This window comes from Brevibacterium sp. UCMA 11754 (genome assembly GCF_021532275.1).
In the GTDB taxonomy this organism is placed as follows: Bacteria; Actinomycetota; Actinomycetes; order Actinomycetales; family Brevibacteriaceae; genus Brevibacterium.
In genome coordinates, this window is sequence record NZ_JACBOT010000001.1 from 230,687 (window position 1) to 285,696 (window position 55,010).

Here is a 55,010-nt window from a genome sequence, read left to right on the forward strand (position 1 = left end):
GGTCAGTGGTCGTGTCAGCAGCACGCCCAGCGGCACGGCGATGATCAGCGTGACGAGCGTGGACACCGCGGTGAGCACGATATGCTCCTGCAGCGCCTCGGTGATGGAACCGACATTGAGGGAACGCTGCTCGATCGAGTCGAGGTCCCGGCTCTGCACGTAGATGAACAGGCCGAGGCAGACGAGGCCGAGGATCGCCGGGAGGGTGAGGTAGCCCATCAGGGTCCGTCGGTGGGCGGCCGACGGGGTCTGAGCGACCACTCCGGAATCGGTCCGAGGCTCAGACGATGGGGCGCTCATGATGATCCCTGTGCTGGATCGGCACCCTCCGATGCGAACTCGGTGCGCGCCTCGGCGACGGCAGAGCTCCGCATGGTGCGGATCGTCTCATTGATCTGGTCGATGTCGACCACACCCTGGTAACGACCGCGTTCATCCACGACCACCGTCACGGCGTACCGGGCGGTGACCAGTTCATTGAGGGCGTCGCTGAGAGTGGCTCGCGGTTCGATCACGGCCTGCGGCACAGAGCCGACCTGGTCGAGTCGTTTCCCGGAGCCTCTGCGGAGATCGTCCGCCCCGGCCCACCGCACGGGTCGGCCCTCATCGTCGAGGACGAGAACGGCGCTGTGGTCGGAGGCAGCGAGCAGTTCGTGGGCCCGCTCGTGGGAGTCCTCGTTGGTCACTGTCGGCCAGGTGCTGAGTTCGATGTCGCTGACCCGGGAGAGGTTGAGCCGCTTCAGCGAGGCACCGGAGCCGATGAAGTCCTTGACGAAGTCGTTCGCCGGTGCTGTGAGGATTCGCTCCGGGGTATCGTACTGGGCGATCCGAGATCCTTCCTGCAGGATCGCGATCCGATCTCCCATCTTGATCGCCTCATCGATGTCGTGGGTGACGAACACGATCGTCTTGCGGACTTCGGACTGCAGACGCAGGAACTCGTTCTGCAACCGGTCGCGGGTGATCGGGTCAATCGCACCGAAAGGCTCGTCCATCAGCATCACGGACGGATCTCCGCCGAGTGCACGAGCAACGCCGATGCGCTGTTGTTGCCCACCGGAGAGCTGTTTGGGATAGCGGTCGCGGTACTCATCCGGGTCCATGTTCACCATCGTCATCAGCTCGTCGACACGATTGCGGACGCGTTCAGCACTCCAACCGATCAGTCTGGGAACGGTGGCGATGTTCTGACCGATAGTCATGTGCGGGAACAGGCCGACCTGCTGGATGACATAGCCTATTCGCCGACGCAGGTCATCAGCGTTGGTCGTCGTGACGTCCTGACCCTTGAGGATGATGCGGCCCGACGAAGGTTCGATGATCCGGTTGATCATCTTCATCGTGGTGGTCTTGCCGCAGCCTGACGGGCCGACGAGGACGACGATCTCACCTTCGTGGATGTCCATCGTGAGTTCGTCGACGGCATTGACCTTCTGCCCGGGGAAGCGCTTGGTCAGCCCCTCGAGACGGATCATGACGCTGGGATCTGAGCCCGATACGGATGGAGTGGAGTTCGTGGTCTGGGTCATCGGATACCTCGCGAAGTGGTCAGTCTTTGAACGGCGTAGAAGATGAGATCGAACAGAACCGCCAGGATCATCACACCGACGGCTCCGGACAGCACCAGATTGACCGCGACCGGCGTTCCGACTCGAGCCAGACCGGTGAAGATCAGCTCACCGTACCCAGGACCATTGACGATCGCACCGATGGCGGCAATGCCGAGCAGTACCAGTGTGGTCACCCTGACTCCGGTGATGATGACCGGCCAGGCCAGTGGCAGCTCGATGCGCAGCAGACGTTGGCGGCGGTTGAGCCCCATGCCTTTGGCCGATTCGATGATCGCGGGGTCGACCCCGCGCAATCCGGTAATGGTATTGCGTACCACGGGCAGCAGCCCGTAGAGGACAAGCGCCAGAAGGACAGGCCGCCACCCCAGCCCGAGTGGGCTCAGCAGCAGAATGAAGAGCGCGAACGACGGGATGGTGAGGAACGATCCGGTCAGTGCCAGGGTCAGATCGCGGGCCCGCTCATGCCGATATGTCAGCACACCGAGGGCCACACCGAGAACGGTGGCGATGATCACCGCTGCACCGACGACCACGGCATGGGCGATTCCGAGCTCGAGCATGTCGTCGGCACGCTTGACGAGGAATTCCAAGAACCCCATGGGCCACCTTCCTCATCGACGATGTATCTCGCGATTCACACAGCTTTGCAAAATTCCAGTGTAGTTGACGAACTTCCCAGCGGAGTTCGACATAATTCCCAGGCTTGTCGCCGCTCCTGCTGTGACCGTGTCAGTAATTCAGGCGCACGGCGGTTTCGCGCAGATAGCGGTCCACCAGCAGATACGCATCGCGAGTGAGCGCTCGCCACAGCAGCAGGGCCAACTGCGGATCGTCGGCCTCAAGCTCTTCGATCGCTTCGGGGGTGAGAACCATGAGTTCGACGGCACCGACGGCCTTCTCGGTAGTCTCCTGTCGATCATCACTGCCCAGAGCCAGTTCACCGAAGGTCATACCAGCACTCAGCGTGTTCAGCCGGACCCGGCCACCCTGGGGGTCGGCTGCGATGGTGTTGACCTGCCCGGAGACGATGAAATGGACGCCGCCGAATCGCTGTCCGACGCGGCGGATGATGTCACCGTCATCGTGAGTGCGGGGTTCCATATAACTGAGCAACCGGGCACGCTGCTCCTCATCCAGTGGGGCGAGCGCGGGACTGTCCGGGGCCTGCACTCGGTTCGGCTCGCCGATGTCAGTGCCCAAGGCGGCAAGCAGCCGATTCTCGCAGTATTCCACCGCGCCACCTCGGCTCAGGAAGGTCGGTACTCCGGGTCCGGCGGACAGCTGCGTGTTGTCGAGGAGACCTTGGCGCTCGATCAGCACCAGCTGACGGTTGTCGGCGGTCAGTCGATGTTCAAGGGTCTCGAGCATCCGCACGGCCAGAGAGCTGCACTCGTTGACCTGCTGCATATCGAGAACCACGAGTGTCACCTCGTCGTCCAGATCGCTGACGGCACGGACCAGTGATTCGGTGCCCGCGAAGGCCAGGTCTCCAGTGACCTCGATGATCTGGCACCTCTCATTGAAGTGCTCGAGTATCTCGGCCTGCTCCTCGGTGCGACGTATCCGCGAGGGCAGCTGGGTGATTCCCACTCCGGGCCTCACCGTCGAGTTGCCGCCGGTAGCGGCACGCACGAAGTGCATCTCCATGTCGGTGGAGAACCTGCGGCACGTTTCGGATCCACGCACGCTGCTGCCGTGCTCGTCGAGCGGTGGTGAGAAGACGGCCAGTCCCGCCTGCCCCGGCAGAACAGCGAGCGTTCCACCGCCGACTCCCGATTTCGCCGGCATGCCCACGCTGCTGACCCAAGAACCGGCATCGTCGTACATTCCCGAGGTCATCATCACCGACAGCACTCGCTCGACCTGTTCGATCTCGAGTGCAGTCTCACCGGTGCTCGGGTTAGTCCCGCCATTGGCCAGAGTCGCCGCCATCATTGCGAGATCCCGGCAGGTGACTTGGGCCGAGCACTGACGCAGATAGTTCTCCAGTGCCCGCGTCGGGTTGTCGTCAATGATCCCAAACGAGCTCAGCAGGTAGGCCAGCGAATGGTTGCGGTCGCTGTTGCGCATCTCAACGTCGAAGACCGCTTTGCTGCCGGAGAGTCGTCGACCGGCACATTTGGAGTAGAGGTCCATAATGCGCCGCGGAGCGGACTTTCCGCCGCTGCCTTTGATCATAGATACCACCGCCAGTGCTCCGGCATTGATCATCGCGTTCGCGGGCCGTCCTGTTCCCGGCGCCAGCGAGATCTCGTTGAAGGGGTCCCCGGAGGGCTCGACGTCGACCTTCTCATCGACAGCGTCGATTCCATGGTCGGCCAGCGCCAGCCCATAGCTGAACGGTTTGGAGATCGATTGGATCGAGAAGCTCTTGTCCGAGGCGCCGACCGAGTACACATGCCCGTCGACAGTGGCCAGGCAGATGCCGAAGTCCTGCGGGTCCGGCGCACCTCCCGCGGGATGGATCGAATAGGGCGTGCCCATGAGGTTGCCGCTGACCTCGTTGAGCAGCTCCTCCAGATACTGCTGGATCGGGGATTCCATGCACCCAACTCTAAGCCAGCGAGCAACCGCCCGGCCCGCTGGAACCGGGTTGTGAAGCCGGTGTCGAACACCGTCGAGCATGATGAGCGACTGTGGCAGAATGAAGAAGACGCCTGCGCGTCACGGCGGTGGGGCTCGCCGTACCCAACCTCGGTTCTCCGACAACAGTCCCTACCTCGACCGGCGTCAGCGTGCCCAGAAGGTAGGAGAGACCATGAGCAACGCCCCCACTCCCCCGAAGTCGTCGCCGCACGCCCGTATCGTCGTCGGCGTGGTTGTCGATCAGCCCGCCGAGGTGCTCACAACAGCGGCGACCTACGCGCAGAAGTTCGATGCCGAGCTCATCTGCGCCCATGTCGACGACTCTCGCTACACCGTCGATGTCCAATCCGATGGATCGATCCTCTCGATGCCCATCGACCCGGACACCACCGCCGAGGCGAGTGCCGAGTTCGCTCCCGAACTGCACACCCGCATCGCCTCCACCTTGGACAGCTCAGCGGTCGAATGGTCGACTCGAGCCCTGGCCGGGGCTCCTGCGCACGAACTGTCCCGCCTCGCCGAGGCGATTGAAGCTCAGATGATCATCGTCGGCGTGCGTCGGACCGGGATCAAGGGCTCACTGCATGAATTCTTCAACGGCTCGGTTGCCATCCAGCTCGCCCACCACCAGATCCGCCCGGTCGTTGTCGTGCCGCTGCGGTCAGAGCCCGTTGCAATCGGGACGACGGGCGAGGCGGAAGCGGGGACCGGAAAGTGAGCCGCCCCGTCCACCTGCGCCTGCCCTATCTGGGATTGGCGCTCATCGGCGGCACGTTCGGCACTGCTGCCCGCGAGGCCATCACACTTGCATTCCCCTCTGCCGACGGCATTCCGTGGGCGATCTTCGCCGTCAACATCCTCGGCGCCTTCCTACTGGGGCTGCTTCTCGATGCCCTGGCTCGAATGGGTCCCGATGAGGGGCGCAGACGTCGGCTGCGGATCCTGGTCGGAACCGGGTTCATGGGTGGCTTCACCACCTACAGCGCGCTGGCTACGGATATGGCGAGCCTCCTCGGCGAGGGGGATGTCGGTGCCGGGATCACCTACGGCCTGGGCACGGTGCTCGTCGGCGGCCTGGCCACGTGGGCTGGCATCGCCACGGCAACAGTCGCGCACAATCGAGGTGCGAAATGACGCCGCTGATCTTCATCGCCCTCGCCCTGGCCGGGGGCATCGGCGCCGCGGCGAGGATGCTGCTCGACGGGATCATCAAGTCCCGCGTGAGCAGCGGCATCCCGTGGGGCACGATCGTCATCAATGTCAGCGGCTCACTGGTGCTGGGTCTGCTCACCGGGCTGGCCAGTGATCAGATCCTTCCTGAGTCGTGGCATCTGGTCATCGGCACGGGATTCCTCGGCGGGTACACGACCTTCTCGACCGCCAGCTTCGAGACCATTCGCCTCATCCAGGAGCGCAGGTGGGCGTTCAGCCTATTCAACTGCCTCGGCACCCTGGTGTTGGCAACCGCAGCGGCAGGATTGGGGCTGTGGATCGGCGGACTGGGGTGACCGGTGGCCCCGACACGAAGCGGATCGACTCGCGACATAGTTGCACTTATAAGTGCAACACCGCTATTCTGTGTAGAGGTTCTCAGCCCAGACAAGAGAGGCGGCACCATGAGCGCCCTACAACGGGCAAACGATCGGGTCACCATCAGCGAGCGGACGATCCGCGATGCACAGGAGACACCTGCGCCCAGTGGATCCACCCTTGCCATGAAGATGGCCGATGGCACAGAAGTTGAACTACCCCAAGATGTTCAGGAGATGCTGCTCAAAGCACTGGCATCCGTTGCGCAGCATGGTGAGGTTTCCATCGGCCGCGTCCCGGATGAGCTCACAAGCACGGTGGCCGCTGACATGCTGGGCATATCCCGGCCAACTCTTATGAAATGGGCCAACGACAAGAAGATAGATTCATTTACGGTCGGTACTCACTCTCGCTTCAAACGTGAGGAAGTTCTGAGGGTGCAAAAACAGCGCGCCGAGGAGCGTCGTGTCGCATTCGACGAGCTGCGCAGTCTCGACTCGGAAAACGAGGACTTCCTCGACAACTGATGCTCGTCATCAGATGTGACGGGTGCGTTCTCTACCACCACCTGCCGCACCTGTAGTCAGGTACATTGATGTCATGACGCAACGAGTATTCGTCGACGCCAACGTCTTATTCAGCAAGACGCAGATGGACTGGCTCTTCTTGATGCGCATGGCCAATGACGGCATGTTTCAGCTCCACACGACAGAGGATGTGTTTGCCGAGGTTCTTGCAAACATGCGCAAAGGGACGCCGAGAGCTCCAGGACACATAACGCGTCGCCGCCTAGAGCTGATGCGTGGAAACATCGATGAAGTCATGGACAGCTTTCCCAGTGACTCACTATTCAGCGGCATTGATGAGAACGACTACCATGTTCACGCTGCCGCGCTCGCGTCGAAAGCCGATCATCAAAAAGCAGATTGCCTACTGGAAGAACAAGCCAAACGAGCTTCAACTGGATCAAGCACTAGCCCGGGCCGGAAGCATCGGTGAAGGTGGGAACGCGAACCTACCGATACCGATGCCCGGCGACGGACACAGACCGGGCTGGCTCGGATCCGAACGACCTAGCTCGGCGCCGACCCGACTGTAAGCCTGCGGCCTATTTGTATGCGCGGTGGTACTGGGACGGCTTGTAGTCGATCTCGTGGTGCAGAGCGTCTGCGGCCCGAATCGGGAAGTTCGGGTCGCGCAGTGATTCGCGCCCAAGGAGAACGACATCGGCCTGCTCGGTCGCAAGGATGTGCTCGGCCTGGAAAGGCTCGGTGATCAGCCCGACCGCCGCAGTGGGGATGTCCGCCTGCTTGCGGATTCCATCGGCGAAGGTCGTCTGGTAGCCGGGCCCGACCGGAATCTTGGCCATGACGTTGCCGCCGGTGGAGACATCGACGAGGTCGACTCCGTGGTCCTTCAGCCAACCGGACAGCTGTGCCGTGTCATCGAGGCTCAGTCCACCCTCTGTCCAGTCCGTCGCGGACAGACGCACGAGCACGGGAACGTCCTCGCCCACCTCGGCGCGGGTGGCATCGACGACCTCTAGGAGGAACCGGGCCCGGTTCTCCGGGCTGCCGCCGTACGAGTCAGTGCGGGTATTGGACAGTGGGGAGAGGAACTCGTGGAGCAGGTAGCCGTGGGCGCCGTGGATCTCGACGAAGTCGAAGCCGGCGTCCATCGACCTGCGAGCCGAGGCTGCGAAGGCGGCGACGATATCGGCGATCTCTGCTTCCGTGAGTTCACGTGGGGTGTCCAGACCGGGGAAGGCCTCGGGCGAGGGGGCGATCGTCTGCCATCCGCCTTCGTTCTCCGGCAGGCTGCCTTCACCCTCGGTGCCCCATTCCGGGTAGGTCGAGGCCTTGCGGCCCGCGTGGGCCAGCTGGATTCCTGCGGCAGCACCCTGTGAGTGCATGAAGTCGACGACTGGGACCAGTGCGTCGCGCTGCTCGTCGTTCCACAGACCCAGATCCTTCGCGGAGATCCGCGCCTCTGGGGTGACACCTGTGGCTTCGACGATGATCGCACCGGCTCCACCTCGGGCCAGTGAACCGTAGTGGACAACATGCCACGGAGCGGCAACCCCGTCGAGGGTCTCCACCGAGTATTGGCACATGGGCGGTACCCAGGCACGGTTGCGGAAAGTCAGGCCGCGCAGGGTGAGCGGTTCGAACAGCAAGTGGGACATATGACCTCTTGATCATCGGCAGTGGGCTCGAATCGTGAGCTACAGACTCGAGATGAAGTACGACCTTCTTCGTACTTCGATGTTTACCGTACTACCAAGAAAGCCGTACAATCAAAGGACAGTGAAACAATGTGACAGGAAGATCACCGAGATGTTCAGACGAGGAGGCAGCACATGAGAACTCTTGAACATCCCGACCGGGATGAGATGCGGCTCGACACCGTGCTCGCCGCGCTCGCCGACCCGATTCGCAGACACATCGCCTGCCGCCTGAACACCACCGACGACGATCACGCCTGCGCTACGTTCGAGCTGCCGGTATCTAAGTCGACGTCGACCTATCACTTCAGAACTTTGCGCGAGGCTGGCGTGATTCGCCAGGAGTACCAGGGCACGTCGATCATGAACTCGCTGCGCAAGGACGACCTCGACGCCCGCTTCCCCGGACTGCTCGACGCGGTTTTCACCGCCCAGAACATCGAGGGTGGGACTGCGGTCGTCTCGGCCTGAGGCACGGACCGCACCCTCAGCCGCGGACTGCAACCGGCCGCGTCACTCACTGCTTCGCCTGCCGCAGAAAGCAAGCGCCAGGCACATCACCATTGAACATTGACCACTGACTTCATTGCCCAATACTCAATTCCTTCTGATATGTTGCTTACACTGTAAACATTGATTACAGTGTAAACATCGAGAGGCCTCGCGCTTCCTCGCACTATCAAAGGAAACTACCCATGGGCTTCATCGCTTACCTCGTCCTCGGCCTCATCGCCGGGGCTATCGCAAAGCTGATCCTGCCGGGACGTCAGGGCGGCGGCTGGATCGCCACCCTCATCCTGGGCGTCATCGGCGCACTTCTGGGCGGCTGGATCGGCAGTGCCGTGTTCGGCGCGGGAGTCAGCTCGTTCTTCGATATCTCCACTTGGCTGTGCGCCATCGGCGGTTCGCTGATCGTCCTCATCGTCTGGGGACTCATCACCGGCCGCAGTCGGGCCGCCAAGGCCTGAGGATCGATCCCTTCGATACCTGCACATCCCCAGTGCACTCTGCGCCCCGAGCTCACCTGAGTTCGGGGCGCAGAGTCGTCTCCGATGACCACAGGACCGCTAAGATGAATGCGGGCCGGGCCCGTTCACGGATGTCCGCCGATTCACCGATGTGAGGAGATTCCATGATTCGCCGGCGTCTGAGTCGCACCGATGTCGTTCAGGCTGCAATCACCTTCATAGACGACAACGGAGTCCAAGCCCTCACCATGAGACGGCTGGGTGCCGCACTCGGCGTCGAGGCCATGGCCCTGTACCGACATGTTCCCGGGCGCGAGGAACTCATCTCTGCGGCCGTCGGTGAACTCATCGACGATCTCTTCAATGACGATCTGATGCAGGAGAAGCCTTCGTCCTGGGAGGGCTATTTTCAATACGTTGCGAATGCGATGCGCAAGCTCGCGCTGACCCATCCGAAGATGTTTCCCCTGATGATCACCCAACCGCCAGATGCCCCGTGGCTGCGACCACCCTTGCGCAGCATCCGCTGGGTCGACTATTTCCTCACTTCACTCGCGGGGTACGGATTCTCCGACGACCGTGCCGTCAGCGCCTACAAGGCCTTCACCAGCTTCCTACTCGGCGATCTTCTGCTCCAAGTATCGGCCCTCGGCGTCAGTCCAGTTCCGATAGCGGAGAACAGCAACGACGAGCAGGACAACGAGAATCTTGGTGACTATCCGACGGTGCAACGACTGCAGAGCAAACTCGCTGAGAACCATTCCGCCCGAGAGTTCGACGACGGACTCGACGACCTCATCGAACGCCTCCGCACCGCAATGGACTCCTAGCGCCCCGCTCTATTCCGTCCAGGCACCAATTACCCCGAAGGAAACGACATGAGCAGAGACTCCACTAGTTCCGACTCAGGTGTCTTCTCCTCTCCACTGACCCCCTGGCTCGAGCTCCCGCGAGCGTCCTCCCAACGTGAGGCCCTGATTCAGCTGGTCACTGACGGCACTGCCCCACCGAGGAAGATCACCTCACTTCAGAACCATTTGGACCTCACCGGCACCTCGTCCCAACTGCACCAGTGGGAGGCTCTGTCGATGGTCGCGTCGATCGATGTGGCCGTCGCCCGCATGCTCGAGCCCCATATCGATGCCCTCGGCATCATCGCCGAGGCGGGTTTTGAGCCACCCGGAGACCAGACCTCATGGGGTGTCTATGCTGCGAAAGTCCCTGGAAAGGTCGTCACTGTCGCCGAGGCGGATGGCAGCACCGTCATCACCGGAGAGAAGGCGTGGTGTTCCTTGGCATCAGAGTTGAGTCATGCCATCGTCATCGCCCATCGCAACGGACACGGGCAGGCCGTGGCGGTGGGCATGGATGGTCCGCGCGTCCATCCCGACAAAACCGCATGGCCAAGCCTTGGCCTCCGCGAGATCCCCAGCGGCTCTGTGACTTTCGACCAGGCTCCCGCCGAGGCGGTCGGTCCGCCCGGCTGGTATCTCGACCGTCCCTCGTTCGCCTGGGGCGGGATCAGGGTCGCCGCCTGCTGGTTCGGTGGTGCCCTGGGCCTGGCGCAGAATGCGGCCCGCCGACATTTCGCGCGCCCCGCCCCCGCACCGATGGGAGACCTGTGCCTGGGACAGCTCGATGCGGAGATCTTCGCCGCCCGCGCGGTACTCGCTCAGGCGGCCGAGGCCGCAGACGGTGACGAGGAATTCTCACGCGATGATGCCTGGTCGTTAGCCCTGCGGGTGCGCAACATCGTCTATCGCGGTGCCCAGCAGATTCAGCTTTTGAGCCGAGAGCTCGCGGGGCCCGCCGCACTCACCGGCGACAGTGCCTTCGCGAAGGCCGACGCGGACCTCACCGTCTACCTCAGTCAACACCACGGGCCCCGCGACGAGGCGTCCCTGGGTGAAGCGCTCGTGAAGAATTTCACATCACAATGAGCTTCAGTCACCTGGATGAGAGCACCAGCGAAGAGGCGTGGGTCCAGGCCGGAGCCCTCGACCTTCCCCTCCTGACCGACGACGTCTGTGCTGAGGGTGGTTCCGTCCTGGTGCTCGCGGCACACCCCGATGACGAAGCATTCGGCGCCGCCTCGCTGCTGTCTCACGCTCGGGCGTGTGACGCCGATGTGACGGTGCTTCTGTTCACAGCCGGGGAGAATTCCCACCCTCATTCGACCACGCACACTCGAGGCCGCCTCAAACAGGTTCGCCTGCAGGAATTCGATGCTGCGCTGAGCACGCTGGGCCCGTCAGTGACGAGCAGATTCCTCGAATTCGACGACGGAAGCTTGGCCGAGCACAGCGACCAGATACTGCAGGAAATAGTGTCGGAGCTCTGTGCAGCTCCGGGGCCAGTCTCCATCGTTGCCCCATACAGCCGTGATGGGCACGCCGATCATGAGGCACTTGGTCAGGCCGCTCTGGCTGTGGGACGGCGAAGTAGGGCAACGGTGCTCGAGTATCCCATCTGGTATTGGCACTGGGCCACCCCCGAAGACTCACAGTGGCGATCGTGGCGCTTCCTACCCGATCCTCAGGACCTGGACAGGCAGGGGGTCTTCGAATGCTACCCCTCGCAGACTCTGCCCCTGTCCGATCAGACCGGCGATGAGGCGATCCTCAGTCGGGCACGGTTGGAGCACTTCAACCGAGGCGGCGACACCTTCAAGGTCACGGACTTCGGCGCCGACAAGTCAGAGACAGCCGCCGAGGCGGGTGTCAATGACGCGCACACAGCCTCACGGGTCTTCGATGGCGTCCACATTGATCGCAGTGATCCCTGGGCCGTGCGCAATTCCGCATACGAGATCTCCAAACGCGCGACTCTGCTCGCTCACCTTCCGCAGACCTCGTTTGCCCATACGCTGGAAATCGGCTGCTCCATTGGGGTCCTCAGCGAAGAACTCGCTGGGGTGAGTGAACGCGTGACCGCTGTCGATGCCAGCAGCCAGGCTCTGACTATCGCCGAAGGACACCGCCTGGACAACTCCCGAGTCAGTTACAGTCGCGCCACGGTCCCCTTCGAATGGCCCGAGGGGCTCTTCGACTGTGTTGTCCTGTCCGAAACGGGCTTCTACCTGTCTCGAACCCAGTTGCATCAGACTCTGCAGCGCATCGATGAGTCCACGACTCACAGATTTGTGTTGGTGCTCTGCCATTGGAAGGGCGAGATCCGCGATTGGCCCTTGAGCGCCGATGAGGTCCACGACAGCTGCCTGCACTTCTGGCCTCATCACAGGCTCGAGTTCCATGCCGATGCGAAGTATCGTCTCGACATCCTCACTGTGACGAAGTCCCCGAACTCTCCTGAAGCAGCTGCCCGGGGCGACACCGATGATTGATGTCTTTGCGGTCATCCTCCCGGCGCACAATGAGGAAGATGAGATCGAAGGCTGCCTCGAATCGGTGATGGCCTCGGTGGCGTATGCGCGTCGCACCTCCGCAGTCGTGCACATCCGGGTGATCGTCGTGGCCGATGCGTGCACGGACAATACGCTCGACCTGGTCACGGACTTCGCGTCTCGGAATCCGATTCTCGAGGTGGTCACTGTGTCATTCAACAATGTGGGGATCGCTCGCAATGCCGCCGCCGAGTACTTCATCGGACAAAGAGGCATTCACACCCAGCAGGTGCTTGATGCGATGTGGCTCGCGTTCACCGACGCCGACAGCCGCGTGCCCGAACATTGGATCGCCTCCCAGCTCCGTAATGCCGAGCTCGGTGTCGACTGCATCGTGGGCACGGTTGCTCCACGGCCCGAGACCGGGTCGTCCGAGCTCCTTGCCAAATGGCATGCGGCACATGAACTGGGCGAGGGCCACCCATTCGTCTTCGGGGCCAACCTTGGTGTCCGCGGAACCTACTTCGAACTCGTCGACGGAATTCCGCCCCTGCCATGCGGTGAGGACGCGGCCTTGGTGGCTGCGGTTCTCGAGGCCGGCGGCCGGGTGCTGCGCACCGACACCTGCCGGGTCCTCACCTCAGCTAGGTTGGAAGGACGAGCCGCAGGCGGCTTCAGCACCTACCTGCAGGAGCTGGCGTGACAATGGCTCCCAAGACGGCATGGAGACGACCTCCCGCGATAAAAAGTTCTTCTACTGAGGAGCCGCTTACTCCCCTGCCGCAATCGCATCGATGGCAGCTGGGTCGGACGAGCGCAGGAACTCTTCGATCCGAGCAGCCTCTTCACCCTCGCCGATCGCTCCGGCGGCACGGCCCAGAGCGTTGAGCGCGCGCAAGAATCCGCGGTTGATCTCATGCTTCCACGGGATCGGACCGGCTCCGCGCCATCCGGCGGCACGCAGCGAATCGAGGCCACGGTGGTAGCCGACGCGAGCATAGGCGTAGGAGTCGACGAGGCGGCCCTCGCTGTGTGCTTCATCGGCCAGGATCGCCCAGGCCAGGGATGAGGCGGGCAGGCTGGCGACGATGTCGATGGGCTCTTCGCCGGCGTCGAGGCGCTTCTTGGCTTCAACGTCCGCATGGTCATCGGGCAGGTAGGTCGGCTGAGGGCCCAGCTGCGCGGCGTCGAGGTTCCCGATGTGCGATGGGTTGCCGATGGGCTGTGTCATGTCATCTCCTAATCATTGATTTAGTGCAGGGTTTCAGTTGGACTTCACTTCTGAGGGCTGGATGGAGTACGGGTTGGTACTCAGGGCTCCGAAGATTCCAGCATCGGCAAGTTCCTTCAGCTGCTTCTCGTCCTTGACTCCGGTGGCCCAGACCTGGAGATCCGACCCGGTCCATTTCACCGCCGACGCCGCGTCCACGGCAATCATCGAATATCCCGAAGAGGACAAGGACTCCGGCGCGGATGCCGTCGGATCACCGGTGAACATCACCGCCACCTCGGCGTCGGATGCGGCCTTGGCGACCTCGGCATCATCGGTGCGCACGATGGTCGAATCTGCGATGTCCGCCTCGGCGATCTTCTTCAGCACTGGGGTTGCTACCTCGGGTGATTCGATCAGGGGCATGAGCACGGTGGCTCCCGCCATCTCATCGACCATCTGGTCCCAGGTGATGGGCTCACCCGGTGCGGTGTTCTTGCGCGGAGGCTTGATGTCCTGGCCCAGGAACGAATCACGATCCAGCGAGGCCAGGTCGTCCTTGAGCTCCATCGCCTTGGGCGCGGACTTCGGATCCGCGGCGACGATGGTGCCATCGCCCAGTTCCGACAGGGTCGGTGCGGGCAGGTAACCGAACTTCGCGTTCTCTGTGAAGGCGAATTTGGAGTTCGCCGGGTAGACTTCGGAACCGCCGTCGAGAGCGGCGACCACGGGCTTGTTGAGCGAGTCCACGGTCAGGTGATCCTTGCTGCTGAACATATTGAACCCGAGGACGGCGACGACCGCGATGACGACGATGATGCCGGCCCACAGCGGTGCGTAGAACTTCTTCGGCGCCGGACGCTCGGGCACCGGAGCACGTCCGGTCTCGAACGACTCTTCGGCAGGCTGTCCGCTGCCTGCCTGTGCGCGAGTGTTCTGTTCACGTTCGCTGCGACCGTACCGACGATTCTTCTTGCTCAACGACTGCCGTCTTTCGTCGATCCAGCGCCGGTGACCAGGCCCCGCAGGAACCCGGCACCCCAGCACAGATGCATGGTGGGCAGGATGAGACCGAACCAGGCGCGTTCGCGTCGTCCGCAGTCCTTGGCCGCCGAGGCGGTCGCGAGGATTGCCGACACGTATCCCAGGCTGGGCACGTGAACCAGAGAGGTGAAGCGGCGCAGGAATTTCGGCCACGTCTTCGTGCGCCCCGTGAGCTGCAGGAGGGCTTCGATGACACTGGCGGCCATCCCGAGGACCAGTATTGGTGGCGCGAAGTAGCGCAGCGAGTTGGCCGATCCGTAGCGACGGATGAGTTCAGCGCGCCAGATGCCGGTGGCCCAGAACTGCTGGGAGATCTTCGACCAGGAATCCCGCGGCCAATAGGTGACCTCCATGTTCGGGTTGAACCAGATGCGCCCACCTGCGGTGCGGATGCGCAGGTTGAGCTCCCAGTCCTGTCCGCGTTTGATGCCTTCATCGAACCCGCCGAGGTGGTCGAAGACCTCACGACGGTAGACACCGAGGTAGGCCGACTCGGCCTCGCCCGCTTCGTCCCCGGAATGGTAGGCGGGACCGCCGAGGCCGACGGGTGACATGTAGGCCCGGGCCACTGCCTTCTGAAAGGAGGTGCGACCGCGGGCGAGCATGAGCCCGCCGCAGTTCGCGGCCTGTGTCTGGCGCAGGGTGTCGATGGCCTGCTTGGTGTAGTCGGTGCGCAGCCCGGAGTGTGCGTCGACGCGGATGATGACCGGGTGATGAGTCGCGGCGATGGCCAGGTTAAGGCCGATCGGCGTAGCCGCCTGCGGATTGTCAACGGTCTGGATCCTCGGATCGTTGGCCGCCATGTCCGCGATGATGCGGTTCGTGTCATCGGTCGAGGGCCCGAGGGCAAGGACGATTTCCTTGTCTCCCTCGTAGTCTTGGGCCAGGATCGTGGTGATCGCTTTGGCAATGTGCTCGGCCTCGTTGAGCACCGGCATGATGAAAGAGACACCGGGGCGTTCGGCCAGTGGCGGCAGACCCTCCGGGGCCAGGATCTCAAGAATTTTCGACACGCCTCCAATCTTCCCACACGCCTGCGGCATCGTTCTTGAGGGGTTGCTCAGGCACCGACGACACATTCGTACTCGAAGGCTTGTGCGCAAGCCCACATTCAGCGTAGATTTGCAACATAGGACATCAGACGTCTTATGTATCAATCGGGATCTGCATCGACGCGGTCCCGTTCGGACTCACGTGAGGAGGGAGCATGGACGCTCCGGGACTCGGCGGCCTGAATTGGGCCGTGATCATCATCTATCTGCTGGCAACGCTGGGAATCGCGGTCTGGTTCACCCGCAAGGCGAGCGCCGGAACCGACTCCTTCTTCAAGGCCAACGGCCGCATCCCGGCGTGGGCGGCAGGCTTCAGCATCTATGCAACGACACTGTCGGCCATCACCTACATGTCCACGCCCGAGCAGGCCTTCCTCACCGACTGGTCCTATGCGGCCGGCAATATCGCCATCTTCGCGATCGTGCCGCTCCTCGTCCTGTTCTACATCCCCTTCTTCCGCAAACTCGACGTCACCACTGCCTATGAGTACCTCGAGGAACGCTTCGGCCCCACCATCCGTGTTCTCGGATCGGCCCTCTTCGTGCTCTTCCACATCGGACGCGTGGCCATCGTCGTCTATCTGCCGACACTGGCCATCAGCTCGGTGACCAATATCAGCCCTGTGCTCGTTGCCGCCGCGGTCGGCGTTCTCTCAGTCGTCTACACTTTCCTCGGCGGTATCGAAGGCGTCATCTGGTCCGACGTAGTTCAGGGCATCATTCTCCTCGTCGGCGCAGCCGTGATCCTCGTCTTCGGCATCGCCGCCCTCGATGGGGGTCTGGCCACAGTCGCCGCCGACGCAGCAGCAGACGACAAGTTCATCTCGGCCGACAATTGGAAGTTCGGCGGAGCGGCGGCTGCCATCCCGATCGTCTTCCTCGGCTCCGTGTTCAACAATCTCCACCAGTACACCGCCAGCCAGGATGTGGTGCAGCGCTATCAGACGACCGATTCTCCCAAGAGCACGATTCGGTCTCTGATCGTCAACGGATTCCTCGCCCTGCTGACGATTCCTCTGTTCTACGGAATCGGCACGGTCCTCTACAGCTACTACCAACACGCCGAGGCTCTGCCCGAGGGATTCAACACTTCGGCTCTGGTGCCCTACTTCGCCGTCACCGCGCTGCCGGCAGGCATCTCAGGTCTGCTCATCGCCGCGATCTTCGCGGCCGCACAGTCGACGATCTCGTCGAGCCTGAATTCGATCTCCGCCTGCGTCACCGTCGACATCAGGGATCGATTCTTCCCGCCCAAGAACGGCCCGGCACGTACAGGCGTCGGCTTCTCCCGACTGGTCATCGTCATCGTCGGAGCGATCTCGGTCGGGGTCGCCCTCTACCTGTCTGCGACCGACCAGGCCCAGACCTGGGACCTCTTCCTGTCCATCACCGGACTCTTCGGGGTTCCCCTCGCCGGTGTCTTCGCACTCGGCATCTTCACCAAACGAGCCAACAGCGCCGGAGTGCTCAGCGGACTGGTGCTCGGTGCCGCCGTCGCCTGGTACGTCCAGGACGTCGCCGGTCTGACACCTTTCGCAGTCTCGGCCGTGGCCTTCGTCGGCGCCGTCGTCTTCGGCTACGTCATCTCCCTGTTCACCGGGTCCCAGAACCGTCACGCCGACCACGACGTGACCGCCCTGACGATCTACGGCAAACGTGACCAGTACACACGTCGCATCCCAACCTCCCCGACGACAACCTCGGCGGAGGACACCAACAACATCAAGCAAGGACAGACCAATGAGTGAATTCCACGGCATCATCCCCCCACTGCTGACTCCACGCACCGAAAGCGGAGAGCTGGACCGCGCGGGCACTTCGGCCCTCGTCGATCATCTCGTTCACGGCGGGGTCCACGGCATCTTCGTTCTCGGCTCCTCGGGTGAGGTCCCCTATCTCACCGCGAGCGAACGCGATCAGGTGCTGCGCACCGCGCTCGAAGCCGCCAACGGCCGGGTCCCGATTCTGGTCGGCATCAGCGAACAGACGACCGGCCGCGTTCTCGACGAGGCCGATCGACTGCTCTCGATCGGCGGAGACGCCGCAGTCGTCACCACTCCCTTCTACGCGCTCTCGGACGCGGGCGAGATCGAGCAGCACTTCCGCACGGTCGCCGCACGGGTCGATGTTCCGGTCTTCGCCTATGACATTCCGGTGCGCACCCATTCCAAGTTGCCTCATGAGGTCACCGTGCGCCTCGCCCGTGAGGGTGTGCTGGCCGGAGTCAAGGACTCTTCGGCCGATGACGTATCCTTCCGTCGCCTGCTCATCGAGACCAAGGATCAGCCCGACTTCGCGGTCTTCACCGGCCACGAGGTGGTCGCCGACGGTGCGCTCCTCGGCGGTGCCGCCGGCATCGTTCCGGGACTGGGCAATGTTGACCCGGCCGGATACGTTCGCCTCTTCGATGCCGCCCGAGCCGGTGACTGGACGACAGTCGCAGCAGAGCAGGACCGCCTGGCCCGACTGTTCCAGATCACCGCCGCGCCCACTCCTGGACGCGTCTCCCCCGGCGCCGCCGGTCTCGGCGCATTCAAGACGGCACTGGCGCTCATGGGCGTCATCGCCTCCAATCGCATGGCCGAGCCGATGCTCGCACTTGATGCAGAGGAGACCAACCGCGTCAGGGAGGTCATCTCCGCCGAGGGGCTTCTGTGACCTCAACTGCCATCGTCGCCGTCGATGTCGGAGGCACGAAGATCCGTGCCGGTTCCGTCATCGACGGCGTCCTGGACCATCTCCGGGAAGTGCCGACGCCTGCAGCCGCTGGTGCCCGCGCCATCCTCGACTCCATCGCCGAGGTGGTTCGCGGGGTCATCCGCGACACCGAAGTATCGACTTCGGGTGGTCCCGCCCCCGCTTGGAAGGTCGGCATCGGGTCCGCCGGGGTCATCGATCCCGCATCGGGAACCGTCGTCTCGGCTACGGACTCCCTCACTGGTTGGGCGGGGACAGCGTTGACGGCCGAGGTCACGGAGCGTCTAGGGGTCGAGACGCGAGCCGTCAACGATGTCCATGCTCATGCTCTCGGTGAAGCCCTGTCCGGAGCCGCTCGCGGAACCCGAAGCTCGCTGCTTGTGGCCGCAGGCACGGGCATCGGTGGCGGATTCATCACGGACAACCGTCTGCTTACGGGCCGCCATTGCGCGGCTGGGCACATCGGTCACCTTCCGGTCGCCGCCGCGCAGGGACTGCCCTGCCCCTGCGGCGGCCGGAGACATCTTGAAGCCATCGCCTCCGGGCCGGCTGTGCTCTCGGCTTACCGTCGAGCCGTCGGCGAACGAACCCCGGGTGGGCCACGGGTGACCACGACACGTGAGCTGGCCGAACTCGCTCGTTCCGGGAACGCACCGGCGCAAGATGTGTTCGAGCAGGCGGGACGAGCCTTGGGTTCTGCGCTGGGCGGTGTGGCCAATGTGCTGTCTCCCGAGGTCATCGTCATCGGCGGCGGCCTTTCGGGAGCCGGTGAACTGTGGTGGACCCCGCTGCGCGAGGCGTTTGCTGCCGAACTCATTCCCGCCGTTCGCGGGCTGCCCCTCCGCCCGGGACAATTGGGACAGGACGCCGCTCTCATCGGCGCGGCGAGCCTGTGGTCGACCAGCCGCGGATCCGGCGGGGACACCCATAGCAGGGTCACCTACGGAACCACGATGACCACCAGCGAGGAGCCCCAGTGATGTTCACTAAACAGCAGATCGTCGATTCCCTCCGCGGAGGTCTCATCGTCTCAGCCCAGGCCTACCCGGGTGAACCCATGCGGGACCCTCGCACCATGGCTCAGGTCGCGGCCTCCGCTGTGCGCGGCGGTGCGGCTGCCCTGCGCATCCAAGGCATCAGCGACATCCAGGCCACCCGGTCGGCTGTGGAGACGCCGATCATCGGCCTGTGGAAGGACGGTTCCTCCGACGTCGTCATCACGCCGACCTTCCAGCACGCGCACGCCGTGGCTCTGGCCGGCGCTCATGTGGTCGCCCTCGATGGCACTCGCCGGGCCCGCCCGGACGGACTGAGCCTGGCGCAGACCATCACACGTCTGCATGAGGAGACGAACGTCCTGGTCATGGCCGATTGCGGCAGTCTCGAGGATGCACGTGCCGCGGCCGCCGCCGGTGCTGACTTCATCGGCACCACCCTGGCCGGATACTCGGGTGAGCGTCCGCCGACGACCGGTCCTGATCTTGAGCTTGTGCGTGAGATCTGTGATGCAGATCTGGGACCGATGCTTGTCGCCGAGGGTCGTATCCATTCACCGGCCGATGCGGCAGCGACCTTGGCTGCCGGTGCCGAAGCCGTGGTCGTGGGTACGGCGATCACCCACCCGTCGACGATCACGTCTTGGTTCGTCGACGCCTGCCAGCATCGCTGACTGCAGGCCCTGAGCTCAGAGCCTCTGGCCGTCGAGTCTGCTCGCGTAGGTGTGTCGGTAATAGTCGCCCAACTGCAGTCGTGACGCGGCCTCGTCGTCGACGAGGATCGTGACATGGGGATGCATCTGCAGCACGGTGGCCGGCCACATCGATGAGATCGGACCTTCGACCATCTGGTGCACGGCCTCTGCCTTGTGACCCCCGGTAGCGATGAGCACGAGGTGCCGGGCCTCGAGAATCGTCCCCAGGCCCTGAGTCAGACAGTGCTGCGGGACTGCGTCGACATCATCATCGAAGAAGCGAGCATTGTCGATCCGCGTCTGACGGGCCAAGGTCTTCACCCGCGTCCGTGAGGACAGGGACGATCCGGGTTCGTTGAAGGCGAGGTGACCGTCGGTGCCGATACCGAGGATCTGCAGGTCGACTCCCCCAGCCTCGGCGATGGCATGGTCATACTCCGCCGAGGCGGCCCTGAGGTCTTCAGCCGTCCCGTCCGGGCCCTGCACCGCACCTTCGGCGAAGTCCACGCGGGAGACGAACTCGGCGTCGATGACGTTGCGGTAGCACTGCGGATGCGGGGCCGGCAGCCCCACATACTCGTCGAGCATGAAGCCGCGGGCCTCGGCGAATGAGAGTCCGTCCTGTTCGTGGCGTTCAACCAGCTCGTCGTAGACGCTGAGCGGACTCGATCCGGTTGCCAGACCCAGCACGGGTGAGGGCTCCTCGCGAACAAGACGCTCGATGGCGTCGGCGACGAGCGTGGACAGCTCGTGTTCAGGGGCGATGATGACTTCCATCAGTTCTCTTCTCTCAATCGACGTCGCGGTCGAGGGCTCGGGCAATCGGGTCATAGTGAACCGTGATCGCAGCGTGGAAGGCGTCGACATCTCCGGTTTCGGCCGCCTCGAGCATCTGACCGTGCGCTTTTGCGGTCTGTTCCAGATCGGCGGCCACGGCGACGTTGAGCCGGGGAAGCACTGCCGTGTGCACGTCCCAGAAGGCGGCGACGAGCTGGCCGACGAGAGAATTGTCCAAGGCCGACAACAGCCCCGTGTGGAAGGCCCGATCCTGCTGGGGAAACGAGCGCCCTTCCTTGGCCATGGCGACCATGTCGTCGACAAGCGCTGAGAGCTCAGGGTTCGTTGTGCCCTGCAGTCTTCTCACGATCGCCTCGGACATTCCGAAGTCGAGGGCCCGGCGGACTTCGACGACGTCCCGCAGTGCTCGCAGGTCATCGCCGGGGCTGAGCACACCGCGGAAGACCAGTGCCTCGACGAGCGCGTCGAGGGACATCTCACCGACGTAGGTTCCGTGCCCGTGCCGGACGTCGACGATGTCGAGCGTCGACAGTTTGCGGATGGCTTCCCTGATATTCGATCGGGAGACGCCGAGGCGCTCGCACAGTTCCCCTTCGGTGGGCAGGAGATCGCCGGGCCTGAGTCCATCGGAGAGGATGAGATCCTTGATCCGATCAGATGTCGTTGTCTTCGCCATCCTCGCCCTCCACAGATCGATTCGCACCGGATCTCCATTATACGTCTGACATCAGATGTATCGCCACCGATTGATTTTGAGAACCCTTACACATCACCCGCCGTTGTCACTAGAGTGGTCAGCAACAGATGTTGTCCGAAGCACCGCACCTACCCAAGCTCGGAGGAGCCATGGAAATTCTCACCGGCGGCGTCATCGTCGTTATCGTCATCGTCCTCATTCTTGCCGTACTGCTGTTCGGCAAGCTGAGGACCAGCTTGTTCTTCACGGTCAAGACGCAGGAGAACATCATCGTCGAGCGATTCGGCAAATTCAAGAAGGTTGCGAAGCCGGGCCTGAACTTCAAGATGCCCCTCGTCGAAACCACCAGCAAGCCGATCTCGCTGCGAGTTCAGCAGCTTGAGGTCAACATCGAGTCGAAGACGAGCGACAACGTCTTCGTCACCGTTCCTGTGGCCGTTCAATACGTCGTGGAGGAAGACAACGTCACCGACGCCTACTACAAGCTCGCGAACTCCGAGGAGCAGATCCGATCCTATGTCTTCGACACCGTGCGCTCTGCGCTTTCGGGACTGACCCTGGACACGGCGTTTGAGTCCAAGGACGATATCGCTGAAAACGTCGAACGTCGACTCTCGGAATCGATGCGCCGGTACGGGTTCAAGATCGTGAGCACCCTGGTCACGGACATCACCCCGGACTCGAAGGTGCGCGACTCCATGAACTCGATCAATGCCGCACAGCGCGATAAGGTCGCCGCGCAGTCCCTGGCCGAGGCCGACAAGATCAAGCGTGTCACCCAAGCTCAGGCCGAATCCGAAGCGATGCGACTGCACGGCGTGGGCGTGGCCGCTCAGCGTAAGGCCATTGCCGAAGGTATCGCCGAACAGTACGCGAAGCTGCAGGAAGTGGGCATCGACAAAACCGCCGAGCAGCTGCTCATGATGACCCAGTACTTCGACACCATGCAGAACGTGGCCCAGGAGGGCCGCTCGAATGTGCTGTTCATGCCCTCAAACCCGGGCGGCCTGGGCGAGATGACGCAGGAGATCAGGAACACTCTCTTCGCGGCCAACGCATCCGAGGATGCGAAGAACACCACTGGGCTGCACGGAGCCACCGGGCCCCAGTCTCAGCAGCAGTCTGTGTCGAAGGCGGCGCAGAGCGCACGTGCTGACACGAAGTCGGCGATGAAGCGCGCAGTCGATGCTGTCAGACACAACACCGACAACGAGGGTTCGACGACCGACGGTTCCTGAGTCGGGGCCAGGGAATACAGAACGGGCGTCGGTGCATATCAGCACCGACGCCCGTTCTGTATTCCCTGCAACAGCATCCACCGAGTCAATGTACCTGGGAGATAGTTATCGCCACTTCCCGTTGACACTCCCCACGCTCTCCCATAGAGTTCGAGCTACGGATATACATAGAGGTATTCATAAGTACGCAACTTTTCGGGAGCTCGATGATGCGCCATCCCTTCAGACCTGCCTGGATCAAACCCGGGGCGACCCGAATCAAGCCAGGTCGAACTCTGCTCGCAGGACTGACTTCCCTAGTCCTGTTGAGTGGATGTGCCGTGCAGGCGGCCAACCCCGACGACGTCACCCTGGTGATGGCGGACTCGTTCCCTCAGACACACCCGCTCGCGCTGGGCGGAACGAACGAGATGGTCGAGACGCTCCAATCCAATGAGGCCAAGGAACTCGGGATTGGCCTCGAGTACTACGCGAGCGGACAGCTCGGAGATCAGAAGGACATGGTGAGCATCCTCCGCTCCGGAGTCGCCGACATCGCCCCGGTGTCGCCGGCCTATGTCGGCCCGGAATTGCAGCTTTCGAACATCGGCGATCTCCCCGGCTATGTGGGCAACGCCAACGCTGGTGCATCGGCGATCATGGATCTCCTAGACGATGACGGCATCCTCTATCGCAGCGAATGGGAGCCACGCGGAATCCGAGCCCTGTGGGCAGCCTCTATTCCTCACTATGAAGCGATGACGGCAAAGAAGCAGGTGACCCGGCCCAACGACCTGACCGGAGCCACGATCCGAAGTACCGGCGGAGCTGCCGACCGAGCAGTCGACTTCGTCGGAGCAGCAGGCGTCTCTATGCCCCTGGGAGAGATGTACGAAGCGATTTCGCGAGGCACAGTCGACGGGACCCTAGCCAGCCCAGTCAGCGTTGCTTCCTATCGTCTTGGCGAAGTGCTGGACTATTCGACCAACGGCGCCCGCCTCGGCGCATTCACCGTCACTTACGCAGTGTCGTCAGAGACGTGGGACAAGCTCAACGACCGCCAGCGCGATTTCATCACGCAGGCGTCTGAAAAGGCCCAGGTAGGCGCCGCAAGCCAGGTCGAGAAGGCCCAGACCGATGGCCTCAAACAAATGAAGGGCGAGGGCGTCGAGTTCCACGATGTCACTGATGAGGAGCGCCCGATGTGGAACAAGATGGTCGAACCCGTCATCGACGGCTGGAGCAATGACCTCGAAAAGCGCGGGCTGCCCGCCGCCGAGGTGGTCGACGAGTACGAGACTGCGATCGCCAAGTACGACAATGACGAACCCACGGCCGAGTGAGGATCCGACCATGATCGATATCAAATCCGCATTCCGTCCTTTGACGCAGCTTCCCGGATACCGTACAGGTGAAGCCCCCTTTCCGGTTCGGCGGCTCCAGCAGTCGATCACGATAGCAGCCTTCGCAATCTCAACTCTGATCCTGGTCGTGATGTCGGTTCTGACCGGCGTCGAGGTCTTCATGAGGTATTTCTTCGATCAGCCGCTGGGGTGGAACGTCAATTTCACTGAGCAATATCTGATGGTCGGCCTGACATTTTTTGGTGTCACAGTCGCCTACCGGACTGCAGCCCACGTTGCCGTGGCCTCGGTCTACGATCGTCTTCCTGCATCAACAAGGAAGCTCGTACTCCTACTCTCCCAAGCGGTGATCATCGCAGCGGTCCTTCCGGTCATGCTCAACGGAGCGGTCGCCGCAGGCCTGTCCTTTGGCCTCAATGAGACTCCGGCCGTCGGCGGGTCGGAGCTGCCATTCAATTACGGACTATGGAAGTCACTGGTGCCGATCGGCAGCGCACTCCTCATCATCACCGTTCTCATCGATTTCGTTCGTGAGCTCTGCGCCGACTGGAGCGGTCCGATCACCGAGGTGACGCGACCGACGATGCAGACAGAAGTCAGAGCCCAAACCACCACTGAGACGGACGGAGGGTCACGACCATGACCATCGCGCTGATTCTGCTCCTGCTCCTTGCCCTCATCATCATCGGTGTCCCCGTCTCGTTCGCGATTCTAGCCACGGGTGTCGTCGGCCTACTCTCACTTGGCGGATTCGACCTCATCGGCGGGGTCACCCAGTTCGCTCCAGCTTCGTCGGTGATGAGCTACTCACTCTCCGCCGCCCCCCTCTTCATCTTCATGGCGAACCTGGTCCTCAAATCCGGCCTCGTAGACAACCTGTTCACCGCCGCACGCGTGATCGTCGGCAGAGCCAAAGGCGGCACGGGAGTCGCTTCCGTCGCAGCCGGAGCGATCTTCGCCGCCGTCTCGGGCTCCAGCACCGCCTCAGCGGCTACATTGGGCCAGACCTCAACTGTGAAGATGATCGACGAAGGCTACGCACCGAAGACCGCCTCGGGGCTGGTGGCCGTCGTCGGTACTTTGGCCGCAATGATCCCGCCGTCGATCATCTTGGTCTTCTATGCGGTCACCGCTGATGTCGGAGTGGGAGACGTCCTCATCGCCGGAATCGTTCCCGGCCTCATTATCGCCGCAGTCCTCATCGTCACGATGTACCTGACTGGACTCTCAAAGGCTGCGGCGATGCCCAGCGGAGTGCCGACGAGCATACGCGAGAAATTCGGCGCTGCGGTCAATGCGCTTCCAGTGCTCGCGCTCTTCGCCGTCGTCATCGGACTCGTGTTCTTCGGCGTCGCCACACCCACCGAATCCGCAGCAGTCGGATGCCTAGCGGCCTTCGTCCTACTCTGCGTGCGGAAGAAGGCGAACCTGGAGAATCTGGTTGCAGCGTTCGTCGAAACGACGAAGACAAGCGCTATGATCCTGGCGATCATCATGAGTGCGGAGATCTTCGGTCACTTCCTCGTCGAAACTCGAGTGGCACCGAACCTCATCGACTGGATGTCGGGCCTTCCGATGTCGCCGTTCGCCGTCATGCTCATCATTTCGCTCTTCTATCTGATCCTCGGATTCTTCCTTGATCAAATCGCCATCCTGGCGTTGACGGTTCCAGTGATCCTGCCGCTGGTTGAGCAGTTCGGCTATGACCCCGTATGGTTCGGCATCTTCATCGTCCTGCTCGCCGAGGTTGGGCTGGTAACTCCACCCATGGGCCTCAACGCGTTCGTCGTCGCACGATCAGCAGGCCGTCCCGTCGGCGAAGTGTTCCTCGGTGCGGTTCCGTATATCATCGCGATGCTCGTAGTCGCACTGGTGTTCCTGATCTGGCCCGAGATCGTCCTGTGGTTCCCTACCTACATGAAGTGAGGACCCGAACAACTTACGGATCACGAACTCCATCTGCCGCGGTATTCGAGGAGGATCGAGGAGATGGTGTCTGCGTCATTGAGGATCTCCTCGTGGTCGCCGATCACCGCGACCGATCCGATGATCTCCCCGTCTGCGGTCACCGACGTGGCGATGCCTTCGATCCCCGTAGTGGACACTGCGGGTGCAACGACGATCTGGTCGGTCTGTACCTGCCTCAAAGAGTCGAGAAACTCGTCGGCGAACGGCTCGTCCTCCGCTGAGAGCGTCGACAAGTAGCTCCACAGATCCCGGCGGGACATTCCACTGAGCAGGATCCATCCGGACGAGGCTCGGATCAGTGAGCGCTTAACGAAGTTCTCGGCCAGGTAGCTGTACCGGGCGGACTCGGCAACGTGATCGACGTAGTACAGACTGTCTCCCACGACGATAGCAAGAACCACGGTATGACCGGTCGCGGAGTGGATCTCCTGAAGGTGCTCGTTCGACACCGCGTCCACTGGCGATGCGCCGGCAATTCGAGTGAGGAAGAACGGAGCAGGACCGAGGTGGTAGGTCCGGTCGCGCTCAATAAGATACCCGGTGGCCACCAGCCCGTTGGCCAAACCTTGGGTCGAGGACAAGGGCGCATCTATATGACCGGCCAGCTCCGTCAGCGTCAACCCCGACCCACTCCTGGCGGCAGCCTCCAAGATCGCCGCGACCCGATCGACCATCCGGTGATTCGGCCGATTCGTAACCACAGGCGAAGAAGTCTCGGGGTACTGAGTCATGGGTTCAGGATACTTCACTCAATTCACCATAGTTACGTGTATACGTAGCTTGATACGAAACTATGTAGTATTGTGATAGTGACAACGCAGTCTACGAGGAGACGACAATGCCTATCGGATTCTTTCCCGCGCCAGAGGATGAGACCGAACAGCTGACCCAGCTCCGCCGTTCGGTGAGGGAATTTCTCCTGCGGGAGCGCAGCTCGGGGAGCTACACACCCTGGGTCGACACGTGGCTGACGCGATGGGACACAGATTTCACGAAGAAGCTGGCAAACCAGGGCTGGCTGGGCATGACCATCCCGACCGAGTACGGCGGCCACGGCAAGACCTTCCTCGAAAGGTTCGTCGTCACCGAAGAGCTCCTGGCCGCGGGCGCCCCGCTCGCAGCTCACTGGGTGGCCGATCGCCAGATCGCACCCTCAATTCTCAAGTACGGAACCGCGACACAGAAACATACCTATCTGCCCCGGATTGCATCGGGAGATATCAGCTTCGGCATCGGCATGTCCGAGCCGGACTCCGGCTCTGACCTCGCCAGTGTGAAGACCAAAGGTGTCCGTGTTGAGGGAGGGTGGGAAGTCACCGGCGCCAAGGTGTGGACCTCCGGCGCTCACCATGCTGATCGCTTCATCGTTTTGGCCCGAACCAAAGCTCTGGACACCTTGAACCGGCATGCAGGGCTGTCCCAGTTCATCGTCGACCTCACCGACTCCGCCGTTGAAGTCAACACAATCACGTCGATGAATGGCTCCCAGCACTTCAACGAAGTCGTCCTCAACTCTGTTTTCGTCCCCGATGACCATCTATTCGGTACGATCGGCAACGGTTGGGAGCAGGTCACCTCGGAACTGTCCTATGAGCGCAGCGGGCCCGAGCGGGTCCTCTCCACCTACCCATTGTTGGAAAAGGGGCTGGCCTCCCCACACCGGCGCGCTTTCCTCCCCCACCTAGCTCGTGTAATCGGGCTGCGCAAAATGTCATTCGCCATCGCCAATGCCCTGGCACGCGGAGAGACACCCGATACTGCGGCCGCAATCGTCAAAGTCCTCGGCACCAAGCTCGAAGGCGACATCGCAGAAACCGCTGATCGGGTGCGACTCGACGGCTTCGAAGAACTGTGCTCCATGGTCTCTGCCAGCGTCCTTCAGCGCCCTGGTTTCACTCTGCGCGGCGGTACCACCGAGATCCTCGACGGAATCATCGCTCGCCAACTCGGTCTGCGCTGAAAGAGAGAAGAAAAATGACATTCAATGATGACCTCGATCAAGTCCGCGACCTCACCGCGAGTATTGCAGGTGAAGCCGATCTTGCCCACACCACTGTGGAGACGCCAAGTCTGACTACGTTGCTCGGCGCCCTCGCCGAGGCGGGCCTGACCGATATCGCACGCGAATCCGATGAACCCGAGAGCCACGAAGTCGTCGCGGCGGCCATCGGAACCCAGGTGGGTCTGGCCCAAGCTGGGATTGTCTATCCCAGCGCTGACTTCGACTTGTATCCGATCATGCTTACCGCAGGCACCGAACTCGATTCTGCTCTGCCCGCCCATACTCTTCTTGTGCCGTGGTCGGCAGTGGAGAGCGGACAACCCGTGGCATGGGCGACTCATGCCGAGGCAATACTCGCCCATCGCCTCTCGTCTGAAGGGGTCGAGGTGGCCCTCCTGCGAGAATTCGAACGTTCGAAGTCCCTCGTGAGTATCGACGGCTCACCGGCCTGCCGGATCATTCCCGGACCGTCACCAGACTGGGTGGCGTCTTCCGAGCAGATCAGTGAATGGATCTCCGGTATTCGTCACACGACGGCACTGTCAGTCGCGGCCGCGCAGCTGTCGGAAATTATGAAGATAACCGTTCACTACGCAACCGAACGCACGCAGTTCGGCCGTCCCGTGGGCCGATTCCAAGCGGTCCAAAAACTCATTGCCGAGTGCTCTGCTCAGTCGGAGATGGTCGCCTCCGCGGCTGCGAGCTCGCTTCACCATCTCGCGTCCGACCGCAGCTTGACCCCTGCTGCCAAGTTGGAGATCGCCTCCGGCTGCCTTGTTGCCTTCGACGCCGTTGAACTCGTCGTCCGCAACTCCCATCAAGTGCTTGGTGCGATCGGCACGACCCTCGAACATTCACTTCAGAGATACACCAGGGGTGTGCTGCAGACGAGACGACAAATGGACAAAGCCGACGAGGTGCTCGAGGCCCTGTCGGAACTGGTCACATCCGACGAGAAGACCGTCTGGGAGATGATCGCCTCATGATTCTCAACGGTCTCAAGGTCATCGACCTGTCCCGGATCATGGCGGGGCCTCTCGCCGCGCAGTACCTGGCCGATCACGGTGCTGACGTGATCAAGGTAGAGGGGCCCCAACAGGACGACACCCGTAAATGGGGTCCGCCCTTCGCCGATGATGGAACCACCGGATACTACAACGCGCTCAATCGGAACAAACGCAATATCTGCCTCGACCTGAAATCGACCCAAGGTCAAACGGTACTTGCAAAACTCCTCGCCGATGCTGATGTGCTGATCGACAATTTCAAGGCTGGCACCTTGGACAAGTGGGGCTTCGACCCGGAACGGATCGAACGAGACTTCCCGAGACTGATCCAGTGTCGCATCACCGGCTATGGGATCGATGGTCCGCTGGGAGGCCAACCCGGATATGACGCCGTCATGCAGGCTTTCGGTGGATTGATGAGCGTTACTGGTGAGCCCGATGGTTCGCCCGTGCGCCTCGGAATGCCCGCAGTCGACATGGTCACCGCCCTGCACAGCTTCTCAGGAATCCTTCTGGCCCTGCGCGATCGAGACGTGACGGGCAGGGGCCAGCTGTTGGATTCGACTCTTCTCGATAGTGCGGTGAGCATGCTGATCCCGCAGGCCTCAAACTGGCTCTACGGTGGGCAGACACCGCACCGTACGGGCGCTGCCCACCCTACTGTGGCTCCGTATGAGGTGTTCAGCTGTACGGACGGTGATCTTTTCATCGCTGGGGGCAATGACGGTCAATTCGCGAAGATTTGCCACTATCTCGAGCTGCCGGAGCTGGTCGACGACCCAAGGTTTGCCGACAATGGTTCTCGGAGTACTAACCGCGCCGGGCTCAAGGCGTTGCTGCAGTCTCGTGTCGCATCGCAGTCTAGGGCCGAGCTTCTCCAGGCTCTTGCGTCGAAGGGGATTCCGGCGTCACCGGTCAATACGGTTCCCGAAATGTACGAGGAACCGCAAGTCAAACACCGGAAACTGTTCTTCGAAGACGCGTCGGGGTTCAAAGGCGTGCGTAATCCCATCGTTCTCCCGACTCAGGCTGCGCCCGTGCCGACTCGACCGGCTAGGCTAGGCCAGCACTCGGCTGAGATCCTCACCGAAATCGGCTTCGAATACACCGAGATTGCAGCACTTCAGGCCTCCGGTGCGGTCAAGGCAGAGACACCAATACGTACGACGATAGAAAAGAGCTCCTCATGACCGGGCAATCCCAAGACCTCATCCTGGTCACCAGACCAGCCCCAGCCGTCGAACTGTGGAGCCTCAACCTTCCCGAGCAGCGCAATCCGATCACGGACGAACCGATGATCAATTCCCTCTTGGGCAACATCGACAGGATCAAGGACGACGAGACGGTTAAATGTGTAGTCCTTACTGGCGAGGGCAAAGCATTCTCTGCTGGCGGAAACATCAAGAAGATGGCTGACAAGTCTGGGATGTTCGGCGGGGATCTCGAGGAGATCAGTCACGGCTATCGTGACGGGGTTCAGCGGATTCCTCTGGCCATGAGATCTGTCGATGTTCCGTTCATTGCGGCGGTTAATGGACCGGCAGTTGGTGCTGGCATGGATCTGACCACCATGTGCGATATGCGTGTGGCTTCCGAGCGTGCGTGGTTCGCGGAGTCCTTCGTGCAGCTGGGACTTATCGCTGGCGATGGCGGAGCTTGGTTCCTTCCCCGGCTGATCGGATCCGCGCGGGCCGCCGAGATGGCCCTGACCGGAGACCGCGTCGATGCTGTCACCGCCGAACGGTGGGGCCTAGTCAATTACGTTGTACCTGCCGAAGCACTCATCGAACGCGCACTTGAACTGGCAGATCGAATCGCTGCTAATCCCGTGTATTCGGTCAGGGCAACCAAGCAGCTGCTCCTTGATTCCGAGCGCCATACCCTTGAATCGATGCTCGAAGAATGCGCCTCGCTGCAGGCCAACGCACATTTCCAGCCGGATCACCATGAAGCAGTTGTCGCGATGCTGGAGAAGCGCCCACCTCGTTTCACCACCTGAGCGCGAGACAAACTCTCTCTGAACGCAAACCAGTCGGGGCCGGGTGCAGCCAGATCACTGGCTGCACCCGGCCCCGACTACTGGCAAGTCTGGTGAAAAGACTCTCCGAAAACCTACTCCCGCGCAACTCCGTCAGCGTCAGCAGCGGCCTCAACCGCATCCGCCACGGCGGGCGCGACTCGCGCGTCGAGCGCACCGGGGACGATGTAGTCCGGACGCAGATCATCACCGACGAGGTCGGCGATGGCCCGTGCAGCTGCCAGCTTCATCTCATCGGTGATGTCGGTGGCTCCGGCGTCCAGCGCTCCGCGGAAGATTCCGGGGAAGGCCAGGACGTTGTTGATCTGGTTCGGGAAGTCGCTGCGACCGGTGGCAACCACCGTGGCGTACTTCTCTGCGACGTCCGGGATGATCTCCGGGTTCGGATTCGACAGGCCGAAGATCACGGCGTTCTCGGCCATCTGCGGCAGGTGCTTCTCATCGATCGTGCCGCCGGAGACACCGATGAACACGTCGGCACCGGCGAGCGCGGTGTCGATCCCGCCGGTGATGGTGCGTGGATTCGTGTTCGACGCCAGCCATTTCTTCGTCGGAGTCAGATCCGCACGGTCGGGGTCGATAATCCCCTTGGAGTCGAGGACGACGACGTCCTTGACGCCGGCATCGCCGAGGATCTTGGCTACGGCAACTCCGGCAGCTCCTGCCCCGGAGAGGACGACCTTGATGGAGTCGAAAGACTTGTCGACCACGCGCAGCGCGTTCGTCAGTGCGGCGAGGACGACGACGGCGGTGCCGTGCTGGTCATCATGCATGACAGGGATGTCGAGCGCGGCCTTGACGCGGTCCTCGATTTCGAAGCAGCGAGGCGCTGAGATGTCTTCGAGGTTGACCGCACCGAATGACGGGGCCATGCGGACGAGAGTCTCGACGATCTCGTCGGAGTCATTCGTATCGAGGACGATCGGGATGGCGTCGAGCCCAGAGAAGCGCTTGAACAGGGCGCACTTGCCCTCCATGACCGGCAGGGAGGCCTTCGCCCCGATGTCCCCGAGCCCGAGCACAGCAGATCCGTCGGAGACGACGGCGACGAGTCGACCGGTCCAGGTGTGGGTCCGCGCCAGTTCCGGCTCGTCCTTGATCGCGGTGCAGACCTTGGCGACGCCGGGAGTATAGGCAATGGAGAGATCGCGCTGAGTCTCGAGCGGACGGGTGAGTTCGGCAGAGAGTTTTCCGCCTTCGTGTCCGGCGAAGATCTCATCATCGGTGATGGGCGGCAGCGAGTTCTGTGCGGCAGCGGTGGTTGTGTCGGTCGTTGTCGTCATGTTTGATCCTCGTGGTCTCGTGAAGGCTGGCATCGCGGCGATGCCGCCTTCGGTGTTCGTCAGACCGCGGCGCAGTACCACGGGGCGTCTCTGGCAGCGGTCGAATCGAAGAGCTGTCACCAAGAAGGATGGTGCGGTGACTTCTGCGCAGTGTGGTCCACGTCCTTTGTGAAGGACGGTGCGTGGTCGCGCAGGGCACGAGCGGTTCGCAGCCGGCCGAGTTCCGACCTCATGAAACGCACTGTGCAACTCGGCCAGCATAGCCGATGAGCCTTCGCTGTCCACCCGAAAATGTCACCTTCGCCGAGGTTACCGCCCCATTTGGAGGCATGTTCCCAATACCTTTAACCGGGAGGATCCGAAGCCGGATCCATGCGTCCCGGACCTCAGCCTCCTGCCACTGCGGCAGTCTGCCGGTCCTTCGCCCGCCCGCGGACCAGGTCGACGATTCCGATGATTCCGGCGAAGACCATGACCGCGGCGATGAATCCGAATCCGGCGACGATCGCGGCTCCATATCCGGCCAGTCCCTGGACGACGAAGAATACGGCGGTGACGATCGCGATGCCGATCGCCGTGCCCACGCGCTGCCCGGTCTGCATCACCCCACCGGAGCTTCCCGCGTATTCGACGGGCACATCGGCCAGGGTCAGGGTCTGGTTTGGACTGATCGCCATGCCCTGGCCGATTCCGGTCAGACCCAGGCTCGCCAGCATCCACCAGATGCTGATGCCCAGGTCTTCGTGAGCGAGGACGATCAGTGCAGACGCGACAACACCGACGATGGCGATGCCGACTCCAAGCACGACCATCTTGCGCCCGAAGGTGAGGACCACGCGACCGGAGGCTTGGGCACTGACGGCTGCCAACAGCGCCGAGGGAAGACCCATCAGCCCCGCTTCGAGAGCCGGGAAGCCGAGGCCGTTCTGGAGATAGAGGGCGACGATGACCCAGACTCCGGGCATGCCCACGAAATACATGGACGTCAGGGAAGCGCCATAGGCGAATGTGCGGGTGCGGAACAGATTCATGTCGACCATCGGGGCACCGCCTCGGCGGGCGTATCGGCTCTCCCAGCGCACCCACAGCCAGATGACGACGGCGCCCACGGGGACCAGAGCGTAGATCCAGGCGCCGGCGGAGCGTTCGAGGAAGGGAAGCATGACGAACAGGGTGCCCAGTGACAGGAGCACGAGACCGACCGGATCGAAATCGGCGCGCCCGCCATCGGAGCGGTCGGTGTCGGCAGCACTGCCCCTCCACGCGCTCCGCGGCAGCCAGAACCGACCGAGGACGATAGCGGCAATGGCGATCGGCACATTGATGAGGAATGCCGAACGCCATCCCCATTCCTCCCCGAGCACAGCGATGAGGCCTCCGCCGAGCACAGGTCCGATGCCGACGGAGACACCGACGATGGTGCCGAACATGCCGAAGGCACGACCACGGATCTTGCCGTGGAAGTACTGCTGCAGCATCCCCACGCCCTGGGGGCTCAGCAGTCCCGAGCCGATGCCCATGATGATGCGTGCCACATTGAGCATCACCGGGTCGGGAGCGAAGCCGGCGATGAGCGAGCCGAGGGCGAAGACGCTCACACCTGCGACGAAGAGCCTGCCGCGTCCGAAGAGGTCACCGGCGCGACCGGCTGCGACGAGCAGTACGCCGAAGGCCAGCGTGTAGCCGGAGAGCACCCACTGGATCGCGGAGTTCGAGGCCCCGATCGACTTCTGCATATCGGGCAGGATGACATTGACGATGGAGACGCTCAGCAGAGACATGAACATCGGCACCAGCATCACGGCGAGGATCCTGCGCTGCTGTGCCGACATGGCCGTTGTCTCTGAAGTTCTCGTCATTGATCCAGTTCTACTCCGCCCGGCCGGTCCGCACAACATCCCACTGCTGTGACATCCCTTGCGTATCTGACACGGTCGTTTCGCCTTGAGAACATGTTGACCTTGAGAACGTGAGCGCTGCACGAGAACCGAGCGCCGACGGGGGAAGCCGCCGACCGGCTCGCCCCGCCAAGACTGAGCACCTGGAGCACGTCGCCGCGATGGCACAGTGAGCAGACTGATACCCACTCTCGTCGCGGCGCAACACTTGACGAATCACACGTTCAAGGAGCGAACTCAACTGCTCACGATGGGCGAATGAGAAGCTAGACTGACCATCAGAGAACACACAGGACAGCGAACGCCGAGAGGACGGATCACATCACCGAGCGAAGCGACAACAAACATCAGAGCGACGACGTATCGGGCGACAGCATGGACAGCGCGCCCGACATGATGAATCGCTCGGTCATCAGAGCGATGACGCTGCTTTCACGGATCAGCAACTATCCTGACGGCGTCACCGCAACAGAGCTGGCCAACGATGTAGGGCTGGCCCGTCCCACGGTATTTCGGCTTCTCCTCAGCCTCGAACATTCGGGTTTCCTGGCGAAGAACGATGGCGTCTTCTCCCTCGGCTGGGAGGTCGCCCGCCTCGGCAGGCGAGCAGACCCACACCGCGGGATCGCCGCCCAAGTTCAGGTCAATGTCGATCAACTCGCCACAGAGATCAATGAGACCGTCGGCTACGCCGTCGTCACTGGGCCCACGATGTTCGACTTGGTGGCGGAAGCCCAGAGCACGCATCTGCTTTCCCCCAACAAGGGCTACATCGGCGAGGACCTGCCGCTTCACGCAAGCGCGACCGGCAAGATCCTGCTTGCCGATCTCGATGCCGATCAGCTCGACACCCTCCTCACGACTCCGCTCGAGGGGTTCACCCGCTACACGATCACCGAGGCAGACCAACTTCGCTTCGAGCTCTCAGAGATCCGATCGCGCCGCTATTCGATCCTCGACGGAGAACTCGAAGAAGGACTCTACGCCGTCGCCGTACCAGTCAATGACAAACTGGGCAACGTCATCGGCGTGCTGTCTGCTTCAGGACTCGATCAGAGGATGAAGTCGGCTCATATCCAGAGCTTCATCGAGCCGTTGCGTACCACAGCCGAGGAACTCACCCAAGTCCTCTACCGCCATCAGGCTGGCTGAAGGTACGACAGAGGATCGGGCCCGCTCTCTGAAACGGACCCGATCCTGACGTCGCCGTCGGTGCGATGTTCGAGCGGAACTAGGACGTCAGCACCTCAGCGTCCTCGAGTTCACGAAGGCACCGGCGAACCAGCCCCCGGCTCATCCCCAGCTGGCGAGACAGGTTCGTCACCTGGGTCCGGGACGTCGCAGGGCCCGTATCAGCGTTCGCCTCGTGTGCCGCAGCATTGCCGGCGGACGCCGTTCGTACTCTCCGCAACGCCCACTTCGGAGCCTTCGTCTCCCGGGCTGCTGCACTGCCTCCACTCTGCCGCCCACCCGCCACTGTCTGGGATGTGATGGCTGCTGCCTTCTTGAGATCGGTGCGCATGGCGGACATGAGCTCCCGGATGGACTCGAACCTCTCCTGTGGGCGAATGTAGTCGAGCAGCTCGACGACGATCCACTCTCCGTAGATCGATCCCTCGAACTCGATGATATGGGCTTCGAGCAGGCGAACAGCATCCGACTCGAAGAACGTGGGCCTGCGCCCCACCGAGACGACGGCGGGATGTGTCCGCCCATCTCGGAAGGCCACACGAGCAGCCCACACACCGTCGGGCACGGTGTCGTCATACATATGGATGTTCGCGGTCGGAAATCCCAGCGTCCGGCCGATCTCATCCCCATGGACGATCTCACCTTCGATTGTGTACATTGCTCACTCCTTCACGTTCGTCGACAACCGATGTCCCTATTGCCGCCGAGGTGGTTTCACCGTCGTCCGTTGATCATCTGTGTGGCGCCGCTGCCGACCACGAGTTCGGTCGGCAGCAGGTGCTCCGGCATCCCCTGATAGGCGACGGGACGGAGGAAACGCTCGATCGCAGCTGTTCCCACAGAGGTGGTCCCTGCGGCTGTTGACGCCGGGTACGGTCCCCCGTGCTGCTGGGCATGGGTGACCGAGACTCCTGTCGGCCACTGATTGAACAGCAGTCGACCTGCCACCTCGGCGAGGGTGTCGAGGAGCTCAGGGAGCACCTCTTCGTCGCCGACGGCCTGCAGACTCGCAGTCAGCTGTCCGGTGTACGCCTGTACCAGCTCGAGCAGCTGGGATTCGTCGGTGTACTCGATGACCAGGGTCGAGGGCCCAAAGCACTCCCCCAGCAGATCGTCCGGACGTTCGAGCACCTCGACAGCGTCGATCCGGTGGATGATCGGATCGGGAGCTGTTTCGGAGAACGGCTCGGCTCCGGAAATCACGACCTCGGCCCCATTCGACCGGAGCTTCGTGATCTCGGTGACATAGCCGTCGCGGATGCCCTCGTTGAGCATTGGAGCTCCCTGCGGAAGTGTGGTCTCGCGCAGGCGATCGAGAACACGAGAGCCGACGGGAACCAATAAGGTTCCCGGCTTCGTGCAGAACTGGCCGGCTCCCATGGTGAACGACCCGACGAACTCGTCAGCGATCTCAGCACCGCGCTCGGCGTCGGCGGCAGCAGTAACGACGACCGGATTGTTGCTGCCCAGCTCACCGTAGAACGGGATCGGATCGAGCCGGGAGGTGGCGAGGTCGAAGAGGGCGCGACCGCCGCTGATCGATCCGGTGAATCCTGCGGCCTTCACACGCGGATCCTGGACTGCGATGCGTCCTGACTCGGTGCCGACGATCACTGCGAACGTCCCATCGGGCGCTCCCGCTTGGACGCACGCCCCCTTCACCACTTCGGCCGTCGCTTCGGTCAGACGCGGATGACCGCGATGGGCCTTGACCACGACCGGGCAACCGGCCGCCAGCGCCGAGGCGGTGTCCCCGCCTGCTGTCGAGAACGCGAAGGGGAAGTTGCTGGCACTGAAGACGAGCACAGGGCCGAGTGGTCGCATGGCCCGGCGCAGGTCGGGGCGGGGAGCCCCCATCGGCCAGTCGGGATCGGCTTCATCGATGCGCGCATCGAGATGGGCACCGTTGTCGATGGTCTCGGCGAAGAGCCTGAGTTGGAAGGTGGTGCGTGTGAGTTCGCCGCGCAGCCGCCCTTCGTCCAGGTGAGTCTCCTCTTGGGCGATCGGCACGAGCTGCTGGGCTGCAGCGTCGAGCGCGTCGGCGATCGTCCGCAGCAGGCGAGCACGATCAGCGCGATCCCAGCGACGGTAGGCCGCGGCAGCCTTCTCCGCTGCGGCGAGCGTCTTGTCGAGGGTCTCCTCTGTAGTCGTCTCGGGAGGTGCAATGGTCATAGCGTGTCCTTCCTGTGTCAATCGATGGGCGGGCCAGCGCCATATGCCACCCGCCCGTCCCCCTCCTGGCCGGTTGCTCCGAGCGGCAGGAGGGTGTGTGTGGTGTCTGTGTCGTCGTAAGCACCCGCGGTGGGGCCGCTCTCTAGTCCGTCGTGAAGTCGAACTGCACGCTGCTCCATCCGCGGAATTCTCCTTGGATCTGCGTGCCGGGTCGCATCTTTTCGGCGGCCAGGCAGCTGCCCGGTATCACTAAGTCTCCGGCTCGCAGTCCGACGCCGTACTCCGCGATCCGACGGCACAGCCAGGCGATCGCTGAGACCGGACTGCCGTAGACAGCGCTGCTGTTGCCTTCGGCCACCGTCTGCCCGTCGAACTGAATCTCACCGTGCATATCGCTGACGTTGACATCGCTGAGGCTTCGCGGCTGCGCTCCGAGGATGACGGCACCGGCCGATCCGCTGTCCGCAAGAGTGTCGCCCAACCCGATGTTCCAGTTCTTCACCCGGGAGTCGATGATCTCCAGGGCCGGCAGGACATAGTCGGTCGCCGAGATCACATCGGCCGCAGTGATGTGCGAACCTGAGAGCTCGTGCTTGAGGACGAACCCCACCTCGAGTTCGATGAAGGGTTCGATGAAGTCCGACGCCGGCACCGGAAGGTTCTCCGGGAGGAAGTGGCTGGCGAGAAGATAGCCGTAGTCGGGCTCGTCGACGCCGAACTTGTCCTGCATCGCCTTGGCGATGTTGCCGAGTTTGAATCCGACGACCTTGTCACCCCGAGTCTTCTTGATCCTCACAATCTGTTGCTGGATCCGAAACCCCTCTTCGGCTGTGGCTGCTTCGCCACCGAACACCGTGTCCACGGGCTGCCGGTCGTCGTGCGCCTTGACCAGCGCCGCAGCAGCGGCGCTCACATCAATTCGCATGTCGAGCTTCCTTCTCATCGGCAGATGACGGACGACGCTTGCCCAGGTGCCAGATCCGCATGGACGACAGAAACTCCCGCGGGTCCCAGATCGAGGTCTCGTCGGTGATCTTGCCCTCGGCATAGCTGAGGAACGCTGCGCCGTCGACTGCCACGTCACGGTAGGTCGGTGGGACCTCCATGAAGGTCCCCGTATGGCGGCCTTTGGACCGCCAGTGAATGGCGATGATCTGTCCATCATCGACGGCGTTGATGATCTCGACGTCGAAATCGCTGAAGGCCTCATGTGACTCTCGAATCTGGGTGACTACGGCTTCCAGGTCCTCGTCTCCGGTTTTCGAATGGCGGACATAGTTGTCTGCTGCGATCGCCTCGAAAGCAGCGGTTTCACCGAAGCCCCAGGCGCGTGTCCAGGCAACGGCGATCTTGGCCAACATGGTACTCATTCGTGTGTCTCCACTTCTTCTGCGATGGGCTTGGGCTCGGGCGCGGGCCGATCCCAGATGTCGAATTCTCCGAACTTTCCGCCGCGGAACAGCAGCGCCTCGTCGTCGCTTGCCTGTTCCATCTCCTTGATCTCGCCGACGATGACGTAGTGATCGCCGGCTACGATCTCCGATGCCACGTCGCAGTCGATCCAGGCCGTCGAATTCGGCAGCCTCGGGGTGCCGATGGATGACCAGTCGAAGGGCAGGTCCTTGAACTTGTCGTCTCCCTTGCGGGCAAGCGCTTTGCACACGGACAGCTGTTCGGTGGACAGAATGTTCGCTGTGAACTGTTCGAGATTGCGGATCCACGGCCAGGTGCTCGAGCCTTTGTCAACGGCGAACATCACCAAGGGCGGGTCGAGGGAGAGTGACTGAAAGGTGCCGACGACGAATCCCAGCGGTTTGCCCGATTCCGACTTGCCGGTGATCGCGACGACTCCTGTCGGCAGGAGGCCGAAGATCTGTCTGAAATCGGCAACTTCGATCGACCCGTCTGCCGCTGTTGTGATGGCAACCATGTGGTGGCCCTCCTTCTGGATTGCTGCTGGTGGCTGGATGCTTCCGTGCACCCGCACCGAGGTTGTTGTCAGCTGACGACTGCTCAAGCGACGTCGACGGATTGGATGCCGTCGTCGTGAACGAGAGACTGCGTGCGCGCTTTTTGGACTCGATAGGCGGACCCGGGATGATCGTCACGCAGTCGCGGACTGCTGGTGTCGAAGAGACTTTCGCGGAGAGTCCCGCCACGGTGAGCCGTCTTCATCAGCCCCTGCTTCTTGAGCTCAGGAACGACCACCCCGGCGAAGTCCGCAATGTCCTTGAACTTCAGCGCATGAGCGACATTGAATCCGTCGATGCCCGTGTCGTCGATCCAGGACGCGAGCTCTTTCGCCACGGTCTCCGGTCCGCCGACGATCACCGGCGATGTGCCGCCGATTCCGATGTACTCAGCGATGTCGCGTGGCGTCCACCTCTTCTCTGGGTTCAGTTTGCTGAAGATGTTCACCATGGTCTGGCCGGCATTGGTCTCCACATTTTCGAACGGGACATCCGGGTCGAACTGTGACATGTCCAGTCCGGTCCAGCCGCTGTAGCGCGCCATTGCACCCTCATAGGAGACATAGGAGAGGTAGTCCTCGTACTTGCTCTGCGCAGCAGTGTCTGTTTCCGCACTGATCACGGTGACCATCTGCAGCATCGCGATCGACTCGGGATCGCGTCCCGCCTCGGCGGCTGCGGCACGCAGGTTGTCGACCTGCTCCTTGAGTGATGACTTGCTCGTGGCGTTGAGGAAGACTGCTTCGGCGCTCTTCGCCGCGAACTGCACACCGCGCGGAGAGCCTCCGGCTTGGAAAATCACCGGCGTACGCTGCGGCGAAGGAGCCGTCAACGAGATTCCCGGGACAGAGAAGAACTCACCCCGATGCTCGATGGGGTGGACTTTGGCTGGGTCGGCAAACGTCGAAGTCTCGACATCGGCGATGACTGCGCTATCGTCCCATGAACCTTCGAGCACCTTGAGCACGACGTCAAGGAACTCTTCGGCGTGTGCGTAACGGTCGTCGTGGGCGCGCTGCTGACCTGTGCCGAGATTGCGAGCGGCTGCATCCGAGTAGGAAGTGACGACGTTCCACCCGATCCTCCCCTTTGTCAGGTGGTCAAGCGTCCCGAATTTGCGAGCGATGGCATAGGGGTGGTCATAGGCAGTTGAGGAGGTGACACCGAATCCGATGTTCTTCGTCGCCGCGGCCATCGCGGGGATGAGGTAGGCAGGATCGTTTGCCGGCAATTGTGCACCGTCGCGCAGAGCTGCATCGACCGACCCCCTGTAGGAGTCGTGATATCCGACGTTGTCGGCGAAGAAGATTCCGTCGAAGTCAGCCTCTTCGAGGAGCTTCGCGAATTCGATCCAGTAGTCGATCGACGTGTATTCGCTGCTGCGGTCTTCGGGATGGCGCCACAGGCCTGCCGAGAGATGCGCGGGTCCCGCGAAATCGAAGGCAAACAGTTTCATGGGTTTGGTCAAGACAATCACCTCACTGTGTTCGTTGTATGAACTTGTCGTTCACTTCCTGCATAAGACTACGAGCGCAGGGAAGAGTCCGTCAATACGCCCTTGAAACTTTCGCCGAAGAACTTTCTCGAAACCATACAGCCCTTGATTTATCAGGGAACACGAGCAAGGACGGGCATCCTTTCGGGCGCTGCACCCTCGGCGTCGATCAATGAGGTTGACGAGGCTTCGCTCGCACTCTAGGCTCAATCAAACGTTCGAAACATGGTCTTCAAAACCACTGAACGAACGCATTAGCGCTTGGATGCTCTTTTTGGCGTCTATACGCCGAGCCGCCTCCAGACGCGAATCTCTCATGGAACTGAGCGCCGCTCTCGTCACAGGCGACAACACAAAGAAGGCACGCGCCTTCGACTGGAACCACGTCGCCTCGACGCTGATCTCGCGTTCCTGTTCCATGCCGAAAACTCGATGTCCGCCACAAAAAGGAGATACAGATAATGACCGACACAGACGTCCTCATCATCGGAGCCGGTCTCGCTGGAGTCACCGCCGCACGCGAACTCAGCAGCGCAGGTCACGACGTCCTCGTCCTCGAAGCCCGCGACCGACTCGGCGGCCGCTGCTACACCGACCAGCAGCTCGGGGTGAATCTCGAACTCGGCGGCAACTGGCTGCACTGGGTACAGCCTCATGTCTGGGCCGAAGTGGCCCGCTACGGCCTCCGGGCCGATCGCGGGCCCAAATCCGAGGAAACGTTCTGGCTGGCGAACGGAGAAGTCCGCACGGGCACACTCGAGGGATTCATGGAACTCATCGACTCAGGCATGCAGCGCCTCGTCGGAGACAGCGCCGCGATCATGCCCCGCCCCGACACCGTGGAGACTGGAGATGCCTGGCAGGATGCGGACCGCATCTCACTGCAGGACGCACTTGACCGCCTTGAACTCGACGATTCGGAACGCCAGGCCAACGAGGCCGCATGGGTAGGGCACTGCAACGGCCCTCTCGACCAGGTCGGATTCGGAGCCGCAATTCGCTGGACCGCCGCAACCGGAGGACTCTGGCAACTCATGCACTCCGCAAGCGCTGTCTACAGACTGCCCGAAGGCAACGACCAGCTGGTCAAGGCGATTGCAGGGGACGTGAACGGAGACATCAGGCTCAACACCCAGGTGACCGGCATCCGCCACAATGCCGCCGGTGCCACAGTGACAGCAGCAGACGGCGGCGAATTTCGCACCAAGAAGGTCATCTCGACGATCCCGCTGAACATTCTCCACGAACTCGATATCGAACCTGCGATCTCGCCCGTCAAACACGAGATCAGCCAAGAAGGCTCCGCATCCCAAGGACTCAAACTCTGGATCAGGGTCAAAGGGCCGATCAGACCATTCTTCGCCTACTCCTCGCAGTCACACCCGCTCTCGGTCGTGCGGACGGAATTCGTCCGTGAGGACGATGCCATCCTCGTTGCCTTCGGAGCCGACAGCACTCGCCTGGACGTCGAAGACCTCGATGCCGTCGCCGAGGCATTGAAGACCTGGCGCAACGATCTCGAGGTACTCGAGGTCGCAGCCCACAAATGGATGGAAGACCCCCTGGCCAAGTCAACGTGGCTCATCCAGCGCCCCGGCCAGTACACCCGTGGCCAAGCCGAGCTTCAGCGCCCCGAGGACTCCCTGCACTTCGCCAGCTCCGACATTGCCAACATCTGGGCCGGTTTCTTCGATGGTGCGATAGAAAGCGCGCTGCGCACCGCACGCACTGTCAACGAGGAACTCAGAAGCTGACGCCGCCACGCATAGTCGAAGGAACCGGGGAGCGGTACAGTCGCTGACTCCACGGCTCGACCACCGATGCCGGATTCCACTATGGTCGCGGAGGCGCAGTCGGTCGGCGATGAACAGGAAAGCCAACTGCAGAAGCCGCTTGACGAGTGACGTGGCGCACCCTACGCTTTCCTCAGCAAATAAACACTCAGTTCACTGAATGAACACTTGATTGTCCGTGAGACGCCAAAGGAGATGTCGCACATGCCACCTCACACCACCGATCCCATCGACCACCGAAGCAGACGGCCTCTCTGTCTTCTTCCTCGAGCGGGAGGTGCAGTCCGTGCCCAAGCTTGAGAAGAGCCGCAGTCTGGCGAAGCGAATGGGCCGTCGACTGCGTGTCGACGACTGCGTCGTCGTCGACAAAGCAGATATGAAGAAGGCACAGATCGGTGCCGGCGTCGGAAATTTCATGGAATGGTACGACTTCGGTATCTATGGGTATCTCACAGTCACCATCACCACAGTCTTCACCCAGGGGCTGGACGAGGGCCTCGGGCTCCTCGTCACACTGGCTGGATTCGCCGTCTCCTTCCTCGTCCGCCCCCTTGGCGGCATAATCCTCGGCCCTCTCGGCGACAAACTCGGACGGCAGAAGATCCTGTTCCTCACGATCACGATGATGGCGCTGGCCACCGCTCTCATCGGCATGTTGCCGACCTCCGAGTCGATTGGGCTCTGGGCCCTGATTCCCCTCTACCTCCTTAAAGCTGTTCAAGGCTTCTCCACCGGTGGAGAGTTCTCCGGAGTTGCGACCTATGTCTCTGAGTTCTCTACCGACAAACGCCGCGGAATCAACACATCGTTCCTCAACAGCCAATCCATGATCGGATTCGCCGCCGGTGCGGCCACCGTCGCCGCCACCAGCGTCGTGACGACGAACATCTGGGGCGAGGACGCGATGCTCGAAGGCGGGTGGAGAATACCCTTCCTTCTGGCCATTCCACTCGGAGCAGTCGTCATCTGGTTCCGCACACGCACCCCGGAGACACCGGCTTTCGAACTCGAACAGAAGCTTCCCGAAGGACTGCCCAAGGGTTCACTGTTCCACCGTTACGGAATCCTCGGGATCCTCAAAAACTACTGGCCTGAGGTGCTCATCGGCTGCGCATTGACTGCCGCTGACAGCTCCATCTCGTATATCCTCACCAGCTACATGCCCACCTACCTGGAAACAGAGGTCGGCGTCTCGAACCTCGGCGCGGCCATCGCCACGGTTCCCGTGCTCGTCGGCGTCGCCATCCTCATCCCGTTCGTCGCCCTACTCTCGGACAAGATCGGGCGCCGTCCCGTCTACTTCATCGGAATCGTCTTCTCCATGACACTGATGGTGCCGGCCTTCGCTATCGTTCAGATCGGGACAGAGTGGTCCGTGTACATCGCCATGGGCATGATCGCCATTCCAGCTGTCTGCTTCCTGGCATTGACTGCCAGCGCCTTGCCGGCACTGTTCCCCACGGCCTCCCGGTACGGAGGAATGGGGCTCACACACAATGTCGCCCTGTCAGCGTTCGGCGGCACAGCACCGTTCTTCAGCCAGGCGATCCTCCAGGTCACGGGCAGTCCCTATTCGCCGGCCTATTACGCAATGTTCTTCTCTCTGCTGGCCCTCGTTGCAGTATTCTTCATGAAGGAGAGCGCCAGGCGCCCTCTGATCGGCTCGGTGCCCGTCGTCGACAACGCAGATGAGGCCCAGGAACTCGTTGAAGACCAAGACTCGAATGAACTCATCGACACGTCGATCATGCCGGTGTTCGCTGCGGACAACAGCACGAACGAGCAGTCTGTACCCAACTCAGCCAAAGAATAACGTCACCGGCACCCAGCGCTGGCGACGAAGCAGGTCCGCGACTCTTCACTCAGTTTCGAAGGAGAAATCATGTTGTCACTCGGCTCTTCCGCAAGCACCTTCTACCGCACCGCCGCAAAGGAGATGCTCGCCCACACTCAGCCATTCATCCCGCCGGCGCGAGACGCCGTCGAGACATTTCCGTGGGAAGGGCTCTACATCAGCGCCGACCACTGAGCGGCGCATCTCAACGATCGAAATCTTCTCAGAAGCACCTGCTAGGAAGGCTCCAACTCCGGGGATGCAGTGAGATGAAGCGCTTCGAGAACAAGGTCGCCATCGTGACCGGTGGGCGGTCTGGGATCGGCAAGGAAATCGCTCTCCGACTCCAGAGAGAAGGCGCAGAAGTCGTCACCGTGCAGAGGAGTGCCGATGACAGGTTCCCCTCGATTTCGGCCGACATCGCCGATGCCGCCGGGGCACAGTCGGCCGTCGACGAGGTGGTCGCCTCGACGTCCTCGTCAACAATGCCGGCATGACGCAGGAGTCGACGGTCGAAGACATGTCGGTCGAGGATTGGAATCGCAATCTGGCAGTCAATCTCACCGGCCCGTTCCTGATGATCCGAGCGGCACTGTAGCATCTCCGAAAGACGCATGGAGCAGTCGTCAATGTCGGGTCGCTCGAAGGCCTGGGGGCCAATCCGGGCCACGCCGCCTATTCCGCATCCAAGGCCAGTCTCCACGGTTTGACCCGTGCAGTTGCCGTCGACCACGGAGACGAGGGGATCCGCTGCAACGCGGTGGCACCCGGCTGGATCGACCCCGAACTCAATCGGGCGTTCATCGAGAGATTGCCTGATCCGCAGGAGTTCAACCGCGAGATCGGTCGCATCCACCCTGTCGGCAGATCGGGGAGGGCCGAGGAGGTCGCCGCTCTCGGCGCCTTCCTCGCAGCGGACGAGGCGAGCTTCATCACCGGCCAGGTCTATGCGGTGGACGGCGGAAGGATGACCCAGCTCAGCCTGCCCTGAGATTGACGTGTGAAACCCGGTTCACCGAGTAGGGTCGGGTGATGGCGAAATATCGCTGGACCGCAGCTGACATGCCCGCAATGGGTAATCGCACGGTGATAGTCACCGGAGCCAACGGCGGGGTCGGGGCCGCGACTGCAGCTGCTTTCGACCGAGCAGGAGCGCATGTCGTCCTCGCGGTCCGTAGCCTGCAACGAGGGCAGGAGGCTGCTTCTGCTATGAGAGGCAGCACAGTGGTCCGGAAACTCGATCTCGCCGACCTGAGCTCAATCCGCGCATTCGCGCATTCGTGGAGCAGTCCGCTTGACATCCTCATCAACACCGCCGGGGTCGCCGGACTCGCCGGCAACGTGACCAAGGACGGATACGACCTGCAGTTCGGGACCAACCATCTCGGTCACTTCGCCCTGACCAACCTCCTTCTGCCGCACATCACCGACCGAGTGGTCACAGTCGCATCCGGTGCGCATAAAGCCGGTCAGATCCATTTCGACGATCTGGCGCTACGGAGGCGCAGATACGGTTTCGCCGCAGCCTATGGGCAGTCCAAGCTGACGAATCTGCTGTTCACCCTCGATCTTGAGCGTCGCCTGCAACAGGCGGGTTCGGCTGTGCGCTCGCTGGCTGCGCATCCGGGCTATGCGGCGACGAGCCTCGGCGCCAAGGGCCAGCCCAAAGTGCTCGTTGCTGCGGCGGATCTTGCCGGGCGCGTTTTTGCTCAGACCAGCGAGCATGGGGCTCTGCCGTCGTTGTTCGCAGCGACTTAGGACCTGCCGGGAGCCAGGTACGTCGGCCCGGACGGACGTGGCGAGCTGCGCGGCTCCCCCACTCTGGTCGGTCACTCCGCCGCCGCCAGCGACCCCGCCACAGCTCGTCGTCTGTGGGAGGTCTCCGCGGAGCTCACGGGCGTCGGTTTCGGACTTGATGTCGAGTAGCACTCGTCAGCACCGAAATCCCATCAGCGCGGTGGGCTATCGCAGCCGAGTCCACGGACAACCGTACCGGAGCGACTTGTGCCCATCACGACTGATCGGTCAGCGCAGATAGACCCGGCTGGGATCGAGGGTTTCGCGCAACAGAGCCAGTTCCTCTGCTGTGGGCGGCTGGGTTGTCTCAATGTCAGGCACGACGTGGAGGTTCCATCCGGTCTGTCGGACAACCTCGGCGGGGTCGACTCCTGGGTGCACCGCCGTCAGCGTGAGCTCCTCGTCCTGGGCGAACCGGGTCATGATTCCCAGGTCCGTGATCACATGTGTGACCCCCGCGCCGGCTGGCATGACACCGACGTCAGACTGTGCCGACCGGTGGGGGCTGGGCGAGGTGACGAAGTCGAGCTCTTCGACGAACGTGCGCGGGGTGTGCCGCCGCATCACGAGGAAGATCTCGGCCGCTCCGGCCATAGCTTCGATGGCTCCGCCGGAGCCGGGGAGCCTGCTGTCGGGGTGTTCCCAGTCCTCGCCGATCAGGGTGGAGTTGAGGCTGCCGTAGCGATCGACCTGAGCGGCACCGAGGAATCCGACATCGATGCGTTGCCCCTGCAGGACGTAGTTGAACAGGTGAGTCATCGGAATCACCGAGGCGGCGCCCGGTACCAACACAGAATCAGAGATGGTGCGCGGCAGGTCCGGTGGCCTGGCCCCGGTGACTCCCGACTCATAGACGATTTCGATCTCCGGTGCCACGGTTCGCTGAGCCAGTGAGGTGGCCAGCGTCGGCAGTCCGTGTCCGGCGAAGACGACGCGGCGTCCGGCCAAGGCACGCGCCGAATGAATGGCGAGCAGTTCGCTGCTCGTGATGTCCTCACCAATGCTCTTCGTGTCGGCGTGTTCAGGTGTGCCAGCGGTCATCCCCGACCTCCATAGTTGACTGGTGTCGAATAGGCGTCACGGATGCCCAAGTGATCGAAATGGTCGGCGCCAAGCAGCGCGAGGAACTCCTCGTGATCTGCTGTGTCATGAATATTGGTCTGCAACCAACTCTTGACCGCCTCGGCGTCACGGGCGAGAGCCGACCAGTCCCGGGAGAACGCGTCGTCGCGGTCGTAGTATCCCTGCACGGCGTGCGGATGTGCACCGCGTGGAACTTCGACGACAGCGTCGACGACGTGAGACGGGACGATGGTGCGGTTCGGGTCGGACCGGATGATGGACTCGTCGACGATCTCTTCGACAGTGACGATGAGTCGGCGACCGGCGAATGCTGCCTCGGTCTGGATTCCCAGCATGCCCCAGGCCTGCACATTGCCGGCTGAGTCGGCACGTTGGGCGTGGATGACGGTGAGGTCCGGGTTGAGTGCGGGCACGACATAGATCGGCGGACCCCCGAAGGGGTCATCCACGGATCTGATTCGAGGATTCTTCTGGGCGAGATCGCTGCCGCGATAGGAGGCGATCGGCTGAAATGGGAGTTTCGAGGCACCAGCCTGGTATCTGGCCACCATTCCGCCGTGGCTGTATTCGTCGAACCACAACGGTTCCGGATCCGAGTGCTCAATCCTCCGGCGAAGCTCGTAGAGGGAACCTGCCGAGCTGTTGGCCACGAAGGCAGCGATCAGTCCCGTGAGACAGTTCGCGCCGAGGAGCTGATCAACGATGACATCACAGGACATGCGCGCCAGGGTGAGATTCGAGAACTGCTGACGGATGATCTCGTGTGCGGCAGCGACTGGCACGAGGTGGCCGAAGCCCTCCAACGCGACCGTATCTCCATCATTGAGATGGGTGCTGATCGCCTCTGACAGACTCATCGTCTTGTCCATCGCGTCCTCCCTGAGCATCGATTGACTGTGACCTCGATCATCCTGTCAAAACAATTTATGCCAGTCCAATGCAGAAACTGTCCATTATTCATACAGTTTGAACATTATTCATAATTGGTCGCTGTGTCGCGCAATTGTCTCGACCGAACGATCGCTTAGGTTCGATCGGCACCGTAGACTCGAACTCGATCGGCATTTGCGCGCACCGACTCCAATGGCGGACGGTCGAGATGAGGAGAAACATGAGTGTTCTGTATCTGGTCAGGCATGGACAGGCGTCATTCGGCACCGATGACTATGACCGGCTGTCCGATCTGGGCAAGGAGCAGAGCCGCATCACCGGCGAGCATCTCGCGTCTCAGAAAGTCGCACCGGTTCGCATCATCCACGGTGAGATGCTGCGCCAGAAGCAGACTGCCGAAGGCATCCAGACGGGCCTCGGCAGCGGCTTGGATGCGCAGATCGACACCGGGTGGAACGAGTATCAAGCCTGGGAGCTCACCGGGGCGCTGACCGACACCGATCCGCGCGCGAAGCAGGATTCGAAGATCTTCCAAGCCGAACTCGAACGTGGAGCAGCCCGGTGGGCCAGCGGAGAGCATGATGGCGACTACTCGGAGACGTTCACAGAGTTCACCACCCGCGTCAACACCGCCCTCGATGACGCGTGCGCGGCAATGAGTTCTGGCGAATCCACGATCGTCGTCTCCAGCGCCGGGGCAATCGCGTGGACGGCGGCCAGATTGCTCGGCGGCGGCTTCGACCAGTGGATGGCATTCAACCGGGTGACCGTCAACACCGGAATCACGCGCATCATCACCGGCCGCAGCGGCACCAGCCTCATCTCCTTCAACGAACACGGCCACCAGATCCCGGAGCAGGTCACCTACCGATAATCGTCCCCTACAGCAGGTACGGGGCCAACGCAGACAAGGCAACGAGGACCAGGCCACCGCCGATGCGTGAGGAGATCGACAGGAACGGCAGCAGGTTCAATCGCTGCGAGGCCTGCAGCACAGCGAGGTCGCCACTGGATCCGAAGTCGGCCAGCCCCAGCCCGGCTGCGATCGCCGATTCGATCCAGTACAGCTTGACCAGCCAGCCGACGAAGCCGGCGACAACAGCGGCTACGACCACGGTCAGTAGCGTCATCGCCATATACCCGGGGTCCGAGACCAGCGAGAGCACTTCATCGATGTTGATGGCGATCACGCTGATGGCGACGAGGATCGCAGGAATCATCGCATTGGCGACGAAGACGTACCAGAGGTCGACCGACTCTTCCACGTACTGTGGCATCGGGACGAAGATCTTCGCCAGCGCGCAGATGAGGATGAGGAACACATAGGCGTGCAGTGCTGGAAACAGATCACTGAGCAGGTTCGACACGGTGAAGAGAGCGCCGGCGATGAAGAAGCCCATTGCGGCCAGCTTGACTGCTGCCGCCGGTGAGGCGAGCTTCTCGGCCGTCGCTTCGGGCAGACGAACTCCCTGGGCGAGGACCCCCTCGCCATTGAAGGCCTTGAGGCGGTGCCCGTGCTTCTTGCCCACATTGTTCAGGACCGCAGCGATGATGATGCACATGATGTTGCCGACCGCGACCGCCGGCACCAAGGCCGTCAGGTGTTCGGCCGCGGATCCGCCGCTGTTGTGAGCGATGATCTCTGAGATCGGGATGGCTCCAGCTGCAACGCCGCCACCCAGAACCGGTCCGGCGACGAAGAAGATCGCATAGCCCGCACCGACTCCGGTGACCTGTCCGATCAGACCGATCACGGTCAGGCACGCAGCGATTGTGGCGATGATCGGGATGAGAATTCGGGCGCCGGCCTTGATGAGCAGGCTGCGAGGCATGCCGAGGATGCTGCCGGTGATGAGCGCCGCCACAACGAATTCCCCGAACCCCGAGGTGTCATAGAAGCTGGTCACCAGGCCTTCGATGGAACCAGGGAGAACACCGACGTATTTGAAGATCGCCGGAACGAGGATGCAGAGAATGACCCCGCCGCCGATCACCTTGAAATAGGGGATGGAATTTCCCACCCACATCAGGATTCCACCCAAGGAGATGACTACCGCGAAAGCCGCCGTCATCCCGGTCCCCTCAGATGTGAGGCTCACTGCGATGAGGGCGATGATCGCCATCGGAATGAAAGCCAGGATGGGCAGCCCCATAATCGTGCGGTCGAATGACCTCGCGCTCTCCTGCACCTTCTCCGCCTGCGCAGAGTCCTCTTTGACTTCTCGACTTGTCATGATTGTTCCGGTCCTACCTGGTAGACAAACTTCGTTGATTGCATACAGATCCGTGTATGGTGTTTCTAGAATCGGCTCCATTGCTGGGAACGATTGAAAGCATACCTCAGAATAGCGATTGATTGTATGCAACTTATTGTTTCAAAGGAGAACCAGTGAACGAAGTGACACCGCGCCCCTCAGGTACAGGACCGCTGAGGGGAATCCGCGTTCTTGAGATGGGACAGCTCATCGCCGGTCCCTTCTGCGGACAGCTGTTGGGCGACCTGGGCGCCGAGGTCATCAAGATCGAGGATCCCAAGAACGGTGACCCGATGCGCCAATGGGGACAGGCCACCATCAGGGGCTCATCACTGTGGTGGTCCGTCCTGGCCCGCAACAAGAAATCCGTGACCCTCAACCTGCGCACCCCGGAAGGCCAGGAAGCGGCACGAGCATTGGCGAAGTCCGCCGACATCGTCGTCGAGAACTTCCGTCCGGGCTCGCTCGAGAAATGGGGCCTGAGCCACGAAGAGCTCCAGAAGAACAACCCCGGACTCATCATGCTGCGCGTTTCCGGGTTCGGCCAGTCAGGGCCCTATGCCAAGCAGGCCGGCTACGGGTCCATCGGTGAAGCCATGGGCGGTCTGCGCTATGTCGTCGGAGACCCATCCACTCCCCCATCACGCGTCGGTGTCTCGATCGGTGATTCCCTGGCGGCACTGTTCGGAACCATCGGCGTACTCGCCGCACTCCAGGAACGGCACAACAGCGGACTCGGCCAGGTCGTGGACTCTGCGATCTACGAATCCGTCCTGGCAATGATGGAGTCCATGGTGCCCGAGTGGGCAGACGACGGCATCCAACGCGAACGCAGCGGTTCGACCTTACCCAAGATCGCGCCCAGCAACGTCTACCCCACTGCCGACGGTCAGTGGCTGATCATCGCCGCCAATCAGGACACGGTCTTCGCGCGCCTGGCCGCGGCCATGGGCAATCCCAGACTCGCCGAAGATCCGGAGTACTCCACCCATACAGCCAGGGGCGAGCGCCAAGCCGAACTCGACGAGCTGGTCGCCGAATTCTCCCTGCAGTTCAAGGCCGACGACCTGGTCGAACTCCTCAACGAGCACTCCGTGCCAGTCGGGAAGATCTTCCGGGTCGAAGACATGCTCACTGATCCGCAGTACAAGGCCCGCAGGTCCGTCGTCGAGGTCGAGAGCAAGGACTATGGAACGGTCACGATGCAGAACGCCTTCCCCCGGTTCAGCCGCACAGACACCTCCGTGCGATGGGTCGGGCCCGAGCTCGGCCAGGACACCGACGAGGTGCTCACAGAGGCCGGCTACGACCACGATGCACTCACAGACATGAGAGACAAGGGAGTGATCCGCTGATGTGGAATCTGCCAGAGCGTGCTCGCGTCGTCGAGGTGGGGCTCAGGGATGGTCTCCAAGCAATCGAGGCGCCGCTGTCCACCGATCGTAAGATCGCCATCGTGTCCGAGATGATCGCCGCCGGATTCAAAGAGATCGAGGTCGCCTCCTTCGCTCACCCGAAGGTTCTGCCGCAATTGGCCGACGCCGAGGCTGTCCTGTCCGGAATCCCCCGCCCACCTGATGTGCGCTTCCGCGCTCTCGTCCCCAATGCCAGAGGTGGCGCTCGAGCCGCACAGTGCGAACTCGACGAGCTGACCTTCGTCGTTCCGGCAGAGGACGGCATGGCATTGAAGAACCAGGGGACGACGACGGACGGCCTGCTGGCCCAACTGGAAGAGATCAGGGAGGTCTCACGAGGTGCAGGTCAACGACTCATCGTCGCCGTCGCCTGCGCCTTCTTCTCCCCCTGTTATGGACAGGTGTCGAAGGCGGCACGCGACAAGGTCGTTCGGAAGGCGCTCGAGGTCGGGGCCGACGGCGTCTACCTCGCCACAACGACCGGCGAGGAGACTCCACTGGAGGTCTTCTCCGGCATCAGCGAGACCAAGCGCGATTTCCCAGGCCTGGAAGTCGGTGCGCACCTGCACAACCGCAACGGCTTCGCCCCGGCGAATGCATTGGCTGCCCTGTCTGCCGGCGCCGACTGGCTCGAATCCTCGGTGGCCGGGCTCGGCGGAGACATGTGGTTCCCAGGCGACCCGAGTGTACTGGGCAACATGGCAACCGAGGATCTCATCCACCTTCTTGATGGAATGGGCATCTCCACCGACATAGACTTGAGCCGTGTCAGACATATATCTGAAAGTCTCATCGAAGAGACGAACTTCCCAGTCTCCTCGTTCGTCAGCCGAGGTGGCACCCGTGAGGAACTCGCGAACGCATCGTGGGGATAGCTCCACATGCCGATAGACAATGAGGCGATGCCGCCCCAGTTCGGCGACTCACACTGGACCGAAGTCAGCTCACGCATCCTCGGCTTGGTGGTGTCCGGGGATCTGCCACCAGGGTCTTGGATACGTGAGAACGACCTCGCCGGTCGCCTCGGTGTGAGCCGGACCCCCATTCGCGAGGCGTTCCGTGAATTGGTGGGCGTCGGTGTCGTCGAGGTCGTACCGCGCCGCGGAACGCGTGTGCGCAGCTATGACGCCGAGGAGATCGAACAGATCTACCGCTCACGTGCGGTCATCGAACCCTACGTCATGTCCGAAAGCGTCGGGCGGCTGACCGAGGATGACTTTTCCTCACTGTCCGAGCTGACCGAGCAGATGAAGAGCCTTGGCTCCGATCCGACGACGCGGCACCACATCGCTTCGGTGAACAACGAATTCCACGCCATCTTCATCCGCAGCAGTGCGGCCCAAGCCCTCATTTCGACGACGTACAACCTCATGATTCCCATCGTGGTGGCGAAACTGTTCGCGTCATACTCGGACAACGATGTGTCGTCGAGCATGAACCATCACGATGAGCTCATCGCTGCGGCCCGAGCCGAGGACAAGGAATGGGTCGCCGCGGTGAGTAAGACCCATATCATCAGCGGGCTCAACCGGTTCAAAGCCATGCAGATCGAACAGACACCGGGGCTGGACGACCCCCAATAGGCTTCGTGCGACGAAATCACGACCGCCGTGCGGGCCCTACTGTCCGGCCGAGCGCCCGTCTTTTCGCAGCGGCGGAGCCACGGCGCTGTCCGCGCATCCGGAGATCCGCTACATCGCACTTTCGGGGCTGTGATCCTCACACGCCATCCGACCTGGCCGACGCATATACTCGCAGGCATGGAGCTTGAGACGAGATCGCCGTACGAGCGGGCCCTCGGTTCCCAACTGTCTGAGCTGCATCCGGTGCTCCAACGCTACTTTGCAGCGATTCCGGCGGGCTCTGTCGGCATCGGCGAAGGCATCTTCGAACGCTTCGGCACCGAACGCTGGTGGCTGCGGCCGCTGCTTGGGTGGTTGGCACGACGTCATGTGATTGTGCCCGGGATGCACCATAAGGTCCCATTTCGGATCGAGAACCGAACTGTTGCTGGCCATCAGACTGCGGCCCGCACCCTGGAATTGGAATCGGGCACATGGACGATGGTCGACGCGGTCTCTCTGTCCGAGTCGGGCCAAGTCGTCGATGTGCTTGGCCGACCGGCCCTCGTGGAGGCTGCCTTCGATGTCGCGGCGGATGACGGTGGGTTGAGCCTGAGCAGCCGTGGCGTCACCGTGCGGTTGGGGGCTATTCGTCTGTCTGTCCCGAAGGTCCTTCGTCCGGTGATCGCCCTGAGTGAGCGCTTCGACGCCGAGGCGGCTCGCCAGTATGTACGACTCACCGTTGACGTCCCTGTCCTGGGTCGGGTGTATGAGTACACCGGGTCGTTCACCTATCGAATTGAGAAGGAGACGTGAAAGCGGAGGCGTCCGTCCCTGCCTTGTTCCTGCGACATCCACTGCGTAGCCTCGGGTGATGGTGAAATATCGATGGACCGCAGCGAACATGCCCGCAATGGATGGCCGCATGGTGGTCGTCACCGGGGCGACCAGCGGTGTCGGCGCCGCCACCGCGACCGCGTTCTCACGCGCGGGAGCGCATGTTGTTCTGGCCGTCCGTGATGTGCAGCGCGGTAGGGATGCCGCGCGCACCATGGGCGGAAACACTGAAGTCCGAGAACTCGATCTTGCCGATCTGTCCTCCATCAGATCGTTCGCACAGTCCTGGGGCGGTCCACTCGACCTTCTGATCAACAATGCAGGAGTCGCCGGGCGCCGAGGTGTTCAGACAAAGGACGGTTTCGACCTCCAGTTCGGCACCAACCATCTGGGGCATTTCGCACTGACGAACCTCCTGCTGCCGCATATTTCCGATCGAGTGGTGACTGTGGCGTCGGGAGCGCACAAAGCAGGTGAAATCCATTTCGACGACTTGACCTTGAGCAGACGCAGATACGGATTCGCCGA

At 62.1% G+C, this 55,010-nt stretch carries 58 protein-coding genes and 1 pseudogene (2 of these 59 running past the window's edge); 36 read left to right on the forward strand and 23 right to left on the reverse strand.

Annotated elements, in window-relative coordinates; genetic code table 11:
• From HX613_RS01020 to glsA, 4 genes are all read right to left on the reverse strand, one after another.
• A protein-coding gene (locus HX613_RS01020; RefSeq protein WP_235343616.1) for an ABC transporter permease crosses the window boundary here: on the reverse strand, positions 1-300 show its beginning. 495 nt of this gene lie to the left of the window's left edge; 300 of the gene's 795 nt are visible here — the first part of the coding sequence; the start codon lies at positions 298-300; its stop codon lies off the left edge, out of view.
• Positions 297-1,529 carry an ABC transporter ATP-binding protein gene (locus tag HX613_RS01025; RefSeq protein WP_235343617.1) on the reverse strand — a complete coding sequence of 411 codons (1,233 nt, stop codon included), beginning with the start codon at positions 1,527-1,529 and terminating at the stop codon, positions 297-299. Before HX613_RS01025 ends, HX613_RS01020 begins: the two co-directional genes overlap by 4 nt.
• Positions 1,526-2,170: an ABC transporter permease gene (locus tag HX613_RS01030; protein ID WP_198397611.1), complete on the reverse strand. Its 645-nt coding sequence runs from the start codon at positions 2,168-2,170 to the stop codon at positions 1,526-1,528. Before HX613_RS01030 ends, HX613_RS01025 begins: the two co-directional genes overlap by 4 nt.
• Positions 2,171-2,300: 130 nt before the next feature.
• Positions 2,301-4,115: a glutaminase A gene (glsA, locus tag HX613_RS01035; protein ID WP_235343618.1), complete on the reverse strand. Its 1,815-nt coding sequence runs from the start codon at positions 4,113-4,115 to the stop codon at positions 2,301-2,303.
• A 100-nt stretch (positions 4,116-4,215) separates the two neighbouring features.
• Between glsA and HX613_RS01040 the strand changes: the two genes are divergently transcribed.
• From HX613_RS01040 to HX613_RS01060, 5 genes are all read left to right on the forward strand, one after another.
• Entirely contained in the window at positions 4,216-4,875 is a 660-nt protein-coding gene (locus tag HX613_RS01040; protein ID WP_235343619.1) for a universal stress protein, read from the forward strand.
• Entirely contained in the window at positions 4,872-5,291 is a 420-nt protein-coding gene (locus HX613_RS01045) for a fluoride efflux transporter FluC (protein ID WP_235343620.1), read from the forward strand. The genes HX613_RS01040 and HX613_RS01045 overlap by 4 nt, the downstream gene beginning before the upstream one ends.
• Positions 5,288-5,665 (forward strand): fluoride efflux transporter CrcB, encoded by a 378-nt coding sequence (gene crcB / locus HX613_RS01050; protein WP_235343621.1) that lies wholly within the window; start codon positions 5,288-5,290, stop codon positions 5,663-5,665. The genes HX613_RS01045 and crcB overlap by 4 nt, the downstream gene beginning before the upstream one ends.
• 108 nt (positions 5,666-5,773) lie before the next feature.
• Positions 5,774-6,214 (forward strand): helix-turn-helix domain-containing protein, encoded by a 441-nt coding sequence (locus HX613_RS01055; protein WP_235343622.1) that lies wholly within the window; start codon positions 5,774-5,776, stop codon positions 6,212-6,214.
• A gap of 73 nt (positions 6,215-6,287) precedes the next feature.
• Complete coding sequence (locus HX613_RS01060; protein ID WP_235343623.1) at positions 6,288-6,686, forward strand: PIN domain-containing protein; 399 nt, start codon at positions 6,288-6,290, stop codon at positions 6,684-6,686.
• Positions 6,687-6,795: 109 nt separating this feature from the next.
• Here the strand turns inward: HX613_RS01060 and HX613_RS01065 are convergent, their stop codons facing one another.
• A complete protein-coding gene (locus tag HX613_RS01065) occupies positions 6,796-7,872 on the reverse strand; it encodes an NADH:flavin oxidoreductase/NADH oxidase (protein ID WP_235343624.1) in 1,077 nt (358 codons plus the stop codon).
• A gap of 174 nt (positions 7,873-8,046) precedes the next feature.
• Between HX613_RS01065 and HX613_RS01070 the strand changes: the two genes are divergently transcribed.
• From HX613_RS01070 to HX613_RS01095, 6 genes are all read left to right on the forward strand, one after another.
• On the forward strand, positions 8,047-8,382 hold the full coding sequence (locus HX613_RS01070) for an ArsR/SmtB family transcription factor (protein ID WP_235343625.1): 336 nt from the start codon (positions 8,047-8,049) through the stop codon (positions 8,380-8,382).
• A 224-nt stretch (positions 8,383-8,606) separates the two neighbouring features.
• Positions 8,607-8,879: a GlsB/YeaQ/YmgE family stress response membrane protein gene (locus tag HX613_RS01075; RefSeq protein ID WP_204234264.1), complete on the forward strand. Its 273-nt coding sequence runs from the start codon at positions 8,607-8,609 to the stop codon at positions 8,877-8,879.
• Positions 8,880-9,043: 164 nt separating this feature from the next.
• Positions 9,044-9,709: a TetR/AcrR family transcriptional regulator gene (locus HX613_RS01080; RefSeq protein WP_235343626.1), complete on the forward strand. Its 666-nt coding sequence runs from the start codon at positions 9,044-9,046 to the stop codon at positions 9,707-9,709.
• Between the two features lie 48 nt (positions 9,710-9,757).
• Complete coding sequence (locus tag HX613_RS01085) at positions 9,758-10,819, forward strand: acyl-CoA dehydrogenase family protein (protein WP_235343627.1); 1,062 nt, start codon at positions 9,758-9,760, stop codon at positions 10,817-10,819.
• Positions 10,816-12,222 (forward strand): bifunctional PIG-L family deacetylase/class I SAM-dependent methyltransferase, encoded by a 1,407-nt coding sequence (locus tag HX613_RS01090; protein ID WP_235343628.1) that lies wholly within the window; start codon positions 10,816-10,818, stop codon positions 12,220-12,222. Before HX613_RS01085 ends, HX613_RS01090 begins: the two co-directional genes overlap by 4 nt.
• Positions 12,215-12,925: a glycosyltransferase gene (locus tag HX613_RS01095; protein ID WP_235343629.1), complete on the forward strand. Its 711-nt coding sequence runs from the start codon at positions 12,215-12,217 to the stop codon at positions 12,923-12,925. The genes HX613_RS01090 and HX613_RS01095 overlap by 8 nt, the downstream gene beginning before the upstream one ends.
• A 66-nt stretch (positions 12,926-12,991) precedes the next feature.
• Here HX613_RS01095 and HX613_RS01100 read toward each other — a convergent pair whose 3' ends face one another.
• From HX613_RS01100 to HX613_RS01110, 3 genes are read right to left on the reverse strand one after another with little or no spacing between them, the layout of a single operon-like run.
• Positions 12,992-13,453 (reverse strand): DUF3151 domain-containing protein, encoded by a 462-nt coding sequence (locus HX613_RS01100; RefSeq protein ID WP_235343630.1) that lies wholly within the window; start codon positions 13,451-13,453, stop codon positions 12,992-12,994.
• A 33-nt stretch (positions 13,454-13,486) separates the two neighbouring features.
• A complete protein-coding gene (locus HX613_RS01105) occupies positions 13,487-14,413 on the reverse strand; it encodes a hypothetical protein (protein WP_235343631.1) in 927 nt (308 codons plus the stop codon).
• Complete coding sequence (locus tag HX613_RS01110) at positions 14,410-15,489, reverse strand: glycosyltransferase family 2 protein (RefSeq protein WP_235343632.1); 1,080 nt, start codon at positions 15,487-15,489, stop codon at positions 14,410-14,412. The genes HX613_RS01105 and HX613_RS01110 overlap by 4 nt, the downstream gene beginning before the upstream one ends.
• A gap of 194 nt (positions 15,490-15,683) precedes the next feature.
• Between HX613_RS01110 and HX613_RS01115 the strand changes: the two genes are divergently transcribed.
• The 4 genes from HX613_RS01115 to HX613_RS01130 are packed head-to-tail and all read left to right on the forward strand — an operon-like array spanning position 15,684 to position 19,894.
• Positions 15,684-17,276, forward strand: a complete 1,593-nt coding sequence (locus HX613_RS01115; protein ID WP_235343633.1) for a sodium:solute symporter — start codon at positions 15,684-15,686, stop codon at positions 17,274-17,276.
• Positions 17,269-18,186 (forward strand): dihydrodipicolinate synthase family protein, encoded by a 918-nt coding sequence (locus HX613_RS01120; protein WP_235343634.1) that lies wholly within the window; start codon positions 17,269-17,271, stop codon positions 18,184-18,186. The genes HX613_RS01115 and HX613_RS01120 overlap by 8 nt, the downstream gene beginning before the upstream one ends.
• Positions 18,183-19,205 (forward strand): ROK family protein, encoded by a 1,023-nt coding sequence (locus HX613_RS01125; RefSeq protein WP_235343635.1) that lies wholly within the window; start codon positions 18,183-18,185, stop codon positions 19,203-19,205. The genes HX613_RS01120 and HX613_RS01125 overlap by 4 nt, the downstream gene beginning before the upstream one ends.
• Positions 19,205-19,894, forward strand: a complete 690-nt coding sequence (locus HX613_RS01130; protein ID WP_235343877.1) for an N-acetylmannosamine-6-phosphate 2-epimerase — start codon at positions 19,205-19,207, stop codon at positions 19,892-19,894. The genes HX613_RS01125 and HX613_RS01130 overlap by 1 nt, the downstream gene beginning before the upstream one ends.
• A gap of 15 nt (positions 19,895-19,909) precedes the next feature.
• Here HX613_RS01130 and nagB read toward each other — a convergent pair whose 3' ends face one another.
• Positions 19,910-20,692 carry a glucosamine-6-phosphate deaminase gene (nagB, locus tag HX613_RS01135; RefSeq protein ID WP_235343636.1) on the reverse strand — a complete coding sequence of 261 codons (783 nt, stop codon included), beginning with the start codon at positions 20,690-20,692 and terminating at the stop codon, positions 19,910-19,912.
• A gap of 13 nt (positions 20,693-20,705) precedes the next feature.
• Positions 20,706-21,389 (reverse strand): FadR/GntR family transcriptional regulator, encoded by a 684-nt coding sequence (locus tag HX613_RS01140; RefSeq protein ID WP_235343637.1) that lies wholly within the window; start codon positions 21,387-21,389, stop codon positions 20,706-20,708.
• 170 nt (positions 21,390-21,559) lie between these two features.
• On the opposite strand from HX613_RS01140, the gene HX613_RS01145 reads away from it, so the two are divergent.
• The 4 genes from HX613_RS01145 (at position 21,560) to HX613_RS01160 (ending at position 25,917) form a co-directional block, all read left to right on the forward strand.
• Entirely contained in the window at positions 21,560-22,648 is a 1,089-nt protein-coding gene (locus tag HX613_RS01145; protein ID WP_235343638.1) for an SPFH domain-containing protein, read from the forward strand.
• A 320-nt stretch (positions 22,649-22,968) separates the two neighbouring features.
• Complete coding sequence (locus HX613_RS01150) at positions 22,969-23,970, forward strand: TRAP transporter substrate-binding protein (RefSeq protein WP_235343639.1); 1,002 nt, start codon at positions 22,969-22,971, stop codon at positions 23,968-23,970.
• A 10-nt stretch (positions 23,971-23,980) separates the two neighbouring features.
• Entirely contained in the window at positions 23,981-24,634 is a 654-nt protein-coding gene (locus HX613_RS01155; protein WP_235343640.1) for a TRAP transporter small permease, read from the forward strand.
• Positions 24,631-25,917: a TRAP transporter large permease gene (locus tag HX613_RS01160; RefSeq protein ID WP_235343641.1), complete on the forward strand. Its 1,287-nt coding sequence runs from the start codon at positions 24,631-24,633 to the stop codon at positions 25,915-25,917. Before HX613_RS01155 ends, HX613_RS01160 begins: the two co-directional genes overlap by 4 nt.
• A 20-nt stretch (positions 25,918-25,937) precedes the next feature.
• Here the strand turns inward: HX613_RS01160 and HX613_RS01165 are convergent, their stop codons facing one another.
• Positions 25,938-26,633, reverse strand: a complete 696-nt coding sequence (locus HX613_RS01165; protein ID WP_235343642.1) for a helix-turn-helix domain-containing protein — start codon at positions 26,631-26,633, stop codon at positions 25,938-25,940.
• A gap of 164 nt (positions 26,634-26,797) precedes the next feature.
• On the opposite strand from HX613_RS01165, the gene HX613_RS01170 reads away from it, so the two are divergent.
• From HX613_RS01170 to HX613_RS01185, 4 genes are read left to right on the forward strand one after another with little or no spacing between them, the layout of a single operon-like run.
• On the forward strand, positions 26,798-27,919 hold the full coding sequence (locus HX613_RS01170; protein ID WP_235343643.1) for an acyl-CoA dehydrogenase family protein: 1,122 nt from the start codon (positions 26,798-26,800) through the stop codon (positions 27,917-27,919).
• Between the two features lie 14 nt (positions 27,920-27,933).
• Entirely contained in the window at positions 27,934-28,947 is a 1,014-nt protein-coding gene (locus tag HX613_RS01175) for an acyl-CoA dehydrogenase family protein (RefSeq protein WP_235343644.1), read from the forward strand.
• Entirely contained in the window at positions 28,944-30,158 is a 1,215-nt protein-coding gene (locus HX613_RS01180; protein ID WP_235343645.1) for a CaiB/BaiF CoA transferase family protein, read from the forward strand. The genes HX613_RS01175 and HX613_RS01180 overlap by 4 nt, the downstream gene beginning before the upstream one ends.
• Complete coding sequence (locus HX613_RS01185) at positions 30,155-30,967, forward strand: crotonase/enoyl-CoA hydratase family protein (protein ID WP_235343646.1); 813 nt, start codon at positions 30,155-30,157, stop codon at positions 30,965-30,967. The genes HX613_RS01180 and HX613_RS01185 overlap by 4 nt, the downstream gene beginning before the upstream one ends.
• 113 nt (positions 30,968-31,080) lie before the next feature.
• Here the strand turns inward: HX613_RS01185 and HX613_RS01190 are convergent, their stop codons facing one another.
• Entirely contained in the window at positions 31,081-32,289 is a 1,209-nt protein-coding gene (locus HX613_RS01190) for an NAD(P)-dependent malic enzyme (RefSeq protein ID WP_235343647.1), read from the reverse strand.
• Between the two features lie 386 nt (positions 32,290-32,675).
• Positions 32,676-34,148, reverse strand: a complete 1,473-nt coding sequence (locus tag HX613_RS01195; RefSeq protein WP_235343648.1) for an MFS transporter — start codon at positions 34,146-34,148, stop codon at positions 32,676-32,678.
• A 432-nt stretch (positions 34,149-34,580) separates the two neighbouring features.
• On the opposite strand from HX613_RS01195, the gene HX613_RS01200 reads away from it, so the two are divergent.
• Positions 34,581-35,339, forward strand: a complete 759-nt coding sequence (locus HX613_RS01200) for an IclR family transcriptional regulator (RefSeq protein WP_235343649.1) — start codon at positions 34,581-34,583, stop codon at positions 35,337-35,339.
• A gap of 79 nt (positions 35,340-35,418) precedes the next feature.
• Here HX613_RS01200 and HX613_RS01205 read toward each other — a convergent pair whose 3' ends face one another.
• The 7 genes from HX613_RS01205 to HX613_RS01235 all read right to left on the reverse strand — a co-directional run bounded on the left by HX613_RS01205 (position 35,419) and on the right by HX613_RS01235 (position 41,435).
• Positions 35,419-36,036, reverse strand: coding sequence for a riboflavin kinase (locus HX613_RS01205; protein ID WP_235343650.1), 618 nt, complete (start codon positions 36,034-36,036; stop codon positions 35,419-35,421).
• Between the two features lie 56 nt (positions 36,037-36,092).
• Complete coding sequence (locus HX613_RS01210) at positions 36,093-37,550, reverse strand: aldehyde dehydrogenase (NADP(+)) (RefSeq protein ID WP_235343651.1); 1,458 nt, start codon at positions 37,548-37,550, stop codon at positions 36,093-36,095.
• 142 nt (positions 37,551-37,692) lie between these two features.
• The gene (locus HX613_RS01215; RefSeq protein WP_235343652.1) at positions 37,693-38,475 is read right to left on the reverse strand and encodes a 2-keto-4-pentenoate hydratase; all 783 of its coding nucleotides are present in this window, start codon (positions 38,473-38,475) and stop codon (positions 37,693-37,695) included.
• The gene (locus tag HX613_RS01220; protein WP_235343653.1) at positions 38,465-38,920 is read right to left on the reverse strand and encodes an ester cyclase; all 456 of its coding nucleotides are present in this window, start codon (positions 38,918-38,920) and stop codon (positions 38,465-38,467) included. Before HX613_RS01220 ends, HX613_RS01215 begins: the two co-directional genes overlap by 11 nt.
• Entirely contained in the window at positions 38,917-39,480 is a 564-nt protein-coding gene (locus tag HX613_RS01225; protein ID WP_235343654.1) for a flavin reductase family protein, read from the reverse strand. Before HX613_RS01225 ends, HX613_RS01220 begins: the two co-directional genes overlap by 4 nt.
• A gap of 83 nt (positions 39,481-39,563) precedes the next feature.
• Positions 39,564-40,997 carry an LLM class flavin-dependent oxidoreductase gene (locus tag HX613_RS01230; protein ID WP_442862576.1) on the reverse strand — a complete coding sequence of 478 codons (1,434 nt, stop codon included), beginning with the start codon at positions 40,995-40,997 and terminating at the stop codon, positions 39,564-39,566.
• A gap of 228 nt (positions 40,998-41,225) precedes the next feature.
• The gene (locus HX613_RS01235; protein WP_235343656.1) at positions 41,226-41,435 is read right to left on the reverse strand and encodes a hypothetical protein; all 210 of its coding nucleotides are present in this window, start codon (positions 41,433-41,435) and stop codon (positions 41,226-41,228) included.
• 41 nt (positions 41,436-41,476) lie between these two features.
• On the opposite strand from HX613_RS01235, the gene HX613_RS01240 reads away from it, so the two are divergent.
• From HX613_RS01240 to HX613_RS01260, 6 genes and pseudogenes are all read left to right on the forward strand, one after another.
• Positions 41,477-42,769 (forward strand): flavin monoamine oxidase family protein, encoded by a 1,293-nt coding sequence (locus HX613_RS01240; protein WP_235343657.1) that lies wholly within the window; start codon positions 41,477-41,479, stop codon positions 42,767-42,769.
• Between the two features lie 325 nt (positions 42,770-43,094).
• Entirely contained in the window at positions 43,095-44,621 is a 1,527-nt protein-coding gene (locus HX613_RS01245; protein WP_235343658.1) for an MFS transporter, read from the forward strand.
• Positions 44,622-44,690: 69 nt separating this feature from the next.
• The gene (locus HX613_RS01250) at positions 44,691-44,837 is read left to right on the forward strand and encodes a hypothetical protein (RefSeq protein WP_235343659.1); all 147 of its coding nucleotides are present in this window, start codon (positions 44,691-44,693) and stop codon (positions 44,835-44,837) included.
• 74 nt (positions 44,838-44,911) lie between these two features.
• A complete protein-coding gene (locus tag HX613_RS21950; RefSeq protein WP_268826471.1) occupies positions 44,912-45,139 on the forward strand; it encodes an SDR family NAD(P)-dependent oxidoreductase in 228 nt (75 codons plus the stop codon).
• Positions 45,136-45,633, forward strand: a pseudogene (locus HX613_RS01255) (SDR family NAD(P)-dependent oxidoreductase). The gene HX613_RS21950 and the pseudogene HX613_RS01255 overlap by 4 nt, the downstream one beginning before the upstream one ends.
• A gap of 41 nt (positions 45,634-45,674) precedes the next feature.
• Positions 45,675-46,400, forward strand: a complete 726-nt coding sequence (locus HX613_RS01260) for an SDR family NAD(P)-dependent oxidoreductase (RefSeq protein ID WP_235343660.1) — start codon at positions 45,675-45,677, stop codon at positions 46,398-46,400.
• 267 nt (positions 46,401-46,667) lie between these two features.
• On the opposite strand, the gene HX613_RS01265 is transcribed toward HX613_RS01260, so the two are convergent.
• Positions 46,668-47,480, reverse strand: coding sequence for a CoA-transferase subunit beta (locus HX613_RS01265; protein ID WP_235343661.1), 813 nt, complete (start codon positions 47,478-47,480; stop codon positions 46,668-46,670).
• On the reverse strand, positions 47,477-48,409 hold the full coding sequence (locus HX613_RS01270) for a CoA transferase subunit A (RefSeq protein WP_235343662.1): 933 nt from the start codon (positions 48,407-48,409) through the stop codon (positions 47,477-47,479). The genes HX613_RS01265 and HX613_RS01270 overlap by 4 nt, the downstream gene beginning before the upstream one ends.
• Before the next feature lie 224 nt (positions 48,410-48,633).
• Between HX613_RS01270 and HX613_RS01275 the strand changes: the two genes are divergently transcribed.
• Positions 48,634-49,287: a histidine phosphatase family protein gene (locus HX613_RS01275; protein WP_235343663.1), complete on the forward strand. Its 654-nt coding sequence runs from the start codon at positions 48,634-48,636 to the stop codon at positions 49,285-49,287.
• Between the two features lie 7 nt (positions 49,288-49,294).
• Here the strand turns inward: HX613_RS01275 and HX613_RS01280 are convergent, their stop codons facing one another.
• Positions 49,295-50,647 carry a 2-hydroxycarboxylate transporter family protein gene (locus tag HX613_RS01280; protein ID WP_235343664.1) on the reverse strand — a complete coding sequence of 451 codons (1,353 nt, stop codon included), beginning with the start codon at positions 50,645-50,647 and terminating at the stop codon, positions 49,295-49,297.
• A 155-nt stretch (positions 50,648-50,802) separates the two neighbouring features.
• Between HX613_RS01280 and HX613_RS01285 the strand changes: the two genes are divergently transcribed.
• The 5 genes from HX613_RS01285 to HX613_RS01305 all read left to right on the forward strand — a co-directional run.
• On the forward strand, positions 50,803-52,023 hold the full coding sequence (locus HX613_RS01285; RefSeq protein ID WP_235343665.1) for a CaiB/BaiF CoA transferase family protein: 1,221 nt from the start codon (positions 50,803-50,805) through the stop codon (positions 52,021-52,023).
• Positions 52,023-52,958 carry a hydroxymethylglutaryl-CoA lyase gene (locus tag HX613_RS01290; RefSeq protein ID WP_235343666.1) on the forward strand — a complete coding sequence of 312 codons (936 nt, stop codon included), beginning with the start codon at positions 52,023-52,025 and terminating at the stop codon, positions 52,956-52,958. Before HX613_RS01285 ends, HX613_RS01290 begins: the two co-directional genes overlap by 1 nt.
• A 6-nt stretch (positions 52,959-52,964) precedes the next feature.
• Complete coding sequence (locus HX613_RS01295; protein ID WP_235343667.1) at positions 52,965-53,666, forward strand: GntR family transcriptional regulator; 702 nt, start codon at positions 52,965-52,967, stop codon at positions 53,664-53,666.
• Positions 53,667-53,843: 177 nt separating this feature from the next.
• Positions 53,844-54,461, forward strand: coding sequence for a DUF4166 domain-containing protein (locus HX613_RS01300; RefSeq protein ID WP_235343668.1), 618 nt, complete (start codon positions 53,844-53,846; stop codon positions 54,459-54,461).
• A gap of 58 nt (positions 54,462-54,519) precedes the next feature.
• Positions 54,520-55,010, forward strand: the 5' portion of a protein-coding gene (locus HX613_RS01305) for an oxidoreductase (protein WP_235343669.1). It continues 403 nt past the right edge of the window; 491 of the gene's 894 nt are visible here — the first part of the coding sequence; its start codon is at positions 54,520-54,522; its stop codon lies off the right edge, out of view.

Excerpts from the sequence above, each read along its gene's own strand:
- HX613_RS01130 (WP_235343877.1), top strand. The coding sequence starts at position 19,205 with ATGTTCACTAAACAGCAGATCGTCGATTCCCTCCGCGGAGGTCTCATC.
- HX613_RS01145 (WP_235343638.1), top strand. The coding sequence starts at position 21,560 with ATGGAAATTCTCACCGGCGGCGTCATCGTCGTTATCGTCATCGTCCTC.
- HX613_RS01200 (WP_235343649.1), top strand. The coding sequence starts at position 34,581 with ATGATGAATCGCTCGGTCATCAGAGCGATGACGCTGCTTTCACGGATC.
- HX613_RS01065 (WP_235343624.1), bottom strand. The coding sequence starts at position 7,872 with ATGTCCCACTTGCTGTTCGAACCGCTCACCCTGCGCGGCCTGACTTTC.
- HX613_RS01070 (WP_235343625.1), top strand. The coding sequence starts at position 8,047 with ATGAGAACTCTTGAACATCCCGACCGGGATGAGATGCGGCTCGACACC.
- crcB (WP_235343621.1), top strand. The coding sequence starts at position 5,288 with ATGACGCCGCTGATCTTCATCGCCCTCGCCCTGGCCGGGGGCATCGGC.
- HX613_RS01160 (WP_235343641.1), top strand. The coding sequence starts at position 24,631 with ATGACCATCGCGCTGATTCTGCTCCTGCTCCTTGCCCTCATCATCATC.
- HX613_RS01115 (WP_235343633.1), top strand. The coding sequence starts at position 15,684 with ATGGACGCTCCGGGACTCGGCGGCCTGAATTGGGCCGTGATCATCATC.
- HX613_RS01250 (WP_235343659.1), top strand. The coding sequence starts at position 44,691 with ATGTTGTCACTCGGCTCTTCCGCAAGCACCTTCTACCGCACCGCCGCA.
- HX613_RS01055 (WP_235343622.1), top strand. The coding sequence starts at position 5,774 with ATGAGCGCCCTACAACGGGCAAACGATCGGGTCACCATCAGCGAGCGG.
- HX613_RS01080 (WP_235343626.1), top strand. The coding sequence starts at position 9,044 with ATGATTCGCCGGCGTCTGAGTCGCACCGATGTCGTTCAGGCTGCAATC.
- HX613_RS01040 (WP_235343619.1), top strand. The coding sequence starts at position 4,216 with ATGAAGAAGACGCCTGCGCGTCACGGCGGTGGGGCTCGCCGTACCCAA.
- HX613_RS01290 (WP_235343666.1), top strand. The coding sequence starts at position 52,023 with ATGTGGAATCTGCCAGAGCGTGCTCGCGTCGTCGAGGTGGGGCTCAGG.
- HX613_RS01205 (WP_235343650.1), bottom strand. The coding sequence starts at position 36,036 with ATGTACACAATCGAAGGTGAGATCGTCCATGGGGATGAGATCGGCCGG.
- HX613_RS01175 (WP_235343644.1), top strand. The coding sequence starts at position 27,934 with ATGACATTCAATGATGACCTCGATCAAGTCCGCGACCTCACCGCGAGT.
- HX613_RS01075 (WP_204234264.1), top strand. The coding sequence starts at position 8,607 with ATGGGCTTCATCGCTTACCTCGTCCTCGGCCTCATCGCCGGGGCTATC.
- HX613_RS01280 (WP_235343664.1), bottom strand. The coding sequence starts at position 50,647 with ATGACAAGTCGAGAAGTCAAAGAGGACTCTGCGCAGGCGGAGAAGGTG.
- HX613_RS01060 (WP_235343623.1), top strand. The coding sequence starts at position 6,288 with ATGACGCAACGAGTATTCGTCGACGCCAACGTCTTATTCAGCAAGACG.
- HX613_RS01030 (WP_198397611.1), bottom strand. The coding sequence starts at position 2,170 with ATGGGGTTCTTGGAATTCCTCGTCAAGCGTGCCGACGACATGCTCGAG.
- HX613_RS01270 (WP_235343662.1), bottom strand. The coding sequence starts at position 48,409 with ATGCTCAGGGAGGACGCGATGGACAAGACGATGAGTCTGTCAGAGGCG.
- HX613_RS01170 (WP_235343643.1), top strand. The coding sequence starts at position 26,798 with ATGCCTATCGGATTCTTTCCCGCGCCAGAGGATGAGACCGAACAGCTG.
- HX613_RS01025 (WP_235343617.1), bottom strand. The coding sequence starts at position 1,529 with ATGACCCAGACCACGAACTCCACTCCATCCGTATCGGGCTCAGATCCC.
- HX613_RS01265 (WP_235343661.1), bottom strand. The coding sequence starts at position 47,480 with ATGACCGCTGGCACACCTGAACACGCCGACACGAAGAGCATTGGTGAG.
- HX613_RS01095 (WP_235343629.1), top strand. The coding sequence starts at position 12,215 with ATGATTGATGTCTTTGCGGTCATCCTCCCGGCGCACAATGAGGAAGAT.
- HX613_RS01225 (WP_235343654.1), bottom strand. The coding sequence starts at position 39,480 with ATGGTTGCCATCACAACAGCGGCAGACGGGTCGATCGAAGTTGCCGAT.
- HX613_RS01140 (WP_235343637.1), bottom strand. The coding sequence starts at position 21,389 with ATGGCGAAGACAACGACATCTGATCGGATCAAGGATCTCATCCTCTCC.
- HX613_RS01120 (WP_235343634.1), top strand. The coding sequence starts at position 17,269 with ATGAGTGAATTCCACGGCATCATCCCCCCACTGCTGACTCCACGCACC.
- HX613_RS01190 (WP_235343647.1), bottom strand. The coding sequence starts at position 32,289 with ATGACGACAACGACCGACACAACCACCGCTGCCGCACAGAACTCGCTG.
- HX613_RS21950 (WP_268826471.1), top strand. The coding sequence starts at position 44,912 with ATGAAGCGCTTCGAGAACAAGGTCGCCATCGTGACCGGTGGGCGGTCT.
- HX613_RS01210 (WP_235343651.1), bottom strand. The coding sequence starts at position 37,550 with ATGACCATTGCACCTCCCGAGACGACTACAGAGGAGACCCTCGACAAG.
- HX613_RS01240 (WP_235343657.1), top strand. The coding sequence starts at position 41,477 with ATGACCGACACAGACGTCCTCATCATCGGAGCCGGTCTCGCTGGAGTC.
- HX613_RS01100 (WP_235343630.1), bottom strand. The coding sequence starts at position 13,453 with ATGACACAGCCCATCGGCAACCCATCGCACATCGGGAACCTCGACGCC.
- HX613_RS01085 (WP_235343627.1), top strand. The coding sequence starts at position 9,758 with ATGAGCAGAGACTCCACTAGTTCCGACTCAGGTGTCTTCTCCTCTCCA.
- HX613_RS01215 (WP_235343652.1), bottom strand. The coding sequence starts at position 38,475 with ATGCGAATTGATGTGAGCGCCGCTGCTGCGGCGCTGGTCAAGGCGCAC.
- HX613_RS01295 (WP_235343667.1), top strand. The coding sequence starts at position 52,965 with ATGCCGATAGACAATGAGGCGATGCCGCCCCAGTTCGGCGACTCACAC.
- HX613_RS01090 (WP_235343628.1), top strand. The coding sequence starts at position 10,816 with ATGAGCTTCAGTCACCTGGATGAGAGCACCAGCGAAGAGGCGTGGGTC.
- HX613_RS01220 (WP_235343653.1), bottom strand. The coding sequence starts at position 38,920 with ATGAGTACCATGTTGGCCAAGATCGCCGTTGCCTGGACACGCGCCTGG.
- HX613_RS01300 (WP_235343668.1), top strand. The coding sequence starts at position 53,844 with ATGGAGCTTGAGACGAGATCGCCGTACGAGCGGGCCCTCGGTTCCCAA.
- HX613_RS01180 (WP_235343645.1), top strand. The coding sequence starts at position 28,944 with ATGATTCTCAACGGTCTCAAGGTCATCGACCTGTCCCGGATCATGGCG.
- HX613_RS01195 (WP_235343648.1), bottom strand. The coding sequence starts at position 34,148 with ATGACGAGAACTTCAGAGACAACGGCCATGTCGGCACAGCAGCGCAGG.
- glsA (WP_235343618.1), bottom strand. The coding sequence starts at position 4,115 with ATGGAATCCCCGATCCAGCAGTATCTGGAGGAGCTGCTCAACGAGGTC.
- HX613_RS01260 (WP_235343660.1), top strand. The coding sequence starts at position 45,675 with ATGGCGAAATATCGCTGGACCGCAGCTGACATGCCCGCAATGGGTAAT.
- HX613_RS01155 (WP_235343640.1), top strand. The coding sequence starts at position 23,981 with ATGATCGATATCAAATCCGCATTCCGTCCTTTGACGCAGCTTCCCGGA.
- HX613_RS01235 (WP_235343656.1), bottom strand. The coding sequence starts at position 41,435 with ATGGAACAGGAACGCGAGATCAGCGTCGAGGCGACGTGGTTCCAGTCG.
- HX613_RS01185 (WP_235343646.1), top strand. The coding sequence starts at position 30,155 with ATGACCGGGCAATCCCAAGACCTCATCCTGGTCACCAGACCAGCCCCA.
- HX613_RS01165 (WP_235343642.1), bottom strand. The coding sequence starts at position 26,633 with ATGGTCGATCGGGTCGCGGCGATCTTGGAGGCTGCCGCCAGGAGTGGG.
- nagB (WP_235343636.1), bottom strand. The coding sequence starts at position 20,692 with ATGGAAGTCATCATCGCCCCTGAACACGAGCTGTCCACGCTCGTCGCC.
- HX613_RS01275 (WP_235343663.1), top strand. The coding sequence starts at position 48,634 with ATGAGTGTTCTGTATCTGGTCAGGCATGGACAGGCGTCATTCGGCACC.